Raw genomic sequence first — 57,671 nt, 5'->3', positions numbered from 1 at the left:
GCCGTCGATTGCCGCGAGTGTGCCTCGGCCTTCAACGGAGTGAATGCGAATGCGCAGATCCATCAGCGTACCCAGCCGCCTGACGATGGTCAGCCCCAGCCCCATTCCGTCGACATCGCTGTCGCGCGCCTGACGCACGCGGTAGAACTCTTCGAAGATGTTCTCGAGATGCGCTTCGGCGATGCCGCGACCTTTGTCGTACAGCTCGATGGACAGGCCCGTGCTTGTGCGCCGGCAGCCGATCAGGACGGGTTGCCCGGGGGCGTACTTCAAGGCGTTGGAGAGCAGGTTCTGCAGCATGGTGGTGAGCAGGGCATGATCGGTACGCACGTAGACTGGCGGGCAGTGCAGGCGAATATCGACCCCGGCCCAGCGAGCCGCTTCGGTATTCTGCTGGATCAGTTGCTGCAGCAGGGTGTGCAGCGGCAGGGTTTCCATCTGCGGATCCACCTTGCCGCTGTCCAGCGAATACATGTCGAGAATCGAGCGGAACAGGCGCGAGACGCTGTGCAGCGATTTGTCGATGTTCTCCACCAGGCGCTGTTGTTCGGTGCCCAAGCTGCTGTCGCGCAAACACGCGGTAAACAGGCTGATGGAGTGGATGGGCTGGCGCAGGTCGTGGCTGGCCTGTGCCAGAAACTGCGACTTGGCCAGGTTGGCGGCCTGCTCGGCCTCAGCGGCGCGGCGCGAGCGCTTGAGCAGGGTGTGTATGTAGGCTGGCACCATCAGGGTGGTGAGCAGCAGGGTGAAGATCAGATAAGGCTGCGACTGCCAGTAGGCCGAAGTGCTCGCGATGATTAGCAGCGAGAGCGTGGCCATGATGGTCGCCAGCAGCAGGTAGCCCGACTGGTAACGCAGGCCGTAGCCGACGGTCACCCAGAGCAGGACGGCATAGATCGGCAGCATGGCTGCGCCACCTGCGGTAATGACCAGCGTGATGGTGGTGTAGTCGATGATCATGGTCAGCACTCGCCGTACCGGCCGGTTGCCGGGGCGGCGGCGGATGTCGAGCCAGAGCGCCAGCGCGGCGGCACAGTAAGTCACTTCGTAGAGGAAGATATTCCAGGCCACCTCCGCCTCGATCATGGAAAACTGGTAGAGGGCCAGCGCATAACTGATGGCGATTGGCGAGATGATCAGACGCACCACCGCCTGAGCACGCTCGGCGTCGTACGCACGGGGCGCGGTCACGGACATGTAAGTTTCCTACGAGCTATTTGATTCGGATACTCGCACACCATAGGCCGCGGGCAATCGCAGGCGCAAGACAACAATAAGGGGACAAAGTGCCTCTAGCACACCCGTACTATTTCGCCGCCACTATACCCTTCCTAAAATCCCGGGCATCGCTTCGACACTGTGTCGCAGGCAGGTCATCGAGGAAGAAAGTCACATGAGCATCAAAGGAACGCTAGGAGCTCTGCTCGTCGCACCGATGCTGGTTACCCTTGCTGGGTGCCTGCCGCAGAACACGCAAAGCCAGGGCCTGCACAGCTCGCAGGTGGCCGGTGGCGGCGCACCGTGCACGCCGAGCACCTCCGACAACCTGATCTCCACTGGCCGCAGCCTGCTGAGCATCGCCAACTCCGTGCTGGAAACCCAGCAGAGCTTCCAGGGTGACTCGACCACCTACGCCCAGCGCATGCAGGCTGCCGAGAAGGCGCAGAAGGTCAACCAGGGTAATGACGTGCTCAACAACGTCGAAAGCATGACCGCCGGCCTCGGTGCCAGCGCGCCGTGTACGGCCACCGCTACTGCCGCACCGGCCGCTGCATCGCGTTGATCACGCCTGGGGCATGAGTGCCCCGTCAGCCTGTTCGGGAGCCCGAGCAGGTTCGCCACCGAAGAAGCCGCGCACTGCGCGGCTTCTTCGTGTGTGGCGTGTGCTTTCGGCGGTGAGGTGGCAGGCATCCTGGGGCTCTTGTTTTTCACCGGCATGAAAAAGCCCGGCATCGGCCGGGCTCCTTCGTTTGCAGCGCTGCCGCTTACTTGCCGTAAACCGGCAGTTTGGCGCAGATGGCTTTGACCTTCTCGCGAACGGCGTCGATCACCGCTTCGTTGTTCAGGTCGGCCAGGATGTCGCAGATCCAGCCAGCCAGTTCCTTGCACTCGGCTTCCTTGAAGCCGCGAGTGGTGACTGCCGGGGTGCCGAAGCGCAGGCCGGAGGTCACGAACGGGGAGCGTGGGTCGTTCGGCACCGAGTTCTTGTTGACGGTGATGAAGGCTTTGCCCAGTGCAGCGTCAGCGTCCTTGCCGGAGATTTCCTGCTTGATCAGCGAGAGCAGGAACAGGTGGTTTTCGGTGCCGCCGGAAACGACGTCGAAGCCACGCTCGATGAACACGCCGGCCATGGCCTGGGCGTTCTTCACGACCTGCTGCTGGTAGGTCTTGAACTCAGGCTGCAGCGCTTCCTTGAAGCAGATCGCCTTGGCAGCGATGACGTGCTCCAGCGGGCCGCCCTGGGCGCCCGGGAATACCGCGGAGTTGAGCTTCTTCTCGATGTCGGCGTTGGCCTTGGCGAGGATCAGGCCGCCACGCGGGCCGCGCAGGGTCTTGTGGGTGGTAGTGGTCACCACGTCGGCGAACGGCACCGGGTTCGGGTACACGCCAGCAGCGACCAGGCCGGCCACGTGGGCCATGTCGACGAACAGGTAGGCACCTACCTTGTCGGCGATGGCGCGGAAGCGCGGGAAGTCCAGAACCTGGGAGTAGGCGGAGAAGCCGGCGACGATCATCTTCGGCTTGTGCTCGACGGCCAGACGCTCGACTTCGTCGTAGTCGATCAGGCCGTTGCCGTCGATGCCGTACTGCACGGCGTTGTACAGCTTGCCCGACGAGGAAACGCTGGCGCCGTGGGTCAGGTGACCGCCGTGGGCCAGGCTCATGCCGAGGATGGTGTCACCGGCGCTCAGCAGTGCCAGGTAGACGGCGGCGTTGGCCTGGGAGCCGGCGTGCGGCTGCACGTTGGCGTAATCGGCGCCGAACAGTTCCTTGGCGCGGTCGATGGCCAGTTGCTCGACCACGTCGACGTACTCGCAACCACCGTAGTAGCGCTTGCCCGGGTAGCCTTCGGCGTACTTGTTGGTCAGCACCGAGCCCTGGGCTTCCATGACTGCCGGGCTGGTGTAGTTTTCCGAGGCGATCAGCTCGATGTGCTCTTCCTGGCGCAGAGCTTCTTGCTGCATGGCTTCGAAGAGCTCGGCGTCGTACTTGGCAATGGTCAAATCACGGCTGAACATGGCAATCCCCTGAAAGTCAGCTGGGCGGATGAAATAGGGTGCGGATTCTAACGCATCCGAGCTGGCCAGGCATATGAAGCGTGATCATGGCCAGGACAAGCGGCGCTCACTCGCCGGCCACGCCACGCTTTGCGCGGCTCACTCGAGCATGAACAGGCTGCGCCCGCAGAACTGCGCCTCGAACTGGTGGGCAGGCATCGGCCGGCCGAGCAGGTAGCCCTGCACTTCGTCGCACTCGTGGTTGCGCAGGAAGTCGAGCTGCTCCTGGGTCTCCACGCCTTCGGCGATCACCGTCATGTTCAGGCTGTGGGCCATGGCGATGATGGCGCGGGCGATCTGCCCGTCCTGTTCGCCCTGGGGCAGGCCGTCGACGAAGCTGCGGTCGATCTTCAGCACGTCGATGGGGAACTGCTTGAGGTAGTTGAGCGATGAGTAGCCGGTACCGAAGTCGTCGATGGCGATGCACAGGCCGAGGTTCTTCAGGTCCTTGAGGGTCTGCATCGCCGCGCCCACGTCCTGCATGAGGATGCTCTCGGTCAGTTCCAGCTCCAGGCAGGCCGCCGGGATGTTGCAGGCGCTGAGCGTCCGGGCGATGCGCTGGTGCAGATGGCCGTCGCTGAACTGCCGGGCGGAGAGGTTCACCGAGACTTTCGGTACGCGGATCTTGTTGTGGTGCCAGATGTTCATCTGGCGGCAGGCTTCGGCCAGCACCCAGTCGCCAACCTGCACCACCAGGCCGAGCTCTTCCAGAACCGGGATGAAGGCGTCCGGGGCGACCAGGCCGCGCTTGGGATGCTGCCAGCGCAGCAAGGCTTCGACGCCGGTCAGGCGTTTGCCGTTGCCGGAGAACTGCGGCTGGTAGTGGAGCAGGAATTCGCCCTGTTCCAGCGCGTGGCGCAGGTCGCCTTCGAGCTCCAGGCGCTCCAGGGCGCTGGCGTTCATGTCCGCCTGGTAGAACTGGAAGTTGTTCTTGCCGCGCTCCTTGGCGTGGTACATCGCGGTGTCGGCGTTCTTCATCAGTTGGCTCAGCTCGTTGCCATCCTGCGGGCTGAGCGCGATGCCGATACTGGCGGTGACGAAGAACTCGCGGCCTTCCAGCACGAAGGCTCGGGCCAGGCTGGCGAGGATCTGTTCGGCGACGTGGATAGCCCGGTGCAGTGCACCCTGGCGGGTGCTGTTGGATTGCAGCAGCAGGGTGAACTCGTCACCGCCCATGCGCGCCACGGTGTCGTCTTCGCCCACGCAGGCGGCCAGGCGAACCGCCACGTCCTTGAGCATGCGGTCGCCGGCGGCGTGGCCCAGGGAGTCGTTGATCGGCTTGAAACGGTCGAGGTCGAGGAACATCAGCACCACCCATTCGCGATGCCGTTCGGCATGTTGCAGGGCGGTGTGCAGGCGATCCTGGAACAGGGTGCGGTTGGGCAACTGGGTCAGGGCGTCGTAGTAGGCCAGGCGGTGGATACGCTGTTCGCTGGCCTTGCGCTCGCTGATGTCGCTGAAGAAGCACACGTAGCTGACCAGGTCGCCTTCTTCATCATGGACCGCGGTGATGCCCACCCAGGCCGGGAAGTTCTCGCCGTTGCGGCGCTTCAGCCAGATCTCGCCTTCCCAGGTCCCGCGCTGGTTGAGCTGAGCGAGCACGTACTGCAGGTGCTTGCTCTGCTGGCTGTCGGCGGTGAGCATGCCCGGCAGTTGGTCGAGCACCTGCTCGGAGCTGTAGCCGCTGACCCGGCTGAAGGCGTTGTTGACCTGCACGATGTAGCCCGCCGGGTCAGTGACCAGAATCGCCGCGGTGGAGTGTTCGAATACCGTGGCCGCCATGCGCAGGTCTTTCTCGGCGCGGCGCTGCTGGGCGATGTCGCGGCCCACGCCGAGCAGGCCTTCGAAGTGCCCGTTGTCATCCCACATGGGCACCAGGCGCAGCTCGACAGGGATCTTGCGGCCATCGGCGCGCAGGCAGTCGAAGACGAACAGCTGGGGTGTCAGGGTCTGCCGCAGCTCCTGCAGGTGCTGAGGGGTACCGAGGGCGGAGCGAATGCGTTCGAGCAGGGCGTAGATGCCGCCGAGTTGCTGCGGGTTGGTAGCCAGGCCTTCGAAACCATGCTGCTGCACCCACTGCGGTGGATAGCCGAGCACCGTCTGCACCGATGGGCTGATGTAGTTGAGGGTCAGCTGGCTGTCGGTGGAGAAGATCACGTCGCTGATGCTTTCCGCCAGCATGCGGTAGCGCTGTTCGTTGTCGCGCAGCGATTCGTTGCGGGCGATCTGCTCGGTGATGTCCTTGGCCACGCCGATCAGGCGGCTGACCCAGCCATTGGCGTCTCGCGAGAGTGCCTGCTCGGTAATGCTCAGCCAGCGCCATGAGCCGTCGCGATGACGGGCGCGGATCTGCGACTCGAGCAGTACGCCGTTGCTCAGCACGCTTTGCAGGTTGCGCACGCGGCCGTAGAAGTCACTGTCGTCGGGGTGGACGATGTGTTTCCAGAAGCCGTCGCCCTGGGCTTTGACGAAGGCGGGGTCGTAGCCCAGCTTGCTGCCGATGTCATGGTTGCTGAACAGCACGGTACGCGACGGGATGTCGTTGACGTAGAGGGTGTCCGGCACCGCGCGCACCACTTCCGACCAGAAGCGTTCGCGCTCGACCAGCGACAGTTCCATGCGCTTGCGGCTGGTGATGTCGCTGATGCTCAGGGCCACGGCGTGCAGGTCCTGGGGGCTTTCCGGCAGGCGCATCACCAGCCACAGGTGACGAATGATGCCGTTGGCGCCCTCGATATGGCTTTCCAGCTCGAGATGGCCGCCGCCGTCGAGCAGGGCGGCACTGAGCTGGGCACGGAAGCCATCCGGGTTGACGTCGCCACGGTTGATCAGGTGTTCCCAGGCCTGCTCCGGTGTACTGACACCGAGCAGGCGCAGGGCGACCTGGTTGGTTTCGGTGAAGCGCATGTGGCGCAGCAGTTCGCCGTGGCGCTGCGGGTGATTTTTGAGCCAGGGCTGTAGCTGGGCGCCGCTGCTCAGCCCTTCTTCACGCAGGAAGTGGTAGAGCCCGGCGAGGTCGAGTACGCAGAGCGCCGTGCCGGTGCCGTCGAAGATGTCCTGATAGCGGCGCCTGGTTTCCTGCAGCACACGGGTGGCCTGCTGCTCTTCGGTGACGTCGCGCAGCACCCAGACGAAGCCCAGGTGGCGCGCTTCATCGCCCAGATCGCTGCGGGTGATGGTGAACAGGCGCACGTCGCCGTCCTGGCGGATCTCCACCAGGTCCGGGCCGAGGTCGCTGTGAAATGCCGTGGCGTGCAGCAGCAATGGGTCGAGGCGCGGCAGCAGTTCCAGCAGGTGCCATTCGCGAGCATGCCGGTTGGTCAGCCCGAACAGCGCTTCGGCCTGCGGGTTGAGGTAAGTCAGGCGGCCGCCACTATCGGTCACCAGTACCCGTTCTTCGATAACGCCCAGGGCACTGGCAGCCTGGTGCAGGGAGCGCCCCGACGCTGCGTTGAGGGCGTGCAGATTGCTTTGCTCGCGCACCAGGCGGTAGAGGGCGAACAGCGTCAGCAGGCTGCAAAGGGTGAACAGCAGGAACTTGCCGGCCATTTCCGGCAACACCTGGGCCTGCACCTGGCGCTCGTCGAGCAATGCGCGCAGTTGCCAGTCGGAGCCGGGCAGGCCCTGCAGGAGGATGGTCTGCGCCTGATGAGCGGCGGTGACCATTGGATAGTTGCGCTCTCGTGGGCTCACGCCGCGCGAGTCGGCGATCACCCGCTCACTGGAGACATCTTCCAGCAACCAGGGAAAATCGCCCTGCTGGCTGTTCTGCATCCAGCCTTCCAGGGTGTCGGCACTCAGGCGCAGCGCCCAGTAGCCGTCGTCCGTGGGGGCTTGCAGCAGCAGGTAGATGCGTCCTTCGCCCTCGGCATCGAAAGCGTAGTGGTAGCGCTGGTTGGCAGTGCGCCTGGCCATTTCGATCAGCCGCCGCTGGTCGCTGCTCTGCGGTGCGCTGTCGTGCAGCAGCCTGCCGGTGGCGTCCAGGTGGGCGATGCTTTGCAGGGAGGGGAAGACCGCGCGCAGGTTGTCCAGGTAGTGATCGTGCTGATCGACGGCTTCTTCGGGATCGCTGGTGGCATTGAGTACCGCCTGGCCGGCATTGGCCATGGAGCCCATGCTCAGGCTCAACTGCTTGGCCAACTGCTCGCTCACCGCCAGGCTGAGGTCGCGCTGGTTTTCCTTCAACTGGCGGAATTCGAGCTGCAATTGCCAGAGCAGTAGGACCAGAAGCCCAAGCACCAGTACCACCAGTGCGCCTTTGAACGAGCGGCGCATGGGCACGAGCGGAGGGTCGCGGTGGGGGCGCGTGGTCTTGGGCGCTGACACGTGATGAGGTCCTGCGACGGCGGGTCGGGAAGGCAGGTAATGCTGCGAAAAAGGTGTTGAACAGGGGCGTCCGCTTCCCAGGGCGGCTAGCATGCCACAATTGTGGCGAAGTGCCAGCCCAGGCGACGAGTGTCGTGTGTCAACTGGCCCTTTCTCGCTGCTGCAAGATCGCCGAAAATGCCGCTACGTGGGTTCGCCGCAGCTTCTCGAATGATCTCTTCCTTTATAGATGCTGCTGCGCCTGCGCACCAACGCTCCCTGTGGCGTGCCCCGACGCTGTCGAATGGCATAGGCTAGTCTTGCCGTTCCAGCGTGCGGGCTGCCGGGCTTGGTGGCCCTGCGCGACATTTCTCCGTTTGCGTGACGCATCGTCTTCGCATAGGGTGCGCGCCATCGTTGCCATTTATTAGTGAGGTCTGAATTTTGGCTCAATACGTCTACACCATGCATCGGCTGAGCAAGGTCGTGCCGCCGAAGCGCGAGATCCTCAAGAACATTTCCCTGTCGTTCTTCCCGGGTGCCAAGATCGGCGTGCTCGGCCTGAACGGTGCGGGTAAGTCGACCCTGCTGCGCATCATGGCCGGGGTAGACACCGAGTTCGACGGCGAAGCCCGTCCGATGCCGGATATCAATGTCGGCTACCTGCCGCAGGAGCCGCAGCTCGACCCGAACAAGACCGTGCGTGAAGCGGTGGAAGAAGCCGTGAGCGGCATCAAGGACGCCCAAGCGCGCCTCGATGAGGTGTACGCCGCCTACGCCGAGCCGGATGCCGACTTCGACAAGCTGGCCGCCGAACAGGCCAAGCTGGAGGCCATCCTGCAGGCCAGCGATGGCCACAACCTGGAGCGTCAACTGGAAGTCGCTGCCGATGCCCTGCGTCTGCCGGCCTGGGACGCCAGGATCGAGCACCTGTCCGGTGGTGAGAAGCGTCGTGTGGCCCTGTGCCGCCTGCTGCTGTCGGCCCCCGACATGCTGCTGCTGGACGAACCGACCAACCACCTGGACGCCGACTCCGTGGCCTGGCTGGAGCGTTTCCTCCACGACTTCCCGGGTACCGTGGTCGCCATTACCCACGACCGTTACTTCCTCGACAACGTCGCCGGCTGGATTCTCGAACTCGACCGCGGCGCGGGCATCCCGTACGAAGGCAACTACTCCGGCTGGCTGGAGGCGAAATCGTCCCGTCTGGCCCAGGAGTCCAAGCAGCAGTCGGCCCACGAGAAGGCCATGAAGGAAGAGCTGGAGTGGGTGCGCAAAGGCGCCAAGGCCCGCCAGTCGAAATCCAAGGCTCGTCTGCAACGCTTCGAGGAAATGCAGTCCCAGGAATTCCAGAAACGCGCCGAGACCAACGAAATCTACATCCCGGCCGGGCCGCGCCTGGGTGACAAGGTCATCGAGTTCAAGAACGTCACCAAGGGCTATGGCGACCGCGTGCTGGTCGAGGACCTGTCGTTCAGCGTACCCAAGGGCGCCATCGTCGGCGTGATCGGCGGTAACGGTGCCGGTAAGTCGACCCTGTTCCGCATGCTGATGGGCAAGGAGACTCCGGACTCCGGCAGCATCGAGATCGGCGACACCGTGCAACTGGCCTGCGTGGACCAGAGCCGCGACGACCTGGACGGCAGCAAGTCGGTCTGGGAAGCGGTTTCCGATGGCCTGGATCAAATCAAGATCGGCAACTACGAGGTGCCGTCCCGTGGTTACGTGGGGCGTTTCAACTTCAAGGGCGCTGACCAGCAGAAGTTCGTCAAGGACCTCTCCGGTGGTGAGCGTGGCCGCCTGCACCTGGCCCTGACCCTGAAGGAGGGCGCCAACGTCCTGCTGCTCGACGAACCGTCCAACGACCTCGACGTGGAAACCCTGCGTTCGCTGGAAGACGCACTGCTGGACTTCCCTGGCGCCGCCATCGTGATTTCTCACGATCGCTGGTTCCTGGACCGCGTGGCGACCCACATCCTCTCCTACGAGGACGATGGCGTGCTGTTCTTCGAGGGCAACTACACCGAGTACGAAGCCGACCGCAAGAAGCGCCTCGGCGACGCCGCTGCCCAGCCACACCGGGTACGGCACAAGAAACTGGCGCAGTAAGCGCTGCTGTAGAAAACGGAGCCTCAGGGCTCCGTTTTTTATGCGTGCATTTCGAGCCTGGAGCCTATTTCCGACTTTTCGATGCAATCTCAAGTGCAGTGGCCGCAGAGCGGGAAACGGACATTGGTGTATTGCTTGTGGGAGCGGGCCATGCCCGCGAAAAATCACGGGCATGGCCCGTTCCCACGATTAATGTCCGGATGACCGTTTCTGTTTCGTCACCGTCGAGCCATGGGCATACGAACTGCAGTCGAGGTTCGCGATCTTCGACGAAATGCCCTGTGCGATGACCGAGGGGAGTGCGCGGCCATTCGGCTCAGGTACCTGTGGGAGCGCGCCATGCGCGCGAAGCGTCACGGGTATGGCCCGTTCCCACGATCAATCGCTGGATGACCGTTTCTGTTTGTCACCATCGAACCATGGGCATACGAACTCCAGTCGAGGTTCGCGATCTTCGACGAAATGCCCTGCGCAATGACCGAGGGGAGTGCGCGGCCATTCGGCTCAGGTATCTGTGGGAGCGCGCCATGCGCGCAAAGCGTCACGGGCATGGCCCGTTCCCACGATCAATGTCCGGATGACCGTTTCTGTTTTGTCACCGTCGAGCCATGGCATACGAACTCCAGTCGAGGTTCGTGACCTTCGACGAAATACCCTGTGCGATGACCGAAAAGTGACGCGCGCGGCCATTCGGCTCAGGTACCTGTGGGAGCGCGCCATGCGCGCGAAGCATCACGGGCATGGCCCGTTCCCCCGATCAATCGCTGGATGACCGTTTCTGCTTTATCACCATCGAGCCATGGGCATACGAACTCCAGTCGAGGTTCGTGATCTTCGACGAAATACCCTGTGCGATGACCGAGGGGAGTGCGCGGCCATTCGGCTCAGGTACCTGTGGGAGCGCGCCATGCCCGCGAAGCGTCACGGGCATGGCCCGTTCCCACGATCAATGTCCGGATGACCGTTTCTGCTTTATCACCATCGAGCCATGGGCATACGAACTCCAGTCGAGGTTCGTGATCTTCGACGAAATACCCTGCGCAATGACCGAAAAGTGGCGCGCGCGGCCATTCGGCTCAGGTACCTGTGGGAGCGGGCCATGCCCGCGAAAAATCACGGGCATGGCCCGTTCCCACGATCAATCGCTGGATGACCGTTTCTGTTTTGTCACCGTCGAGCCATGGGCATACGAACTCCAGTCGAGGTTCGCGACCTTCGACGAAATGCCTGCGCAATGACCGAAAAGTGACGCGCGCGGCCATTCGGCTCAGGTACCTGTGGGAGCGGGCCATGCCCGCGAAAAATCACGGGCATGGCCCGTTCCCACGATCAATCGCTGGATGACCGTTTCTGTTTTGTCACCGTCGAGCCATGGGCATACGAACTCCACCCTATGTTCTGGAGCAGGATCCAGGTTCCTACGCTCGGCTGCTGACCTCGACCCGCAGTGCCTTGTCCGTTGGCGTGCAACTGACGGTCACCGGGCAGAAGGCCTCGATCACCTGGATATTGCTTTGCAGGTGCTCGCTCAGGTGCGTGGTGGTGAAGCTGCCCGCACCCGCCAGTGCCATGGGCAGCAAGAGCTGGTCGGCTAGGTGCTCGGCTACCGCCGCCTCGCTGGCAAGCCATTGACGCAGCGGTTCGATGGCCCGGTCAGCGACCGCTTCGGCCCGCACGCTGGTCTGTCCGAAGGCGCAGAACTGTTCCGTCAGGTTCTCGCAGGCCACCGTCAGCATGAGGATGTTGCCGGGACCGTGACTGTGATCCAGCCAGGTGCAGTGCAGATCCTCGTCCGCCCACTTCAGGCGCTTGCCGACACGCTCCAGTTCGCGCTCACCGACATGCCCGGCGATCCCGGCCAGCAGCACCTGTGCGTGCTGCCCGGTTATCGCACCGCGTTCGGTCAGGTGCAGCGGCAGCAGTTGCGAGGGCTGAATGAAGGCCTCCAGTTCGCCTCCACCGGCCGGCACGAAACCGTGGCGGTGCAATTGCAGTTCGACCTGCGCGCCCATGCGCCGCAGCAGCGGCAGCCAGGCCTGATCGAGAAAGTCGAAAGGCGGTGCCGCCGGGTTGTGGGTACCACCACTGATATGTACGCGGCTCGGTTCGGCGGCACGCAGCAGGGCGGGCAGAATGGTCTGCAGCACCAGGGTGCAACTGCCCGCCGAGCCGATGGCGAAGCGGTAGTCACCGCCGCGCACTGCCTGCGGGCGGAAGGTCAGGGTAGTGGCGTGCATCTGCGCACCCTCGACCTCGGCCGTGCTGATCTGCGCGGCAGCCAGTACGGCGGTCAAGTGCTGACGCAGCAGGCCCGGCCGGCTGCGCTTGGCGCGGATGTTGTGAATACGCAATGGCGTGCCGGTAATCATCGACAGGCTCAGCGCGGTGCGCAGCACCTGGCCGCCGCCGATGGCGCCATCCAGTTCGAGAATGTCCTTGTTCATCTGTGAATCCTTTGATCGTTCCCACGCTCCGCGTGGGAATACCTATCGGGACGCTCCGCGTCCCACTCAGCGGTAGGCTGGGTCGAGCAGGCGACACCCGAGATATCGCCCTGGGTATCGCTTCGCTCGACCCGGGTAAAGAACGCGGCTCAGGCGTAGTGCCTGACCATCTCGCGCAGGTATTCATCCAGCACGCGGCTGCCCGACTCGCAGGCGTACAGCACCTTGACGTTGCGCTCGCGCTCGACGCGTTGCAGCCCTTCAAGCACCCGCTCGCGCATGGCGTCGCTGAGGGGGTGGCGTTCTTCCGTTGCCATGTCCATTTCCTTTCTTCATTACGCGCTTAACGCAATCGTTCGGAACTGCCTTTCAATACAAGTCCATCGGCTTCAAGTCGTTCGACACGCTGCAGTAACGCTGCTCGTTCGCCCTTCGAGGTTGTCGGGTCGACCATCAGGTATTGTTTGCTGCACCAGACGCTCAGTTGCTCCAGCCAATACCCTTGTTCTTCAGGGATTCTATCCAGGCGTATCAACAGGTACTTCAGTTGCTGCCAGCGTGGCCGCATCCCGAGTATTGCCGCACGCCGCCTGTTGGTTAGCTCATACCATCCATGATCCAGCCTGGCGTCGAGTTCGCTGGCCAGCTCGTTCCAGTCCTGCGAACTCAAGCGCTCTACCGCTTTGGCGAACACCTTGTCGCAGGCGTCATCCAGTGCTACCAACTGCCTCGATAGATCCGCCTGTTTCAGGCTCTCGACAGCAGCTAGACGCACGCTGCTCATGGGCGCCTGCTGGGCCTGGTCTTTCCAGCGGTCGTCCAGGTCGACCGCCAGCTCGCAAGCCAGGCCAAGCAACCCTAGCCATTCGCGCTTGTTGGCTGGCGTCCGCTGGTCGAGGCGGGCACCCAGTACTTCGCGTGCGTCGATCTGCCAGCGTGGAGCAGCCCAGCGTGCCAGGTTGCGTACTGCAGGTGACGCATCCAGCAGCGCTTGGCGCAGCAATGGGCGTGGGTCATCGAGCGACGTCAGCAGATACCGCAAGGCATTGACCCGAACACTGGCGCCCGGTGTCGCTAAAGCCCTCAGCAACAATGGACGCGCCAGATCCGCTGGCAGCATCTGGCAGGCCGACACCGCCATTTGTCGTACTGTCATCTCACGATGCACCAGTGCCTTGCCGAGCAGGCTGGTTGGCTCGTCGCTTGCTTCCAGCAACAGCTCGAAAAGAAACCGGGCGCTTTTGCCGTGCTGTACGAGGAATGCTGCCAGCACCGCATCGCGCACTTCGGGCCCCTGCAACACCGTGCGCGCTGCCTCCAGCATTTTGCTGTGATCGGCGCGGTGACGTTCTGCAAGCGCCATCAGGGGCTGCAGGGCATACAGCAACGTTGGCGCATGCTCGGACATAAGATATTGCCGTACGCCGGCATTGGCCTGCTGGCGTACCGGCGGTACCCAGTCGTTGACCCGTTCGAGCAGGGCAGCCAAAGCTGCTGGCGACGGCAACTCGCGCAGTTCACGCACCGCGATCTCGCGCACGAAGCCATTGCCGTGACTGCTCAGCGTTAGCCAGTCGGCGTCGTCCTTGCAGCCTGCGAGGACTTCCAATGCTTCGCGGTGACGATAGTTTTCCCAATAATTATCGGAAGCCGGGCGGCTGTTCAGCCACTGCAGCCAGTCTTTCAGATGTTTCATATTCTCTATCCTTTCACGCACACCACCTGACGCAGGGTGTGCATGATTTCTACCAGCTCGCGCTGGGCGTCCATGACATGGTCGAGCTTTGTGGGCCATCGATCGGTCCCACGCTCCGCGGTGGCCTGGGTCGAGCAAAGCGACACCCGAGATATCGCCCCGGGTATCGCTTCGCTCGACCCGGGTCAAGAACGCGGCTCAGGCGTAGTGCCTGACCATCTCGCGCAGGTAGTCATCCAGCATGCCGCTGTCCGCCTTGGTGCGCGGCAGTTTCGGCACCGGCCGTTCCAGCTGCGCCTCGATAAAGCCGTGCAGGGCCGTGCGCCGAGGGCCATAGGCCGACTCATCGGCCCTGCGCTTGAGGGCCAGCAGTTCGTCGACTTCCTCCAGCAGTGCACGGTCGTCCACCGTCTGCAGCAGGTCGGCGAAGGTCATTGGCGGCCGGCCGCGACCCTGGTCGATCCAGCGTACGGCCAGCAGCGGGCGCAGCACGTAGAAGTACTTCTTGAAACGCACCGACTCGCCTTGCAGGTAGCCACGAAAGTTCTTCTTGGCCATCGACAGGTAGTGGTTGCGCGCTGCCGGCGGGCTGTAGAACCGTTCGGCCAGTTCGCGCAGCCGCACCGTGGCGTCGCCTTCCTGGCGATACACCAGGGGCGAGTCCAGCCACTCCAGCAACGTGGGGTTGGATTTGCGCAACAGCCCGAGGGTCTTGCGCAGCTCCCAGCCACTGACGTCCAGCTCGTCATCCAGTGGACGCTCGATCACGTCACGGCCTTCATCGACCTGGACGAACCAGTCCGGCTTTTCCACGTAGACGAAGCGCACGTCATAGTCACTATCGGTCGAAGCGAACCCCCAGGCGCGGCTGCCCGATTCGCAGGCGTACAGCACCTTGACGTTGCGCTCGCGCTCGACCCGTTCGAGTTCAGCCAGTACCCGAGCGCGCATGGCGTCGCTGAGGGGGTGGCGTTGTTGCATGTCCATGTGTTCGATCCTTGTCTAATCCGTCGCGCTGGCGGCCAGCGCGGACAATGTTCGGCGTCGCGGGTTGTACAGTGTGAGGCACCAGATGCCCCACCATTCCTTGCCGTCGTCGAAGTAGCTGCTCCAACTGCTGCGCTGCGGTTCGACGTCTGCATTGCCGACCCAGTCGAACACCTGCAGTCCCTCGTCGGGGTGCAGCTTCAGCATCTGCAGCCACTCGCGGAAGTCCGTCACCTGCAGCCCGGTCCCGTAGGGAGGATCGCGGAAGTTTCGGCACAGCAGGCCGTCGTCGCTGATCAATTCACGCACGTCATCAGCCGTAAGCACCTGCGGGCGAGCCTGGGCCAGATTCGCTGGCACAGGTTGCCAGCGCTGCTCGGCATAGCGGGGCTCGCGTGCAATCAGCTCCTGCCGCCAAATTCGTGCGCGCTCCTCAATGGTCTCGAAGAGCATCTGCAGCGCCAGGCGATGTTCCGCTTCGCCTGGCGTGGCGGTTGGGTCGAGCGTTGCCACCGCGAAGTCAAAGACGCAGCCCGCCTGTTCCAGGCGGGTGCGCAGTTCATCGAGTCGCTGGTTTCGTACGGGTTGCAGCATGTCCTCACCTCATCCTTTCACGCACACCACCTGACGCAGGGTGTGCATGACTTCTACCAGCTCGCGCTGGGCGTCCATGACATGGTCGATGTCCTTGTAGGCCATCGGGATTTCGTCGATCACGTCGGCGTCCTTGCGGCATTCGACGTGGGCCGTGGCCTTGATCTGGTCGGCCACGGTGAACAGCTTCTTGGCCTTGGTGCGGCTCATGGTTCGGCCGGCGCCGTGGCTGCAGGAGCAGAACGCTTCCTCGTTACCCAGCCCGCGCACGATGAAGCTCTTGGCGCCCATCGAGCCAGGGATGATGCCCAGTTCGCCCTTCTTGGCGGACACCGCCCCCTTGCGCGTTACCAGTACCTCTTCACCGAAGTGGCGCTCCTTCTGCACGTAGTTGTGGTGGCAGTTGACCGCTTCCAGGGCGACTTCGAACGGTTTGGCGATGACGCCCCGGGCCGCTGCGATCACCGCATGCATCATCAATGCACGGTTCTGCTTGGCGAAGTCCTGGGCCCAGCCCACCGCTTCCACGTAGTCGGCGAAGTGCTGGCTGCCTTCTTCGAAGTAGGCCAGGTCGCGATCCGGCAGGTTGGCGATGTGCTGGCGCATATCGGCCTGGGCCAGTTCGATGAACAGGTTGCCGATGGCGTTACCCACACCGCGCGATCCGCTGTGCAGCATGAACCAGACCCGGTTGGCTTCGTCCAGGCAGACCTCGATGAAGTGGTTACCGGTTCCCAGCGTTCCCAGGTGCTTGCGGTTGTTGGTCTTCTCCAGTTTCGGGTATTTGTCGGTGATCACCTTGAAGCGATCGCTCAGCGCCGACCAGGCGTGATCCGCCAGGTCCGGTACGTTTTCCCAGGCACCACGGTCGCGACCGGCGCGGGTGTTGCTGCGGCCATGGGGAACGGCTTTCTCGATGGCGGCGCGCAGCCCGGCCAGGTTGTCCGGCAGGTCGGTGGCAGTCAGCGAGGTACGTGCGGCGATCATCCCGCAGCCGATATCCACGCCGACCGCAGCCGGGATGATGGCGCCGATGGTGGGAATCACGCTGCCGATGGTCGAGCCCTTACCCAGGTGCACATCCGGCATCACGGCCAGGTGCTTGAAGATGAAGGGCATCTTCGCGGTGTTCATCAGTTGCTGGCGGGCCTCTTCCTCGACCGGAACGCCTTGCGTCCACAGTTTGATCGGCTTGCCGTTGGCGACTTCCAGCAGGTTGTAGGTCTTGGTTTGCATCATCATTCACTCGTATTCGTGCTGGCCGTGCCAGCGTTCGCAGTGCGGCGACAATCGTTGGTGAAACATGCGCGTTGCTCTATCCAGTTGAGCTACCCGTAGCCGGGGCGGGAGTCGAACCCGCAACCTTCACGTTCTGTAGTTCCACCGGCATTCGCCGGATCAATCAAAAAGTGGAGGCTAAGCCTCCGTGCAGCGACAAGTTCAGCGGGCATGCGCTCTGCCAGATGAGCGTCTTGCTTTCGCAAGGTGGGATTCGAACCCACAGTTCCGATGGAATGCCCGGCCGCATTCGCTGCGTTGTTTAAAGATGCGACGACAAAGGTGGTGAAACGTATTTTCGTGTTCTGCCATTGAACTACGGCCCCCCAGTGATGGAGCCGACGGGATTCGAACCCGCATCTCGACCGTGGAAGGGTGTAGTTCCACCGGCATTCGTCGCAAAACCGTTGAATCAGGTGGCACGACAAGATGAGTGACTGTTCCGTGTTGCCACGGGCGGGAATCGAACCCGCTTAACCGATGTACAGCCACTGGCATTCGTGCCTTTCGCTCGCATTCGACAAGTGTGTGACGAGACGCCTTGGATGTAGTCCCATCGGCATTCGTATGCGCTCGAAATCGTTGATCTTGTACGCCCAGCCCTCATTGGCTGGGTGCGTTCTCATATCTCCATCTGCTCGATGGCGTCTACCCAGTGGGCTGCGCCATAGGTACCGTTGGCGAACTGTGCCACCACATCGAACACCGCGTCGCTGAAGCCGCCGACATTCAGGATGTCTGCACGATCCGGCGCCTGGGTGGTGCCATGGGGCTGCAGGTCGATGCAGATCAACCGCGCTTGCGGGTTGAGGTGCTTGATCCGTTCCCATTGCCGCAGGGTTTGCGTGGCGCCATGACGTCGGGCGTCGATCCAGGATTCGTTGTCGGAAACCAGAATCAATGTATCCACCCGGGCCTTGGCGTCCGCCAATTGTTGCAGGGGGGCCGAGCAACTGGTTCCGCCGCCACCGATTGCCGCCAGTTTCTGGGCATTGCTCATCACGCTGTCACGCGGGTTGAGCGTTACCTTCACCACCTTGTTCTCGAACGGCAGCACCTGGGCATGCGGTTGCTTGCGCAGGATAGCCGCTGCCACCAGTGCCGCGACGTCGATGCAGCGCACCGCCGTGGTCGCACCCTGGCGGTAGCCGGTTACCGGGCTCGCCATCGAACCCGACACATCCGGGCAGACCACCACGTTGCCGCTCAGCACCGGCACGTTGGCCAGCGACAGCTCCAAGGCATCCTGCAGCGCTTCGCGCACCACCAGCGGTACTTCGCTGCTGGCCATGCGGTAGGCCGCCAGCAGCTGGTAGGGGTAAACCCGCGCCTTGGCCACCGCCTCTGCGTCGGCCAGCCGTGCGGCGACGATCTCCGCGCAACCCCTGATCTCGAATGCGCCATGGCGCAGCAGCGTGTTCAGGTTCATGCGCAGTGCCTGCCAGCCCATACGTCCTGCCAGTTCGGCCCATTGCGCCTTGTTCAGCGTCTCGTTACCGAGCAACTGGAATGGCACGTCCGGCAGTTCGCTGCTGGTGCCGCTGCGAAACGCCAGCAGGGAGCGGGTCAGCGGTGGCAGCGCAGCGACATCCGCCGGTTTGCCGATCAGCCAGGCGAAGAACGCCTCGCGCCATGTTTCTGCCGGCTTGGGGTGAACCATCTTCACCACGTCTGCCAGGGAGGGCTGGTTGCCGATCGCCGCCTGCAGCAGTTGGCGCTCGCTGGCCGTGTTGAGCCAGTTCTGCACCAGTCGCTTGGGCTGCGAGCCCAGGGATTTACGCCCGGTCACACCGCTACGCAGGATCTGCACGAAGGTGCGCAGCATCTTGCCGTTATCCACCACCTCGGCGAACAGCGCCGGTACCAGGCTCGAACGTTGCGCCGCCAGGGCAGCCAGCAGCAGGGCGGGCATGTCCTTCATGTGGCCTTTCTTGCGGGCATACAGGGCGGCCTTGGCCACGTAGCGGCTATCCAGTTGAGCGACCAGCGCCAGCACGTCGGCCAGTTGGGTCTCGGCCGCGGCGTAGTAGGTCTGGTTCAGGCAGCCGGTTACCGCCAGTTGCGCCAGTTTGTGCTTGGGCTTGTAGGTATAAGCCGGAGCCTGTGCCTTGTTCAGCGTATCGCTGGTTGGCAGGTGCGCTTCCTGGGTATTGAACAGCTTGAAGTTGGCCATCTTGGCGTCTCGCTCTGTGTTTCCGTGTTGCCAGAGCTATTGCAGTCGCTGTGCCAGCTTTTCGTTTTTTGCGCTTATTTAATTTCAAATAACTGATTTACAAGGATTTAAATTTATTTTTTGAGGATTATTTGACGAAGCGATTGGTGGGTTATCTCTGATTTTTATAGATGAATGGATAGTGTTTTATATTTTTAGATAAAATTTGAAAATCGTCTTCCATCCGTAAAATCAAGAGGCAGCTGACATGGCACGCAAGCGCACGGTCGCAATCGGTTTCATCGGCGCGACCCTGGATCGAGTGGGCAAGGGCGCCAACCGCTGGAACAAATGGCGACCCAGCATTGGCTTGTGTCAGCAGCCGGATCTGCTCATCGATCGCCTCGAGCTGATTCATGGCGCCGATGCACGCGACATCAGCCTGGCTGAGCGCGTGCGTGCCGATATCGAGCAGATATCCCCGGAAACCGAGGTGCGCCTGCGGCCGATGCCTCTGCGCAATCCCTGGGATTTCGAAGAGGTCTATGGGGCGCTGCACGATTTCACCAGTGCCTATGCGTTCGACACCGAGCATGAGGATTACCTGGTGCACATCACCACCGGGACCCACGTGGCGCAGATCTGCTGGTTTCTGCTCACCGAGGCGCGCTACCTGCCGGCGCGTCTGGTGCAGACCTCGCCAGCACGCAAGCGTGATGACGATGCTCAGGTCACCGGTACCCATGCGCTGATCGATCTCGACCTGTCGCGCTACGACCGTATCGCCAGCCGTTTCCAGCACGAGCGCCTGGAGGGGCTGGCCTTTCTCAAGTCGGGGATCGCGACGCGCAATGCCGCCTTCAACCGTTCCATCGAGCAGATCGAGCGGGTGGCGGTGCGCTCCAGGGCGCCCATGCTGCTGATCGGCCCGACCGGTGCGGGCAAGTCCTTTCTGGCTCGGCGCATCTACGAGCTCAAACGCAGTCGGCATCAGGTCGAGGGTCGTTTCGTCGAGGTGAACTGCGCGACCTTGCGCGGTGACGGCGCCATGTCAGCCCTGTTCGGTCATATCAAGGGGGCCTTCACCGGCGCGCAGAATGCCCGTGACGGTCTGTTGCGGGCGGCCGATGGCGGCATGCTGTTTCTCGACGAAATCGGCGAGCTGGGGCTGGATGAGCAGGCCATGCTGCTCAAGGCCGTCGAAGAGAAGCGCTTTTTCCCGCTCGGCTCCGACAAGGAAGTGGCCAGCGACTTCCTGCTCATTGCCGGTACCCACCGGGACCTGCGGGCGCGGGTCGCGCAGGGCGTGTTCCGTGAGGACCTGTTCGCGCGTATCAACCTGTGGACCTTCGAACTGCCAGGGTTGGCCGGGCGTCGCGAGGATATCGAGCCGAACATCGACTTCGAGCTGCAGCGCCATGCTCGCGAGCAGGGGCGCCTGGTGCGCTTCAACCTGGAGGCGCGGCGCCGCTACCTGGCCTTCGCCAGCTCTGGCGACGCAGCCTGGCAAGGTAACTTCCGGGAGCTTTCCGCCTCCATCACGCGCATGGCTACCCTGGCCGACAGCGGGCGAATCGATGAAGCCCAGGTGCAGGAGGAAATCGAACGCCTGCGTCGCGCCTGGGGGCTGGCTGACCAGAACGACGAGTTGGACGAGCTGCTGGGCGGATCGGCAGCGGATCTCGATCTGTTCGATCGCCTGCAACTGCGCGCGGTGATTGCGGTTTGTCGCGAGGCTGACAGCCTGTCCGACGCGGGGCGGCGCCTGTTCGACATCTCCCGCCAGGCCAGAGCCCAGCCCAACGATGCCGATCGCTTGCGCAAGTACCTGGCGCGATTCGGCCTCGACTGGAAAGCGCTGCGGCAGGTCGATTGAGCGAGGTGCTCTTTTGGTGCTTGTGACGCACTAAATTCGTGCTTAAAGGTCGCGAATTTATCTGGGTTACGGCGGTTTATTTATAGCTTGGCACCAAAAACTTTCATAAAAGCGTCATTTTGCCCTTTTTTAGGGCGTGTCGTTCTTGCTAGAGTCGCGGCAACTTTTTCGCGGCGCAGGGACGCCAGGAGCTTTTCATGACGCTTTCCGTAGACCGTTTTCTCGATCGCCTGAAGCAGCGCGACCCCGATCAGCCGGAATTCCACCAAGCGGTGGAAGAGGTGCTGCGCAGCCTGTGGCCGTTTCTCGAGGCCAATCCTCATTACCTGCAGGCCGGGATCGTCGAGCGCATCGTCGAACCTGAGCGGGCTGTGCTGTTCCGCGTGCCGTGGGTCGATGATGCGGGTCAGGTGCAGGTCAATCGTGGCTTTCGGGTGCAGATGAACAGTGCCATCGGCCCTTACAAGGGCGGCCTGCGCTTTCACCCGTCGGTGAACCTCAGCGTGCTCAAGTTCCTGGCCTTCGAGCAGACCCTGAAGAACTCCCTGACCTCGCTGCCCATGGGCGGCGGCAAGGGCGGGGCGGACTTCGACCCCAAGGGCAAGAGCGACGCCGAAGTGATGCGTTTCTGCCAGTCGTTCATGAGCGAGCTGTACCGCCATATCGGTGCGGATCTCGATGTGCCGGCCGGAGACATCGGCGTTGGGGCCCGCGAGATCGGTTTTATGTTCGGGCAGTACAAGCGCCTGGCCAACGAGTTCTCCTCGGTGCTCACCGGCAAGGGCCTGAGTTATGGCGGCAGCCTGATCCGCCCGGAGGCGACGGGGTATGGCTGCGTGTATTTCGCCGAGGAAATGCTCAAGACCCGTGGCCGCAGCTTCGACGGTCAGCGCGTGGCGATCTCCGGTTCCGGCAATGTGGCGCAATACGCCGCACGCAAGGTCATGGAGCTGGGTGGGCAGGTCATTTCGCTGTCCGACTCCGAGGGCACTCTGTACGCCGAAGCGGGCTTCAGCGAGGCGCAGTGGCAGGACCTCATGGTGCTGAAGAACCAGCAGCGCGGCCGCATCCGCGAGCTGGAGGGCAACGGCCTGCGCTTCCAGGCCGGTCAACGGCCGTGGAGCCTGGCGTGCGACATCGCCCTGCCATGCGCCACCCAGAACGAGCTGAGCCTGGATGATGCCCGCACACTGCTGGGCAATGGCTGCGTGTGCGTCGCAGAAGGCGCCAACATGCCCACCACCCTGGACGCCGTGGACCTGTTCATCGAGCACGGCACCCTGTTCGCACCGGGCAAGGCCTCCAATGCCGGTGGCGTTGCGGTCAGCGGCCTGGAAATGTCGCAGAACGCCATGCGCCTGCATTGGAGCGAAGGCGAGGTGGACGAGAAGCTGCACGGCATCATGCAGTCCATCCATGGCGCCTGCGTACGCCACGGCGAGGAAAACGGCACCATCAACTATGTGAAAGGCGCCAACATCGCCGGCTTCGTCAAAGTGGCGGATGCGATGCTGGCTCAGGGCGTGGTTTAACGCCTCTGACGCACGGCAGGGCAATCCTGCCGCGCGTTCTGTTTCATGAGTGCGCCGGTGGCCGCCGGCGTTCCGGTCAAGCAGGCGATCACTCGCCGCCCAGCCCAGGCTGACCACCGGTCAGTCCGCTCGGCAAAAAACACTCAACCATCTCCCACTGTCACGACTCCTACACACAAGAGGATGAAAATGCCTCCCCGTTGCGGCAGCAGGATGTCGTCGCGGGTCAGAACAAAACTGGATTAGCGAGAGTCGTGCAATGAAATCGATCCCTGGAATGCTCGAAGGCGCGATGGCCGTCCGCTTCTATCAAAGCGTGAATGGTCCTTTCCCCATCGAAGTCGGCGCTGCCGTGCCCGGCTCCAGCATGTCCGCCATCGTCAAGCCGACCGCTGGGCTGGCGATGCTCGATCCCATGAGTGAAGAGGACCTGGGGCTGTCGCTGCTCGAGGCCGAGGCCACCGGGCTGCAGCCGGAAAAGGTCTGCGATCAGCTCAATGCGTTCATTGGCGGGCGGCGGGTCAATTGCACCAGTGCCGCCGAGGTCGAGGCGATCACCCATCTGTTCCGCGCCTGCGCCATCGAGCCGGAGTTCGCGCTGGCCACCCTGGACGCGGCGGCGCTGTACCTGCCCAAGGCACTGCCCGTGGATCAGTACCCGGAAACCATCGCCCGGGATCTGTTCATCCTCGCCAGGCCGTTCGAGACCCAGCGTCTGCGTTGACGCTGCTCAGCGGGCCACACTCACGTACCGCGCTCTGGAGGGCGACGACGATTGCCTCGCTTCGGTGAGCGATCGCCGTTTATTTGCCTTCTCAGGCTTCTCTCGCTCGCTTGTTGCGCCTTAGAATCATTATCTTTAAGGTGCCCGCGAGATCCCGATCATGATGTTGACCCTCCCCGATGTGCTGACGCCCGAGCAGTTGCGCCAATGCCGCGCGGCGCTTGAGCAGGCGGCCTGGCAGGATGGTCGCGGCACCGCCGGACACGTCGCTCAGCGCGCCAAGGATAATCGGCAGCTCGCTCACGACGATCCCCTGGCCGTGCAGATTGGCGATTTCATCGTCGATTGCCTGGGCGCCAATCCGCTCTTCGTCTCTGCGGCATTGCCGCTCAAGGTGCTGCCCCCGCGCTTCAATCGCTACGAGGGTGGCGGCACCTATGGCAACCATGTCGACAATGCCATTTTCAGTGTGCCCGGCACGCCACATCGGGTGCGCAGCGATCTCTCCGCGACGCTGTTCTTCAGTGACCCCGACGAGTACGACGGCGGTGAGCTGGTGGTCGAGGACAGCTATGGCAGCCACAGCGTGAAGCTGTCTGCCGGGCACCTGATTCTCTATCCCGGCACCAGCCTGCACCGTGTCATGCCGGTGACCCGCGGCGTGCGGTTCGCCTCGTTCTTCTGGATTCAGAGCCTGGTCCGCGGGGACAGCCAGCGCAGCATGCTGTTCGAACTGGATCAGGCGATTCAGGGCGTCACCCGGCAACTGCCTGAAAGCCCGGAGGCGGTGCGCCTGACGGGCGTGTATCACAACCTGCTGCGGCACTGGGCGAATACCTGAGCATGGAAATCGTGCAGCAGATACCGCCGGGCATCGCGTCGGTCAGCGATTATCGCGCCATCGCCCAGACGCGCATGAGCGAGCAGGCCTGGGCCTATATCGACGGCGGCGTTGCCGATGAGCTGACCCTGCAGGCCAACGTCGCGGCCTTCCAGCACCTGCGCCTGCGCAGCCGGGTGTTGCGTGACCTCAGTGGGGGGCATACCCGCAGGCAACTGTTTGGCGTCACCCACGATTTCCCGATCCTGCTGGCGCCGGTCGCTTACCAGAAGCTCGCCCATCCGGCGGGCGAGTTGGCCACGGTAATGGCTGCGTCGGCCTTGCAGGCCGGGATGATCGTCAGCACTCAGGCGAGCACCAGCCTGGAAGCGATTGCCGCAGCGGCCAGCAACCCGTTGTGGTTTCAGCTGTACATCCAGCCCGACCGGGCTTTTACCGAAGCCCTTGTACGGCGCGCTGAAGCGGCCGGTTATCGTGCGCTGGTGCTGACGGTGGACGCGCCGGTCAACGGCGTGCGCAACCGCGAGCAGCGTGCAGGGTTCGTGCTGCCTGAGGGTGTGCAGGCAGTCAATCTGCAGGGCATGCGCACGCCCGTCATCAAACCCGCACCGGACAACGGCGCCTTGCTGCTCGGTGGCAGCCTGCTCGCTGCGGCGCCGACTTGGGCAGATATACGCTGGCTGCGCTCGATCACCAGGTTGCCGCTGCTACTCAAGGGGGTCACCGAAGTGGATGACGCCAATGAAGCCCTGGCGCAGGGCGTGGACGGCTTGATCGTGTCCAACCATGGCGGCCGAACGCTCGATGGCATGGCTGCCAGCCTCGACTGCCTGGAGCCGATTGCCGATGCACTGCAGGGCCGAATGCCGCTGCTGTTCGACGGTGGCATTCGGCGCGGCAGCGACATCCTCAAGGCGCTGGCGCTGGGCGCCGATGCGGTGCTGATCGGCAGGCCTTACCTCTATGGCCTGGCCGCTGCCGGCGCCGCTGGTGTGGCCCATGTGATCCAGCTCTTGCGTGCCGAGCTGGAGGTGGCCATGGCGTTGACCGGTTGCCGTGATCTGGCAGCCATCGACAAACAGGTGCTGGCACGCTGACCGATCAACAGGACGGCTCCACTGATGAGCAAGGCTGGAGCGCTGGCCCTGCGCGTCAGCCGCCATTCGAGATCGAACCGATGCATGCCGCCAATGAGAATGATTGTAATTAGCTTATGGTAGTATATATCATTTGCTCTTCACGACTTTTCGGGGGGAGCTTTCATGTTGCACATAAAAAAATCGCTAACGCGTCGTCCTCAACCTAGCCTGCTGGCCTCGGCCATCGGCTTTACCTTGGCTTCTTGTGCGTGGGGTGCGGTTGCCCAATCGGCCACCAAACCAGGCTCGCTCGAGCTCGGTGACGTAAGGATTCAGGGCCAGCAGGAGGAAAATTACCGGGTCGAGCAGTCTGCATCGGCAAAGATCGCGACGCCCTTGCTCGATACTCCACAGACCATCACGGTAGTGCCGCAGAAACTCATCGAGGAGCAGCAGGCGCTGAGTTTGCGCCAGGTGCTGTCCAATGTGTCCGGTATCACCTTCAACGCCGGGGAGGGCGGTGGTGGTTCGGGTGACAGCATCAACATTCGTGGCTTCAGTGCCAACGCCAACATGCAGATCGACGGCCTGCGTGACAGCGCGCAGACCAGCCGCACCGACACCTTCAACATCGATCAGGTCGAGGTGATCAAGGGCCCGAACTCGGTATTCGGTGGCGCCGGCACCACGGGCGGCAGCATCAACGTGATCAGCAAGCAGCCGCAGGATCGCGCCTTCACGCGTATCGGTGGCAGCGTGGGCACCGACAGCTACTACCGTATGACGCTCGACACCAACCAGCCGCTCGAAGGTGTGGGGACCGACAGCGCCGTGCGCCTGAATCTGATGGGCCACAAGAACGACGTAGCGGGGCGCGACGAGATCGACCGCAAGCGCTGGGGAATTGCCCCGTCGCTGCGCCTGGGGCTGAGCGACTCCACCCGTCTGACCCTCAGCCTGCACCACCAGCAGGACGACAACCTACCGGATTATGGCGTGCCGGCACTGGACGGCAAGCGCCTGGCCGGTGTCGATCGCGAGGCCTACTTCGGCTGGAAGAACCTCGACAAGGAAGAGATTGAGCAAAGCGCGTTCACCGCCAACTTCGAGCACGAGTTCAACGATGACCTGAGCATCCAGAACCTGACTCGCTACAGCCTGGTCAACCGCGATACCACGGTGTCGGCGTCCCACGTCAATACCACCGGGTTGCCGGCAGGCAGTTACCGGCCAGCGGGCCCGCAAGGTTATGGCCGCGATGCCGAGACTGAAATGTGGATCAACCAGACCAACCTGAAGGCGGCTTTCGATACCTTCGGCCTGGCGCACAATCTGGTGGTCGGAGCGGAAATTTCCCGCGAGACTCTGGATCTGCGCACTTACAGCTACAACCTGACCAGCGCGGCGCCTTATCCGGTTGCCAATCTAGGCAATCCTCCCAAGTACTGGAGCGGTGCGACCAACAAGGCCAACAGCGGTTACACCGAGACCAAGCTGACCGACAAGGCGATCTACGTCTTCGACACCATTGCGCTCAATGAGCAATGGGACCTCAATGGCGGCGTGCGGGTGGACTGGATGGACGGCCAAGCCCGCGCCTTCAATGCCACGCAGCAGCCAACCACCCGCTTCGACTCCAATGATCGCAAGGCCAGCAGCCGCGTCGGTTTGGTCTACAAGCCTGTGGAGAACGGACGGTTCTATGTCGCCTGGGGCAACTCCTTCAACCCGTCGGCCGAAAACCTGGCGTCTACAGGCGGTGGCTTGACCGTCGCGACAGCGAACCTGGACCCGGAAAAGAACGAGACGTGGGAGCTGGGTACCAAGTGGGAGCTGTTCGACCGCCGAGTGGAACTGGACGCGGCGGTATTCCGGGTGGAGAAGAGCAACGCGCGGGAAACCATGTCCGACGGCTCGACGCAGCTGGCGGGCAAACAGCGTGTCGATGGCTTCGAGCTGGGCCTGACCGGTCATGTGACCGAACAGTGGGATGTGTTCGCCAACTACACCTTCCTCGACAGCGAGACGCTCAAGGCCGCCGATACTCCGGCAGGTGTGGGGCGCGTAGGGCAGGCGCTGGGCAATACACCGCCACGCTCCTTCAACCTGTGGACAACCTACGAGCTGCCTGCAGGCTGGAGCATCGGCTACGGCGCTCGCTACGTCAGCGAGCGCAACGTGACCTCCAGCACGCGCGCCAAACTGGATGACTACTGGCTGCACAACGCCATGGTTGCCTACAAGGTCAACGAGAATCTGGATCTGCAGCTCAACGTCAACAACCTGTTCGATGAGGATTACGTCGAGCGGGTGCGCCAGCAGGCTGGTGCGGTGGCACGTTCTTCAGCTATCGAATATGGCGATGGCCGTTCTGCCCTGTTGTCTGCGACCTACAACTTCTGATTCAAGCCTGACCAGCCCCGCCAACGCACCAGCGTTGGCGGGGCTTTCTCGCAGGTGGGGTATGGATGGCTGTAAAGGTCGGGTAAATATCGAGCATTCCAAATGATTCTCATCTAGAGTCGCGCGGTTTCATGTCAGGTCCATCTGCTGAGTGTTAATCGTGTTCAAGAAAGTCTTGTTCCAACTGCACTGGTTTTTTGGCATCACTGCCGGCCTGGTGCTTGCCCTGATGGGCGTGACCGGTGCGCTGTACAGCTTTCAGGAGGAAATCCTGCTGGCGATCAATCCGCAGATGGCGGTGACGGCGCAGCCGGGATCGGTACTCGAGCCCGGCGAGATGATCGAGCGGCTGCAGGCTCAGGGCATCGGTGTGTCCGGCCTTTATGTGGATACCGAAGGCGGCCAGCCAGCGCGGGTGTTCCTGACCCCGCCGCCGGGTGAGCGACGTGGCGGTGTGCGCTTCGTCGACCCTTACACCGCCGAGTCACTGGGCGAGCCGCGGGGCATGGCGTTCTTCGGTCTGATGCTGCAACTGCATCGCTTCCTCGCCATGGGCCAGACGGGCCGGCAGATCACCGGCGCCTGTACCATCGCCCTGGTGTTCTTCTGCCTGTCCGGGCTCTATCTGCGCTGGCCGCGGCGGGTGTTCAGCTGGCGCGCCTGGCTGACGTTCGACTGGGCCAAGAAGGGCCGTGCTTTCAACTGGGATCTGCATGCAGTGGTCGGCACCTGGTGCCTGCCGCTTTATCTGTGTGCGGCGCTGACGGGCCTGTATTGGTCATACGACTGGTACCGCAGCGGCCTGGAAACCCTGCTCAGCGATACGCCCCGTGAGGCAGGCGAGGGGCGCGGCCGACGCGGCCCGCCGCCCGATGGCCAGCCAATGCCTGAGGTGAACTACGCGAGCCTCTGGCAAGGCATTCAGCGAACGGCGGGCGACAAGCTCGGCGTTTACAGCCTGCAACTGCCCAATGCACTCGGCCAGCCGGCGCGGGTGTTCTTCATGCTGCGCGACGCCGAGCACACGCGCGCCTTCAACCAGATGCAGCTCGACCCGCTGACCGGCGAAGCCAAGCAGGTCGAGCGCTACGCCGACAAGTCGTTCAAGGCGCAACTGCTGGCCAGTGTCTACGCCCTGCATACCGGTGAGTACTTCGGCATGCCCGGGCGGGTGCTGATGATGGTCGCCAGTTTGCTGATGCCATTGTTCTTCATCACCGGCTGGTTGCTGTACCTGGACCGACGACGCAAGAAGCGTGCGGCGCTGGCAGCCCGCCAGGCGCTGGCTGGTGGCGAAGGCGGTGAATCCTGGTTGGTGGGGTTCGCCAGCCAGAGCGGCTTCGCCGAGCAACTGGCCTGGCAGACGGCCGGGCAGTTGCAGGCGGCCGGCATGACGGTGGAGGTGCAGCCGCTGGCGCGCATCGATACCGCCAGGCTGAGTACCACGCCCCGTGCCTTGCTGGTGCTCAGCACCTTTGGCGACGGCGAGGCGCCGGATAGCGCTCGCGGCGTGGAAAGGCAATGGCTGGCGGCGACCCTGGATCTGCCGCAGCTGCGCTATGCGGTACTGGCTCTCGGTGATCGGCAGTACAGCCAATTCTGCGGCTTTGCCCGGCGCCTCGACGACTGGTTGTACAGCCGTGGAGCCCTGCGTCTCGGCGAGCGTGTCGAGGTCGACGGTGACGACGAGGCGGCGCTGCTCGCCTGGCAACGGCAATTGGCCGATCTGACCGGCGTGCAGCCGCTACCGGTGCAGCACGTACCCTTCGATGGCTGGACGCTGCGCGCGCGTGAATGCCTCAATCCCCACGGCCAGGGTCAGAGCACCTGGCTGATCGGCTTGCAGCCACCGACCGGCGTCTCGTGGGAGGCCGGCGATATCCTGGAGATTGTGCCGCGCAATGGCGAGGCTCAGGTTCGTCACTGGCTGCACGAGCATGGCTTGCAGGCACTGGAATCCGTGGTCATCGAGCCGTTGGGGCACACGCTTGGCGAGGCGCTGAGCGCTCGTCAGTTACCGTTCAGCGCCAGCCATCTGGTTGGTCTGCATGCCCAGGCGCTGCTCGATGCGCTGGTGCCGCTGGCGAGCCGCGAGTACTCCATCGCGTCCTTGCCCGAGGAGGGCAAGCTGGAGCTGATCGTACGCCAGCAACACCTTGCTAACGGGCAGATGGGCGCGGGCTCCGGCTGGCTGACCGCGCATCTGCCGGTCGGTGCACAGCTGCTGGCGCGGGTGCGTCGCAACAGTGGTTTCCATGCTCCCGTGGATGATCGACCGGTGATCCTGATCGGCAACGGCACGGGCCTGGCGGGTCTGCGCAGCCTGCTCAAAGCACGCATCGCGGCAGGCCATACGCGCAACTGGCTGCTGTTTGGCGAGCGCAGTGTCGAGCACGATTTCTACTGCGGTGAGGAACTGCAGGGCTGGTCGAACGGCGGCCAGCTGCAGCGTCTTGATCTGGCCTTCTCCCGCGATCAGGCACAGCGCATCTACGTGCAGGATCGCCTGCGTGAAGCAACCGAGGAGCTACGTGCATGGATCGCCGATGGCGCTGCCGTCTATGTGTGCGGCAGCCTGCAGGGCATGGCGGCGGGGGTGGATCAGGTGTTGCGCGAGGTGCTGGGCGAGGCGGTGGTCGAGGAGCTGGTGGAGCAGGGACGGTACCGGCGGGATGTGTACTGAGGGCTCGCTCTGTCGTTATGGGCAAGTACTGAAGTGGGGGCGGCCCGTGCGCTAATCGCGGGCATGGCTAGGCGTCCCCGCCCGCTGCCACCGTCGAGCTGACCTCCTGACCCGCTGCTGCATTCGTCACGCTGGCTGCCTGAGTCGTCGGGCGCAGCGTGCTGCTGTGCCCGACGTGCGGTCAGAGAAACTGCTCGGCGTGATGGCAGGCCACTTGGCGGCCATCGAGCGGGTGCAATAGCGGAAGTTCGCTCTGGCAGCGTTCGGTAGCGTAGGGGCAGCGCTTGTGGAAGGCGCAACCCGATGGCGGGTTCAGCGGGTTGGGCAGTTCACCGACGATCTTGATCTTCGGCTTGGCCGGATCCGGGTGGATGGTCGGCGTGGCCGACAGCAATGCCTTGGTGTACGGGTGCAGCGGGCGTTCGTAGATGCGCTCGCTGGGGCCGATCTCCGCCGGGCGGCCGAGGTACATGACCAGCACGTCGTCCGCTACGTGGCGCACCACCGAGAGGTTGTGGGAGATGAACACGTAGCCGGTCTTGAACTCCTCCTGCAGGTCCATGAACAGGTTGAGCACCTGCGCCTGGATCGACACGTCCAGTGCCGAGGTCGGCTCATCGGCCACCAGCACCTTGGGGGTGAGCATCATGGCGCGGGCCAGGGCGATACGCTGGCGCTGGCCGCCGGAGAACATGTGCGGGTAGCGCTGATAGTGCTCGGGGCGCAGGCCCACCTGGCTCATCATCGCCTGGACTTTCTCACGACGTTCGAGACGTGACAGACCGGTATTGATGAGCAGTGGCTCTGCCAGCTGATCACCGATCTTCTGGCGTGGGTTGAGCGAGGCATAGGGGTTCTGGAAGACCATCTGCACGTCGCGACGCAGTTGCTTGCGCTTCTGGGCATTGGCGCCCGCGACTTCCTGGCCGGCGATCTGCAGCGAGCCCGAAGAGGGTTCTTCGATCAGTGTCAGGGCACGGGCCAGGGTGGATTTGCCGCAGCCGGATTCACCGACCACGGCCAGGGTCTTGCCAGCTTGCAGCTCGAAGGACACGCCATTGAGCGCCTGCACCGTGGCACTGGGTTTGAACAGCCCCTGGGAAACGGTGTAGTGACGCGTCAGTTCGCGTGCGGTCAGGACGGTCGTCATCACGCCACCTCGGCATTCAGGTTGAGCGGGAAATGGCAGCGCACGGCGCCACGCTCGTGGGGTTCCAGGGCCGGGCGGCGGTCACGGCAGCTCTGCTGCACGTAAGGGCAGCGCGGCGACAGCAGGCAGCCATGCGGCCGGTCGTAGCGCCCGGGTACGATGCCGGGCAGGGTCGACAGGCGAGTGGCGCCCAGGCTGTGTTCGGGGATCGCCTTGATCAGCGCCTCGGTATACGGGTGGGTGGGCGCATCGAACAGCGCCGGCACCTGGCCCAGCTCCACCGCCTGGCCGGCGTACATCACGCAGACCCGGTTGGCGGTTTCGGCGACCACGGCCAGGTCGTGAGTGATCAGCACCAGGCCCATGTTCTGCTCGCGTTGAAGGTCGAGCAGCAGCTCCATGATCTGCGCCTGAATGGTCACGTCCAGGGCGGTGGTGGGTTCGTCGGCGATCAGCAGCTTGGGCTCGGCAGCGATCGCCATGGCGATCGCGACGCGCTGGCTCATGCCGCCGGACAGCTGGTGCGGGTAGGCCTCGAGGCGGCTCGCCGCCCCTGGAATCTCCACCCGTTCGAGCAGTTGCAGGGCTCGCTGACGAGCTGCCTTGCCCTTGAGGCCGAGGTGCTGGCGGAGTACTTCCTCGATCTGGAAACCCACGGTGAAGCTGGGGTTCAGCGCGGTCATCGGGTCCTGGAAGATCATCGACAGATCCTTGCCGACGATGTGGCGACGCTGGCGGCCCTTGAGGGTGAGCATGTCGGTGCCGTCGAAGACCAGGCGGTCCGCGCGCACGATGCCGGGGGAGTCGATCAGGCCCATCAGCGCCATCATGGTCACCGACTTGCCGGAGCCGGACTCACCGACGATGGCCAGCACTTCGCCCTTGTCGACGCTCAGGTCGAGACCGTCGACCACCGGTACGGCGTTGGCGTCGCCGAAGCGCACGCTCAGGTTACGGATTTCCAGCAGGCTCATCGGGCGGCCTCCATCTGCAGGCGAGGCGCCTGGTGGATAGTGATGCGGAGGTTATTCATGATCGGCCTCCTCAGATCGCGTTCTTGAGCTTGGGATCCAGCGCATCGCGCAGCCCGTCGCCCATCAGGTTGATCGCCAGCACGCTGAGCAGAATCGCCAGCCCCGGCAGGGTCACGACCCACCAGGCGCGCTCGATGTAGTCACGTGCGGAGGCCAGCATGGTGCCCCACTCGGGGGTTGGCGGTTGTACGCCAAGGCCGAGGAAGCCCAGTGCTGCGGCGTCGAGGATCGCCGAGGAGAAGCTCAGGGTCGCCTGCACGATCAGCGGTGCCATGCAGTTGGGCAGCACGGTAATGAACATCAGCCGTGGCAGGCTGGCGCCGGACAGGCGTGCCGCGGTGACGTAGTCGCGGTTCAGTTCGCCCATCACCGCGGCCCGGGTCAGGCGTACGTAGGAGGGCAGCGAGACGATGGCGATGGCGATCACGGTATTGATCAACCCTGGGCCGAGGATGGCGACGATGGCGACCGCCAGCAGCAGCGACGGCAGAGCCAGCATGATGTCCATCAGACGCATGATCGACGGGCCCATCAGGCGCGGGAAGAAGCCCGCGACCAGGCCCAGCAGCAAGCCGGGGATCAGCGAGATGACCACCGACGCGAGGCCGATCAGCAACGACAGGCGCGCACCGTGGATCAGCCGCGAAAGCAGGTCGCGGCCCACCTCGTCGGTACCCAGCAGGAACTGCCATTGTCCGCCTTCGAGCCAAACCGGCGGCGTCAGCAGGGCATCACGGAACTGCTCGCTGGGCGAGTAGGGGGCGATCCACGGCGCGAACAGCGCGCAGAACACGATCAGGATCATGAAGCCGAGACCGGCGACGGCACCCTTGTTGTGACTGAACGCGCTCCAGAATTCCTTTAGCGGCGAAGGGTAGACCAGGCTCTGGTCCAGGGACGTGGTGGTTGAAGTCATGGTTGTGCCTCGACCTTTGTGGGGGAACCGGGGCGCGTAGCCGACGCTTCACCCATCCATCGCTGCATGTTGTTCATGGTGGATGAAAAAAACGTCATCCACCCTACGGGTTGCCAGCAGTGCTGGTTCAGGGACATGGCAAGCTCCTTCATTAGCGCTGATGGCGGATACGTGGGTTAACGAGTCCATAAAGGATGTCGACCACGAAGTTGACCAGGATGACCAGGCAGGCGATCAGCAGGATGCCGTTCTGCACCACCGGGTAGTCACGGGCGCCGATCGACTCGATCAGCCATTTACCGATGCCCGGCCAGGAGAAGATGGTTTCGGTCAGTACCGCACCGGCCAGCAACGTGCCGACCTGCAGGCCGAATACCGTCAGCACCGGAATCAGTGCGTTGCGCAGGCCATGCACGAACACCACGCGACCCGGTGACAGGCCCTTGGCACGGGCGGTGCGCACATAGTCTTCGCGCAGCACTTCGAGCATCGCCGAGCGGGTCATGCGGGCGATCACCGCCAGCGGAATGGTGCCCAGCACGATGGCCGGCAGAATCAGGTGGCGCAGGGCATCGGCGAACGCGCCTTCTTCACCGGAAAGCAGGGTGTCGATGAGCATGAAGCCGGTCACCGGCGCAATGTCGTAGAGCAGGTCGATACGCCCGGATACCGGTGTCCAGCCCAGCCATACCGAGAAGAACATGATCAGCAGCAGGCCCCACCAGAAGATCGGCATCGAGTAGCCGGTCAACGAGATGCCCATCACGCCGTGATCGAACAGAGAGCCGCGTTTCAGTGCCGCGATCACCCCGGCGATCAGCCCCAGGGTACCGGCGAACAGCAGCGCGGCCAGGGTCAGTTCCAGGGTGGCGGGAAACAGGGTGGTGAACTCATCCCACACCGGGGTGCGGGTACGCAGCGATTCACCCAGATCACCTCGCGCCAGTTGGCTGATGTAGTCGAAGTACTGAGCGTACAGCGGCTTGTTAAGGCCCAGGCGCTCCATGGCTTCGGCGTGCATCTGCGGGTCGACCCGGCGTTCGCCCATCATCACTTCCACGGGATCGCCGGGGATCATGCGAATCAGTGCGAAGGTCAGCAGGGTGACGCCAAAGAAGGTGGGAATCAGCAGGCCCAGGCGGCGCGCAATGAAACTCAGCATGGGGGTAGATAACTCCTAATCAGGGCGGTGTCGAACAGGCCGCTGAAAAACTGGCTGCCTCGCCAATGTTTTCAACGACCTGCCAGCAGCAGGGAATTCTGGCGATTCCTTCGCTTGTTTGCAGGTTAGCTGTTCGACCACGACGTTACCCGGGCGTTTTGCCCGGGTTCGCCGTTCGAGGACGGTGCGCGACGCTATCAGTCGTTGCTCACACCGATGAAGCTGTTACGACCGAAGGGGCTGATCTGGAAGCCTTTGACGCTGGTGCGCATCGGTTGGTAGACCGTGGAGTGGGCGATCGGGGTGATCGGCACTTCACGCTTGAGTACCACCTGGGCCTGGCGATACAGCTCGCTGCGCTGTTCCTGATCGGTGACGCGTTTGGCGGCGACCACCAGCTTGTCGTACTCGGCATCGCACCACTTGGAGAAGTTGTTGCCGTCTACCGAGGCGCAGCCGTACAGGGTGCCGAGCCAGTTGTCGGGGTCACCGTTGTCACCGGTCCAGCCGATCAGCATGGCGTCGTGCTCGCCGGCATGGGCGCGCTTGATGTATTCGCCCCACTCGTAGCTGACGATACGTGCCTTGATGCCGACCTTGGCCCAGTCGCTCTGCAGCATTTCGGCCATCAGACGGGCATTGGGGTTGTACGGGCGCTGTACGGGCATGGCCCACAAGGTGATCTCGGTGCCTTCCTTCACGCCGGCAGCCTTGAGCAGTTGCTTGGCCTTTTCCGGGTCGTAGGCGGCGTCCTTGATCGATTCGTCGTAGGACCACTGTGTCGGTGGCATGCCGTTGACGGCCAACTGGCCGGCGCCCTGGTACACGGCGTCGATGATCGCTGACTTGTTCACCGCCATGTCCAGCGCCTGGCGCACTTCGAGCTTGTCGAATGGCGCGCGGGTGACGTTGTAGGCGATATAGCCAACGTTGTAGCCAGGCTCGGTCGGCACGTTGAGGTTCTTGTCCGCCTGCAGCGCCTTGAGGTCGGCTGGACGCGGGTTGAGGGTGACGTGACATTCACCGGCGCGCAGTTTCTGCGCACGCACCGAGGCATCGGTGTTGATCGAGAAGATCAGGTTGTCGATCTTCACCAGCTCGGGTGCCCAGTATTCCTTGTTGCCCTTGAAGCGGATCACCGCATCCTTCTGGTAGCGGCTGAACACGAACGGGCCAGTGCCGACAGGCTTCTGGTTGATGTCAGCGGCCTTGCCGGCCTTGAGCAGCTGGTCGGCATACTCGGCCGAATGCACCGCCGCGAAGCTCATCGCCAGGTTCTGCACGAAGGCGGCGTCCACGGCGTTGAGGGTGAAGACCACGGTCTTGTCGTCGGTCTTCTCGACCTTGGCGATGTTCTTGTCCAGGCCCATGTCGGTGAAGTACGGGAACTCACTCGGGTACGCCTTGCGGAACGGGTGGTTGCGATCGAGCATGCGCTGGAAGGTGAACAGCACGTCGTCGGCGTTGAAGTCGCGGGTCGGATTGAAGTATTCGGTGGTGTGGAACTTGACCCCTTCGCGCAGATGGAAGGTGTAGGTCAGGCCGTCTTCGCTGATGTCCCACGAGCTGGCCAGCGAGGGCTGCGCCTTGGTGCCGCCACGCTCGAATTCCGCCAGGCGGTTGAAGATGGTTTCCGAAGCCGCATCGAAGTCGGTGCCGGTGGTGTACTGGCCCGGATCGAAACCGCCCGGGCTGCCCTCGGAGCAATACACCAGGTTACTGGCGTTTGCGAACGAAGCACTGGTGAGCAGTCCTGCGGTGAGCAGAGCCTTGCACAGGGGAGACATGCGCATGCGAACCTCTTTTTCTTTTTGTTCGCGCTTCGGTTCAGCGCGAGCTCGGAATGCGGTGAAAGCGGATAGCCCACCGGGTAAGCCTCGAAATTAAGTCATGCTGAAATTTCGGTCAACAAAAATTAAGCGGCACTAACATTGCGCATAATTGCCCTGAATTGGGGCGAAAATCACTCGATGGTGGGGCGGTCGTCGAAAAGTGCCATGGTGGTCATGGTCAGCACTTCGGCGGGGGCATCGGTGGCATTGGCGAGGCGATGCAGCTTGCCTGCATCGAAGTGCACCGAGTCACCCGGACCGAGAATGTAGTCGCGGCCCTCGATGGTGTAGACGATCTGGCCAGCGAGCACGTAGGAGAATTCCACGCCTTCGTGGGCGATCAGTTCCGACTGGTAACCCACCGGGATATTCATCTTCACTGCGTTGATCGAGTTGCCGGGAAACGAGCTGGACAGGCGCTCGTAGGCCAGCAACTGGCCGCCCACGGTGTAGCGAACCCGCTCGCTGACGTGGGAGTCCGGCTGCGCCTGGGCCGGCTGATCGAACAGGGCGTTGAGCGGGATGTTCAGGGATTTGGCAATGCTCGCCAGGGATGAAATCGACACGCCGGTCAGATTGCGTTCTGCCTGAGACAGGAAGCTCGCGGTCAGGCCGGCGTCGGCCGCGACCTGATTGAGGGTCTTGCCGGCGGCCCGCCGGTAGCGGCGCAAGCGTTCGCCAATGCGATCTGCGGTCATGAAAGGGGCTCGCTGTTCGAATCGTCGCAGTATACCCATCAGACGCAGGGACTTCAGCCTGAACCTCCGGTGCTTTTTAAGTCTGACTGAAAAAGCCTTTGACCAAAATTTAAGTTGCACTTAAATTTTGCCGCAGCGAACTGCCGGGCGACGATGCCCGTTGCAGGCTCAAGAAGAGGATGCGCAGATGACACTGGGAGTGGGCGGCAGCACGCCGGAGCAGGCATTGGCACGCCTGCAGGACATGACAGGCGGTACGTCGCCGATCAGCGAAGACGAGTACCGCGGCCGCATCGCACGCGCTCAGTCCTTGATGCGCGAGCAAGGTATCGCGGCGCTGTTCGTGTCCGCAGGCAGCAATCTGCAGTACTTCACCGGTGTGAAGTGGAACCCCAGCGAGCGCATGGTCGGGGCGATTCTGCCTGCCGACGGTGTACTCGAATACCTGGCTCCGACTTTCGAAGAAGGCACCGTGCTCGACTTTCAGGTCGTGCCCGGTGTGATCAATACCTGGGAAGAGCATGAGAGCCCCTACGCACTGCTGATCAGATGCTTGCGACGCCTGGGTGTTGCGCCCAATGATGGTGCGCCGCCTCGGGTAGGTCTTTGTTCTTCCTTGCCTTTTTTCATGTACGACGGCCTGCGCCAACTGACCGGCGGTTATCGTTTCGTCGATGCTGGCACCATCACCACGGCCTGCCGACAGCATAAGTCGGCGGCGGAAATCGCCTTGATGCAGCGCGCCAAGGACATGACCCTGGAAGTGCACAAGGCCGCTGCGAGCATCCTTCGCGAAGGCATCAGCACCACCGAAGTCGCCGAGTTCATCCGTCAGGCGCACCGCAAGGTCGGCGCGCCGGGCTCGATCTTCTGCATCGTGCTGTTCGGGCCGGCGAGCGCGTTTCCCCATGGGGTCAAGCATGCGCAGTACCTGAAGGACGGTGACATGGTGCTGATCGACACCGGCTGCCAGGTGCACAGCTACCTGTCGGACATCACCCGCAGCTACGTGTTCGGTACCCCCAGCGCGCGCCAGCGCGAGTTCTGGGACAAGGAGAAGGCTGCCCAGCAGGCCGCGTTCGAGGCCGCTACCCTAGGCGCGCCCTGTTCATCGGTGGACGCCGCAGCGCGCCGCAGCCTCGAGGCAGCCGGGCTTGGCCCTGGCTACAAGCTGCCGGGCCTGTCGCACCGCACCGGTCACGGCATCGGCCTGGACATCCACGAGGGTCCGTATCTGGTCGGTGGCGATGACACGCCGCTCGCCGAAGGCATGTGCTTCAGCAACGAGCCGATGATCTGCGTGCCCGGCGAGTTCGGCATTCGTCTGGAGGATCACTTCTACATGACCGCCGACGGCCCGCGCTGGTTTACCCAGCCGAGCCATTCGGTAGACGACCCGTTCGGGTTGAGCGCGTAACAGCCAGTAGAAACGAAAACGCCCGGCCAATTGGCCGGGCGTTTTCATTCAGGCAGATGCGTTACTCGATGCTGACGCCGTAGAAGGAGTTGATCCCGAACGGGCTGATCTTGAAGTCCTTAACCCGGGTGCTCATCGGCTGGTACACCGTGGAGTGGGCGATCGGCGTGTTCTGCACATCGGCCTTGAGCAGGTGCTGGGCCTGCTTGTAAAGCACGGTACGCTCTTCACGATCGTTGATCGCCTTGGCCTTTTTCAGCAGCCCGTCGAACTCCTTGTTGCACAGGCGGCTGTAGTTGTTGCCACCGATGGCATCGCAGCCGTACAGCACGCTCAGCCAGTTGTCGGGGTCACCGTTGTCGCCAGTCCAACCGATCAGCAGCGCGTCATGCTCGCCGGCCTTGGCGCGCTTGTTGTACTCGCCCCACTCGTAGCTGACGATACGCGCCTTGATGCCGATCTTCGCCCAGTCGGCCTGGAGCATCTCGGCCATCAGCTTGGCGTTGGGGTTGTACGGGCGCTGCACGGGCATGGCCCACAGGGTGATCTCGGTGCCTTCCTTCACGCCAGCGGCCTTGAGCAGTTCCTTGGCCTTTTCCGGGTTGTAGGGTGTGTCCTTGATGGTGTCGTCATAGGACCACTGGGTCGGCGGCATCCCGTTCACTGCCACCTGGCCTGCGCCCTGGTAGACGGCGTTGATGATTGCCTGCTTGTTGACGGCCATGTCCATGGCCTGGCGCACTTCGAGCTTGTCGAACGGTTTGTGCTCGGTGTTGTAGGCCAGGTAGCCGACGTTGAAGCCGGCCTGCTCGGGCATCTGCAGCTTGGGATCCTTCTTCAGCGTTTCGAGGTCCGCAGGGCGAGGGAATACGCTGACATGGCACTCACCGGCGCGCAGCTTCTGCATGCGCACGGACGGGTCGGTGTTGATGGCGAAGATCAGGTTGTCGATCTTCACGTCTTCGGGCTTCCAGTACTCCTTGTTGCCCTTGTAACGGATCTGCGCGTCCTTCTGGTAACGGCTGAACACGAACGGGCCGGTGCCGATGGGCTTCTGGTTGATGTCCGAGGCCTTGCCGGCCTTGAGCAGCTGGTCGGCGTATTCGGCGGAGTGAATCGACGCGAAGCTCATGGCCATGTTCTGGATGAAGGCTGCGTCAACGGTGGCCAGCGTGAAGCGCACCGTGTGATCGTCGACCTTCTCGAGCTTGGCGATGTTCTTGTCCATGCCCATGTCGGTGAAGTACGGGAACTCGGTGGGGTAGGCCTTGCGGAACGGGTGATCCTTGCTGAGCATGCGGTTGAAGGTGAACAGCACGTCGTCGGCGTTGAATTCGCGGCTCGGCTTGAAGTATTCGGTGGTGTGGAATTTCACCCCTTCGCGCAGGTGGAAGGTGTAGGTGAGGCCGTCATCGCTGATGTCCCACTTTTCCGCCAGGCCGGGGACCACGGCGGTGCCGCCGCGCTCGAACTGCGACAGGCGGTTGAATACGGTTTCCGCACCGGCATCGAAGTCGGTGCCGGTGGTGTAGAGCCCAGGGTCGAAGCCCGCAGGGCTGCCTTCGGAGCAGTACACCAGGTTACCGGCGGCCTGGGCGAAGGGGGTGCTGGCGATCAGGCCGGCGACGACAAAAGCCTGGATGAAGGCGTTCTTGTGCATGGTTACCTCATTGGTATTGTGTTTTTCGTGAGGGGTCTGCTGTGGGGAAAACAGGGCGTGTCAGATCGTGACCAGCCTGCCTTAACCCTAGACCTTGTTTTACGCTATGCACGGGATGTGCCGAAAACCAGGCGGGATGTGGCAATGAGGTTGCGACAGCGGTCGCAACCTCGAGATCGGGTGCGCCGAGCGGGCCCGGCGCGGGGATGGGCGTTCGATTACATCTGTACTTCGATCACGCCGTCAGCGCTGAGGGTCACCTGGCTGGTGCCCGCTTCGATTTCAGGCGTCACGCTGTCGCTGGAGAACGCGGAAGCCTTCATGGCTTCCATGCGCATCGGCGGGCGCACGAAGCCGCCACTGTTGAGGCCCAGGCTGACCAGCTTGTAGCTCTTGCCGCCCAGGGCTTCGGTGGTCAACTGCGCGCGCTCCTTGAAGGCCGCCACGGCGTCCTTGATCAGTGCGTCTTCCTCTTTCTTGCGCGTGGCATCGGCGATGCTGAAGCTCATGCCGCCCATCTTCAGGGTCTTGAGCATGTCGCCCGTGAGTTTCGAGAGGGCGGCGAAATCGGCGCTTTCCAGACGGATCTCGGCACGCTCGCGCCAGGCGCTGATTTCCTCACCTTTCTCGCTGTAGACCGGGTAGCTGTTGCGGCTGCCCTGGGAGACGGTCACGCCGTTCACGCCACGGGCCTGGGTCAGACCGGCATTGAGGGTGCGGGTGATCTCTGCGGCGAGAGCGGCTGGATCCTTCTGCTGGGCTTCGGTGTACAGGGTGACCTGCATCAGGTCATGGGCCACTTCATGGCTGACCTGGGTGCTCAGCGAGATCTGGTTGTAGCGTGGCTCGTCGGCCTGGGCAGTGACGCTGAACAGACCAGCGGTGGTGAGGGCCAGAGCGGTGGCGAGACGGGACAGTGGCTGCATGGCGGTTCCTTATCGGTGACGTGTACGGCCCATCGGCCGTGTTCATGAGGGTAGACGAGGCGACGTGGGGATTCGGGTTAAGCCCGGTCGAAAAAAATATCCGCCCCCTCTCTGACCTCCATTTCTGGCAGGTGACTTCTTTAATCCTCTACCTGGGCCGGCAATCATCGTACGACTGCGGCGCGTTGCCGCATCAGGCCGTTGGCGGGCTTGGTTATACTCGCCAGGCTCGCGATGAGCCTTGAGGAAATTTGATGCTCGCCCCCGTACAACTGCTCTCCGCCAGCCGCCAGAACCTGTGGCGGCTGACCCTGATTCGCTTTCTGGTGCTGGCGGCACAGGCCGGTTCGGTCGGCCTGGCCTACAAGTCCGAGCTGCTGCCGCTGCCGTGGATGCAGTTGAGCATCACCCTGGGCGCCTCTCTGGTGCTGTGCCTGCTTACGGCCATTCGCCTGCGTGGGCCCTGGCCGGTGACCGAGGCCGAGTACGGTATCCATCTGGGCTTCGACCTGATCATCCACAGTGTGCTGCTGTATTACTCGGGTGGCTCGGCCAACCCCTTCGTTTCCTATTACCTGGTGCCGCTGACCATCGCCGCCGCGACACTGCCGTGGCTGTTCACCATGATCCTCGGCGGTATGGCGCTGGCCTCCTACACCCTGCTGCTGATGTGGTCGCACCCGCTGCAACTGCCGGTCGGGCCGCGGGAAAGCCTGCTGGTCTATGGCATGTGGCTGAGCTTCGCCCTGGCGGCGGGGTTGATCACCTTCTTCGTCGCCAAGATGGCCGAAGAACTGCGGCAGCAGGAAAAACTGCGGGCCGAACGCCGCGAGGAGGGCATGCGTGATCAGCAACTGCTGGCCGTGGCCACCCAGGCTGCCGGTGCCGCCCACGAGTTGGGTACGCCCCTGGCGACCATGAGCGTGCTGATCAAGGAACTGCGTCGCGAGCACCAGAACCCGCTGCTGCAGGAAGACCTGGCGCTGCTTCAGGAACAGGTAAAACTGTGCAAGGAAACCCTCCAGCAACTGGTGCGCGCCGCCGAAGCGGATCGCCGTCAGGCCGTGGTGGAGATGTCGTCGGTGGCCTGGTTGGAAACCACCCTGAATCGCTGGCACCTGATGCGCCCCGAAGCCAGCTATCGTTACGAGTGCCTGGGGGTCGGCAAACCGCCGCAATTGATGCCGCCTGCGGACCTGACCCAGGCGCTGCTCAACCTGCTCAACAATGCTGCCGATGCGTGCCCGGAGAATCTGGAAATCTGCCTGGACTGGGATCACCAGTGGGTGCGTCTGAGCATACGGGACTACGGTGCCGGTGTACCCTTGGCCATTGCCGAGCAACTGGGGCGGCCGTTCTTCACCACCAAAGGCAAGGGCAAGGGGTTCGGCCTCGGGCTGTTCCTCAGTCAGGCCAGCGTGACCCGCGCCGGCGGCACGGTGAAGCTGTATAACCATGAAGAAGGCGGCACGCTCACCGAGCTCAAGCTGCCAAGGGCTTACGTTCGGGCCTGAGTTAAGGAGTGATGTATGAGTGACGAAGCGCTGCTGGAAAGCGAAGAACAACCCCATCTGTTGCTGGTCGATGACGACCCCACCTTCACCCGGGTGATGGCGCGTGCCATGAGCAGCCGCGGCCTGCGTGTATCGACCGCTGCATCCGCCGAAGAAGGCCTGGCGCTCGCCACCCAGGACTTGCCGGATTACGCCGTGCTCGACCTGAAGATGGAAGGCGACTCCGGTCTGGTGCTGCTGCCCAAGCTGCTGGAGCTGGATGCCGAAATGCGCGTGGTGATCCTCACCGGCTATTCGAGCATCGCCACCGCGGTGGAAGCCATCAAGCGCGGCGCCTGCAACTACCTGTGCAAGCCGGCGGATGCCGACGACGTGCTCGCTGCACTGCTGACCCAGCATGCCGACCTCGACACCCTGGTGCCGGAGAACCCCATGTCGGTGGACCGCCTGCAGTGGGAGCACATCCAGCGCGTGCTGGCCGAGCACGAAGGCAACATCTCGGCCACTGCCCGCGCCCTTGGCATGCATCGCCGTACCCTGCAGCGCAAACTGCAGAAGCGCCCGGTTCGCCGATAACGCGGCCTCGAGCCACGCGCTGCGAGTAAGAGACGTTCGCTGGCTGAGCAGTGTCCCGCTGACGTCCAGCCCTTGGGCTGAGCGACGGTGGTGCTCGGTCAGGGCAGCGTCCGAATGCCCTGACAACAACGGGCCGTTTCTTGCCTTTCAAAGCTTGAAGCTTGCCGCTGCCTTTACGACTATCATTAGCACGCTATCAACGTGCCTGGGTTTTCAGGCACGTTGCCGTGCCACCTTCCTGCTTCCTGGACGCCCATGCTCGCCGTGCTTCAGCAAACCTTAGGCATCACTGCCCCGGTCTTCTCCATGCTGTTTCTCGGCGTGCTGCTCAAGCGCCTGCGCTGGATCGACGATGCCTTCATCGATACCGCGTCCTCTCTGGTGTTCCGCGGCACCATGCCGACCCTGCTGTTTCTCAGCATCATCGGTGCGGACCTCAACGCGGCGCTGCAGCCTGCACTGATCGGCTACTTCGTGTTCGCCACCCTGGTCGCCTTCGTCGTCGCCTGGGGCTGGGCCATCTGGCGTTGCCCGATGGCCGATCGCGGTATCTACACCCAGGGCGCGTTCCGCGGTAACAACGGCATCGTCGGCCTGGCACTGGCCACCAGCATGTATGGCGACTATGGCCTGTCGGTGGGCGCGGTGCTCGGTGGCGTGGTGATCCTCTGCTACAACGTGCTGTCGGCCATCGTCCTGGCGATCTACAGCCCGAACATGAAGGCCGACCCCTGGACACTGTGCAAGAGCATCTTCACCAACCCGCTGATCATCGGCGTACTCGCGGCCATCCCGTTCGCCTACTGGCAGATCCCGCTGCCGCACTGGATGCTGGTGTCCGGCGAATACTTCGCACAGATGACCCTGCCGCTGGCGCTGATCTGCATCGGCGGCACGCTGTCGCTGACCTCGCTGCGTGAAAGCAGTGGCGTGGCGATCGGGTCGAGCATGATGAAGATGGTCTGGCTGCCGCTTTTGTCGACGCTGGGAGCCTGGGCATTCGGCTTCCGTGGCGCCGACCTGGCGATCCTTTTCCTGTACTTCGCCAGCCCCACGGCTGCCGCCAGCTTCGTCATGGCCCGGGCGGTCAACGGCAACTACCAACTGGCGGCCGCGATCATCGTCATCACCACCCTGGCGGCGGTGGTCACCACCAACGTCGGGCTGTTGCTGTTGCAGTGGGCAGGATGGATCTAGCGCATCGATAGCGCCCCCCGTGTAGCTACCGCCTTGCCCATTGCCTCGCAAGCGCTCATTCGGCATCAACAGGCATCCCCGATTTCAGGCCGTGGGGTGGGCAATAACTGACGCTCATCCTGCGGGGCTGGTTGTCGGGTGGGCTTCAGCCCACCAATGGCGTGTTCAAATGGAGCCTGCGAGTTGGCCGGGTGGCGTGGATCTCACCTGCGTGGTCCGCTTCGCCCACCCGTTCACGAGAGCAAGGGCGGATGACAAGAGCCTCATCCACCCGACGCGAGGCGCGTGCTGCAGGGGCGGATTCAGCGCACCACCTGTTCGCATCGCCAACCCACGACTACCCGTCATCGATTCCGCCACTGTGATCCAGTGCCGATTCGCACGCTCCACGATTGTTAGTTGCGGGGTAACTGGTTAGCATCCTTGGCTAGCGTGTAACTTCATGTGACGGCCGCCTTGTCGCTCATGAGGTCACGGTGTCGCCTACTATGAGCCTACGATGTGAAGTGCGGATGCCGGGCTGTAGAGCCTGAGCCAGCACAAGGAGTGCAGTGCAGTGGTTCGTCCATCTTCACGACGAGGGTCGTTTCGACTCGCCTGGGCCCAGGCCTGGGCAGTGCGTCGCGTGCTGCTCCTGTGCGTTGTTCTGACGCCTTCCATGACCCTGGCCGACCCCTCCGTATCCCTGCAAGGCCCCAGCGGTGGCTGGCGTTATCACGGTCTCAATGACGGTGCCGACGAAGCACGCGTGGCTTACCCCACGCCGCCCATCGACCGTGGCGCCCAGCGCGGGCGCAGTCTGATCGAGGGCACCCTGCAGAATATCGGTCATCTGCGTGCGCCCCATCGGCTCGTGGTCAACGGCAGCCCGCTGCCGCTGTACACCGACGAGCAGGGCCGCTTCTCCCGGCCCTATGCCTTTGGCGCGGGCTCCAACAGCGTCGAGCTGGTGGCAGGTGAGGGGCAGTCGCTCAAACGCATTCAATTCTATGAAGCCAACAACCTGCGCACCCCGGCGCGCATCCGCATGGTGCTGGGTTGGGACGATCCCAAGGCCGAGCTCGACCTGCACGTGGTTACCCCGGATGGCCAGCACGCCTTCTGGAGCCACCCGGTGCTGACCAACGGTGGCGGCCTGGACGTGGACAGCGTCGATGGCCCCGGCCCGGAAATGTTCACCATGACCGCGCCGCTGCAGGGCACCTATCTGATCTACGTGAACTATTGGGGCAACCTGGGCAGCGGTGGTTACAACTTCGAGGCTGGTAGCAACCAGAACGAGATCATCACTGCGCAGATCAACCTGATCTTCAACGAGAACACCGTCAACGAAAAGCGCGAGACGTTCCTGGTGCCGCTGCGTGCCATTGGCGAGCTGCTTTTCGTGAAATCTTTCAATTATTGAACCCGATGCTCGGATGAACTGGGACTTTTTATGAACCGGATGATCACCGCCCACTTGCAGCGCGTCTCCACACTGGCGCTGGCTGTACTGCTTGCCGCCTGCGGTCAGGATTCCCGCGAGCTGGGTGAACGCAGTGCCCTGGGCCTGAATCTGCAGCACCCCGATGCGCTGATCGAGAGTGCCTCGCTCAGCCGTCTGCCCAAGGACCTGCTGGCGGTGCCGCTGCTGCGCGACACCCTCACCGAAGACTTCGTCTTCTACTACGAGCACAACGCCGACCGCCTCGGGCTGGTTGGCAGCCTGCGGCGGATCATCTACGAACGCGACCTGAAGCTGCGTGACAACCTGCTCGACGAGTTGCTCGACCAGCCCGCCGACGTCGCTCTGTGGAAGGGCGCCGATGGCAAGCTCAAGCATTTCCTGATGGTGATGCAGCGCGGCGGTCTGGCCAAGGTGCTGGAGCCGCTGGCCCATATCGCGCTGGACGATAGCCAGCTGAAGCAGGTTGGCGAGCTGCGCGTCGATGGCAGCAGCGTGCCGCTGTATCGTCTCAACTACCTGGGCGACCGTGCGCTGCTGCTGGCCAGCCATGGCGACAAGCTGTTGGTGCTGTCTTCACCTGGCATGCTGCTTGGCGAGGACGAAAAGCTCGGCCGCGAAGCCGTGGAATCGGTGGAGTCCCTGATCGACGGCGACAACCCGTTTCCCAAGCGCTTCGGCCTCAAGGCCCGTGAGCAGGAGCAGCAGCGCATTTCCCTAAGTGGCGAGTATGTCGCCCTCGGCTACCAGCGCTTCTTTCCGGCCTTCGCCGGTCTGCGTTTCGAAAAAGGCGAGGGCGGCTGGAGCAGCTTCCTGGCCCTGAACGAAGTCGATGACCAGCCGCGGCTGGATTTCACGCCGATCTGGAAAGCCATGCCGATGGGCGCCAGTGCCTGTGTGGCGGTCCCCGTGGCGCCAGGTAGCGCCGAGCGGCTGCTGACCCGTGTCGGTGCCAGCAAGGCGGTCAGCGAAGATCTCGAAAAACGCCTGGGCAGCACCGCCGGTCTATGCTGGTACGCCGACTCGCGACTGCATTCGCCGTTGCTGGTCACCCACCTCGACGAGGCCGTCACACCCGAGCTCGATCAGGCCATCGGTGGTCTGTTCGACGGCATGGTCGGCGCGTTCGAACCCAATGCCGAGAACGGCCGCTTCCCGGTCGAAAGCCAGAGCACTGCCGACGGCCATACCTGGCGCCGCGAGGTGGGCTCGAATTTCGGCCAGTACCCGGCCGAGCAGAGTGCCATGCCCGATGCGCTGGTTTCCCAGGGGTTCTTCCGCGTGAGCCTGGCGCGTCAGGGGCAGACGTTGCTGTTCTCCCTGGATGACCGGTTGGTGGACAAGGCGCTCGATACGCTCGGCAAACGCTTCCCGCCGCTTGCCGAGGTGCTGCCCACCGATGGCCTGGTACCCGGCTATCTGGCACCCGAGGGGCTGTCGCGCCTGCTCGAACAGGAAACCCTGGACAGCCTGCCGGCCAACTACGAGCCGGTATTCCGCAACGCCGCCGACACGCATCTGCTGCCCAAGCTGCGTGCCATGGGCGGTTATGGCCAGTTCGCGCTGACGCTGCCGAAAGACACCGAAGCCGATGACGATTGGAAATGGGTACCACTGGAATGGCGCTCCCTGTGAAAACCCACCCAGAGGCTGCTGCGCGTCGGCCCTGCTGCGTTAAAAACAGGCTCGGAATGCTCATTTACAAACTCGTAAACTCGAGTGCGAGCCCAGTCCGTTCCTCGCCTGTTTTTGCCTTGCATGGCTCTAGCTCGCGAGCCTCTGGGCGGGTTGCAGCTATCGCAATGTTCGCCATGTTCATGGCGTTGAGCCTTTGCGCGCGCGCCGAGCAAGCGCCCGGCCTGAACCCCGAGCAGTCGCAGATCTTCCGTGCCTGGTTCGTGCGGATCGCCCAGGAACAGCTGCGCCAGGGACCGAGCCCACGCTGGCACCAGCAGGACTGTGTCGGCCTCGTTCGCTTCGCTGCCAACGAAGCGCTCAAGGTGCATGACGCCAAGTGGCTGCACGCCAATGGCCTGTCCAATCGCTACCTGCCGCCGGAATTGGAACTGGACGATGCTCAGCGCCGTCTGGCGCAGAACTGGCAGCAGGGCGGCGGCAAGCAGGGCCCCTACGTCAATGCGATCAAGATGATCCAGTTCAACAGCCAGTTGGTCGGCCGCGATCTGAACCAGGCCCGTCCCGGCGACCTGATGTTCTTCGATCAGGGCGACGACCAGCACCTGATGATCTGGATGGGCCGCGACATCGTTTACCACACCGGCACCACCACTCCCACGGATAACGGCATGCGTGCCGTCAGCCTGCAACAACTCATGACATGGAAGGACACCCGATGGATACCCGACGACGCCAACCCCAACTTTATCGGCATCTATCGGCTGAATTTCCTCGCGCGATGAACCGCCTGCTGGCTGTCGCGCTGCTGGCCCTGCTGCCTCTGGCTGCTCAGGCGGAGGACGAGGTGCCGGCGAGCAACTACACGCCGCTGTCCGGCGAGTCGTTCTTCCTGCTCGCCGACTCGAGCTTCGCCGCCGACGAAGTGGCCACGGTACGCCTCGAGGCGCCAGGCCGTGATTACCGCCGCTATCGCATGGAAGGCTACGGCGGGGTGGACATGCGCCTGTACCGCATCGAGCAGCCGCTGGAGTTTCTCAAGCGCCAGAAGAATCTGCACCGCGTGGTTGCCGAGGGCCAGTTCAAGGGGGAGGGGCTGTCCAATACCCTGTCCTACCTGTGGGACAACTGGTACCGCAAATCCCGTCGGGTGATGCAGCGTGCCTTCTCCTACGAGTCGCGCAAGCAGGTCACCGAGGAAGCGCCGGAGCTGAAGATGGGCAGCGCCATCGCCGCGCCCACCGAGTACACCCCGCAGGTGCAGTTCGCGCCGATGAAGGGGCTGCCGCTGGTGGCCGAGTTCCGCTATCCGTTGTGGGAAGCCAAGCCCATCGAGCCGCCAGCGGGCGTCGACCTGTCCGGCTCGTCGAGCAACTTCGTCAGTGTCGCACCGGGTAACGTCTACGTGCCGCTGGGCAAGCTGGAGCCGGGCCTGTACCTGGCCGAGGCGATCATCGGCAAGTACCGCGCCACTACCGTGGTGTTCGTTTCCAACACCGTGGCGGTGAGCAAGATCGCCGGTGGTGAACTGCTGGTGTGGACGGCCGACAAGCATCAGGGCACGCCAGTGGCGGATGCCAAGCTGCTGTGGAGCGATGGCCTGGGTGTGATGACCAGTGGCAAGACCGACGCACAAGGCTTGCTGCGCCTCGGCCATGCCAGCCCGGAGCGCTCCTACGTGATCGGCGAGGACGCCCAGGGCGGTGTGTTCGTGTCCGAAAACTTCTACTACGACAGCGAAATCTACGACACCAAGCTCTACGCCTTCACTGATCGCCCGCTGTACCGCCCCGGCGACTGGGTAGAGGTGAAGATCGTCGGCCGTGAGTTCAAGAACTCCAGTGATTCGGTGGCGGCCGGTACCGCGCCGATCAGTCTCAGCGTGCTGGACGCCAACGGCACCGTGCTGCAGACCCAGACGCTGGATTTCGACGGCGCCCGTGGCGGCCAGGGCCGCTTCCAGCTGCCGGACAACGCCGTGGCCGGCGGTTACGAGCTGCGCTTCGCCTACCGTGATCAGCTGTACAGCAGCGCCTTCCGGGTGGCCGAGTACATCAAACCGCACTTCGAAGTGTCGCTGGATCTGGACAAGCCGGACTTGCGCACCGGTGAGCCGGTCAAGGGCGCCCTGGTGCTTCTCTACCCCGATGGCAAGCCGGTGGTGGACGCCAAGGTGCAGTTGAGCCTGCGTGCCCAGCAACTGTCGATGGTCGATAACGAGCTGCAGTACCTCGGCCAGTTCCCGGTCGAGCTGACCAGCAGCGAAGTGAGCACCGATAGCCAGGGCCGCGCCGTGCTCGACCTGCCGGCCGCCGACAAGCCCAGCCGCTACCTGCTCAGCGTGTTCGCCAGCGATGGTGCCGCCTACCGGGTCAAGACCAGCAAGGAAATCCTCATCGAACGCGGTGCCGCGCGCTACCGCCTGAGTGCGCCACAGCGCTTCAGCTCGGCCGGTCAGACCGTCAGTTTCAGCTACCGCAGCGAGGGTGACAGCGAGCGGCGCCCGGCCCGTTACGACTGGGTGCGCCTGGAGGATCAGAGCACCGGCAACGGCGAGCTGGCGGCGGATGCCAAGGGCTTCGAGCTGAACTTCGAACGCCCCGGTACCTACAGCGTCACCCTCAAGGACAGCAGCGGCCTGATTCTCGGCGCCACCGGCCATTCGGTCAGTGGCGAGGGCGTCAAATCCGTCGCCGGCACCATCGAGATCGTGCTCGACAAGGCCGAGTACCAGGCCGGTGAAGAAGCCCTGGCGCTGATCACGTTCCCGGAGCCGGTCAGCGATGCGCTGCTGACCCTGGAGCGTGACAAGGTCGAGGCCACTGCGCTGCTCTCCAGGGGCGGCGACTGGCTCAAGCTCGAGCGCCTGTCCGACACCCAGTACCGCGCGCGTATTCCGGTCGGCAAGACCTTCTCGCCGAACATCACCTTCTCGGCGCTGTACACCCGCGGTGGTGACTACAGCTTCCAGAACGCGGGCATCAAGGTCGCTACGCCGCAGATCGACATCGCCATCAAGGCCGACAGGGAAGTGGTGGAGCCGGGCGACCTGGTCACCGTCGAGCTGAGCACCCTGTTCGAAGGCAAGCCGGTACCGACGCGTCTGACGGTCAGCGTGGTGGACGAGATGATCTACGCCTTGCAGCCGGAAATCGCCCCGGGCATCGATCAGTTCTTCTATCACCCACGGCGCAACAACGTGCGCACCAGTGCCAGCCTGTCGTTCATCAGCTATGACCTGGCCCTGCCGGGTACGCCAAGTGCACCGGGCCGCGCCAACCGCAGCGAGCGGGGCGTCAAGGTACTGGAGCGGCCACGCCGTGAAGAGGTCGACACCGCTTCCTGGCAGCCGGATCTGGTCACCGATGCGGATGGCAAGGCACGTTTCAGCTTCCGCATGCCCGACTCGCTGACCCGCTGGCGCATCACCGCCCGTGCGGTGAGCGCGGACGGGCAGGTTGGTCAGAAGCGTCAGTTCGTGCGCTCGGAGAAGCCGCTGTACCTGAAGTGGAGCGGCCCGAGCCGCTTCCGGGTCGGCGACAAGCCGGCACTTGGGCTGTTCGCCTTCAATCAGGGAGAAGATGGCAGTAAAGCGGAACTGCTGATCCGTCATGGTGAGCAGCAACAGCGCCGTGAAGTGGTATTGGCCAAGGGCATCAACTACCTGCCCGTCGAGGACTCGGTGATCGCCGCGGGTGATTTCAGTGCCGAGCTGCGCCAGGGCGACAAGGTGGCCGATGCGCTGGCCGTGAATCTGCGCACTGTCGCTGCGGGCTGGCAGCAGGTGCGCAGCACGCGCCTGTCAGCTTTCCCGGGCAGCACGGCGTTGCAACTGCCCGCCGATGCCAGTCAGGTACAGGTGCGCCTGGATGACAGCGGCGCTGGCCTGTTCGGTGCGGCTCTGGACGATCTGCTCGCCTACCCCTATGGCGGTGTCGAGCAGACAGCAAGCCGTCTGCTGCCGCTGAGCCTGGCTTACCCGACCCTGGCGGCAGGCGAGCCGCGGATCAAGGATCGCCTGCGTCTGGTTATGCAGAACAGCCGCCTGCGCCTGGTGCAGATGGCCGGGCCGGAAGCGACCTTCACCTGGTGGGGCGGCGATGCCGATGGCGACGCCTTCCTCACCGCCTACGCTTATTTCGCCGACTGGCACGCCAGCCGTGCGTTGGCGATCCCGTTGCCGCCCGAGCACTGGCAGCGTCTGCTGGAGCTGTATGCCAAACGCGCTCAGGACACGCCATTGCTGCAACGCGCGCTGATCATCGCGTTCTCCCGAGACATGGGCTTGCCGGTGAAAACCCTGCTCGAAGGGCTGGTCTATGACCTGGCCGCAGCGGGCGAGGGCGAGGAAGCGGTGCTCGGCGAAGGTGACAGCCTGGTGATGGCGGCACCGGATTCCGCGCTCGGTCTGGCGATTGCCCGCGAGCTGGGCGTCAAGCTGGCGCAGCGCGCTGGCGTGCCGGTATCGGATGAGCTGCTCGCGCAGATGGAGGCTGTTCGTGGGCGTCTCGCCGAGAGCCAGTCACCCTTCGTCGATGCAGTCGGTCTGTATCTGGATGGCCCGGATCGCCAGCGGGCCCAGCGCTTGCTCGGCGAGCTGGCGCCTGCCCAGGCAGGCCTGGAGCGCGCTTTGGCGCTGACCTGGCTGCAGCCGTCGCTGGACCTGCGTGGCACGCAGCCTGCGTTGGTGCTGGAAGGCGACTGGCGGGCAGTGGAGGGGGCGACTGGCGAAACCTACTGGCAATGGAACGGCGCTCAGCCGCCCCAGGCTTTGCTGTTGGCCGGTGACCTGGATCAGCCAAGCGATGTGCGCCTCGACTACCAGAGCGCCCAGGCGGCGCCAAGCAATGTGCCGGTGACCTTGAAACGGCGGCTGCTGCGCCTGGTGCCGAGCGACAAGGCGTTCGAGTTCCGCGCCGAGGAAGTCGGCAAGGACCAGATATCCAGTGCCGACCTGTACCTGGACGAAGTGACCCTGAGCAGCGAATCCGAGCAGACCCTGCGCTACGGCATGCTGGAAGTACCGCTGCCACCGGGCGCCGATGTGGAACGTACCACCTGGGGCATCCAGGTAAGCGGCCTGGGTGGCGATGAAGCCTCGGCGCTGGAGAAGGCGCGCAACGAGCCGGGCGAGCTGAGCTACGCCGTACCGGTGGACAGCCTGCAGGGCGAACTGGTGTTGCGCCATCTGGTGCGTTTCTCGCAGAAGGGTGAGTTCGTACTGCCGCCGGCCCGCTACGTGCGCCTCTACGCTCCAGGCCAGCAGGCTCTGGAGGCTGAACCCGCGCTGCAGAAGGTAACCGTTGAGTAAGTACGGCTTGCTCGCTTCGCTGGCCTTGCTATCCGCTTTCTCAGGGCCGGCAATGGCAGCCGAAGCGCCGCTGTCGCTGGCCTGGCAACGGGCCTGGCAACGGGCCGATGGCAGCGAGCTGCTGCGCTTGGACGAGCAGCGGCTGCTCAGCCGCGAACCCTTATCCGCGAACCTGCAGGCGCCGCTGGGCAGCCTGTGGAAGCTGTTCGTCTATGCCTATCTGGTCGACACGAGGCAGCCGGATAACGGCTATCAGTGCCGTGGGCAGGACAAGGAAGAGGTCTATTGCTGCAACCCGGGCGGGCGCATCGACCGGGATCAGGCGCTGGTCAAATCCTGCGGCTTGTATTTCGAGCAGCAGAATCTGCAACTGGCCGAAGATGACTGGTCGCGTTACTGGCAGGCTCGAAAGGCGCCGAGCTGGATCAGCGAGCGCCAGCGCCTGGCAGCGGATACCCGCGTTTCGGTTCAGCAATTGCTGACGCAACTCGGGCAATTGCCGGCCCAGGCCGATGCCCGCAAGGTACTGCTGGACGTGGTGCTGGGCGGCGACGGCTCGACCATCAGCGCCCTGGGCAGCCGGCTGCGGGTAAAAACCTGGAGCTGGCTGGCCGATGGCGATCCCCAGGCTCGTCAGGGCGGTTTCGCCGGTTGGCTGGCCGATGGCACGCCGGTCTGGAGCGGCGGCTCGGGCACCAGCAGCATGGTGCTCAAGCGGCATGCCGAGTCGCTTGGCCAGGTACTGCCTGCGGGGTGGCCGCGCGAGGCCGGCAGCTGCGTCGAGGTACGCCTGTTCGCCCGCTATCCTCTGCGCCAGATACGCCGTGAGGGTAATGACGTGGCCGTTGAGCCGGGTGTGCTGAATGGTCGTTACGAGGTCGAGTTCGCCAACGGCAATCGCCTGTCCATCGAAAGCCATGGTGAGCTGTTTCTCGAACGTTCCGACGAGGGACTGCAACTGACCGCTCACCTGGATCGCGAAGATTATGTCGCCCGTGTACTGGATCGCGAAGCCTCGGCGCAGCCCGCCGAAGCCGCCAAGGCTCTGGCCATCGCTGCCCGTACCTACCTGCTGCAGAGCGCCGGGCGTCGCGGCGAATGTCTGCGTATCGACGACAGCAGCGCCAGTCAGCGGGTGGCGCCGCGCCCGGCCAGTCAGGGCGCACGGGATATCGCCGCGTGGACGGCCGACCTGGTGCTGGCCGGCACCCCTGTGACCTATCACACGACCCAACCCGGCCCTGATCGCCTGGCCTGGACGCAGGCCGTCGAGCAGGCTGGCAGCGGCCTGCGTTATGACGCCATCCTGGCCCGCGCCTTTCCTCGCGCCACGCTGAGCCGCTGGGACAAACCGGTAGCGGCTTGCCAACCGATTGCCGCCGCCGAACAGTGGCTGCGCAAGCAGCGCCGCGACTGGCGCCCGCGCCTGGATCGCGAACCGGGCTACGAGGAAATCCAGCAGTTCACCGTGTGCCAGCTGGCGTCTGGCCGGCCCTATGTGGATCGCGAGCGGCAACGGATCTTCGTGCGCGGCTTCTTCTCGTTGCAAGACCGCCTCGACCTGACCCACGAGTACCTGCACCTGGCATTCATCGCTCACCCCAATGGACAGGACGAGGCCTATGTCGAAGGCCTCGCCCGCACCCTGTTACTGGAATGACATCATGGCTCTGATCAATCCCCGTTTCGTTCTCTGCCTGACCTTGCTGCCGCTCTGCGCGCTGGCCGAAGTGAGCCTCGATACACCGCGCAGTGGCTGGCGCGAAGGAGGGGCAGACGGCGCCCAGTTCATGCAGCAGGTCAACTACCCGGCATCAAGCGTCAACAGTGCCGCCAATCAGGCCGATACCGCCCGCATCAAGGGCGCGATCAGCAAGTTGGAGAAAGATGGCAAGGCACCCGGTCGCCTGGTGGTCAACGGTGTCAGCATGCCGCTGAAGATCGCCGAAGACGGCAGCTTCGATCGCCCCTTCGTATTCTCGGAGGGCAGCAACAACGTCGAGGTGCGCAGCCCCGATGGCGGGCAGCGTCGCCGCGTGCAGTTCTACAACAACGGCAGCGGCGAAACCCCGGCGCGCTTGCGGGTGGTGCTGTCCTGGGACAGCGACAACACCGACCTCGACCTGCATTTGGTGACACCCGATGGTGGCCACGTCTGGTACGGCGACCGTTCCCTGGCCAACGGTGCAGCCCTGGATGTGGACGTGACCACCGGCTACGGCCCGGAGATGATCGCCACGCCAACGCCGCTCAAGGGCCAGTACCTGGTGTACGTGAATTACTACGGCGGCGGTTACAGCTACGACGACGGCGAGAGCACTGCCCAGCAGATTCTCACCACCGGGCAGATCACCGTGATCAGCGAAGAGGGCACGGTCAACGAAAAACAGCAGAGTTTCCTCGTACCGATGCGTACACCGGGCGAGTTGACGCTGGTGAAAAGCTTCAGCTATCCATAGCCGCCCGTCTGCCCGTTCTCTCTCGATAGCCTCCTGGAGGAGCCCGCTTGCAGCCAGCAAGCGAATGGCGGGCTTCAGCATGGTTGGCAGGATCACCTGTCAACGCTGGCATTTAATATCAAAAAAAGCTTATCCACTCTTCATTATTATTCGTTTGATGAAGCCTTCTTCGTTCGTCACACTCCGTTGCATTGTCCGAATCGGTTTCTCTGCTGAAGCGGACAAGGTTGCAAACAGACGATTCCATCATCCAGGGACGGATACTCCTGCCAGCCGCCTATGGCGGTACACAGCGGGCCTTTCACGTGAGAGGCTCGATCTTTTCGACGATACCCGATGAAATCCTCAGCGCATTTTCCCCAGTGGCTGTCTGCCTTACTGCCGGATTCCCTGCACACCCGACCTCGTGAATGGAGCCGCGCCGCGCTTGGTGCCGCGACGGGTTTTCTGTTCAGCACCTGGGTGTGCAGCCATCTGTTCGGCCTGCACATGACGGTGCATTTTTCCGGGCCACTGGCGGCCTCGGCCGTGCTGTTGTTCGCAGTCTCTTCCGGCGCGCTGGCGCAGCCCTGGTCGATCCTCGGCAGCTACCTGTGTGCCTGCGTGGTCGCACTGACGATCACCCACTTCATCGATCACAGCCTGGTCGGTGCCGCGCTGGCCTTGGGCCTGAGTCTGCTGCTGATGTGTCCGCTGCGCTGCCTGCATCCGCCGGCGGGTGCCATCGCCTTCTGCATGGTGTTCGCCACGCCTGCGCCCGGTGAGCCGTTCTGGCAGCCGGCGCTGGTGGCGATGACCGCCGGCCTCGGTCTGCTGGCCTGCGCGCTGCTCTACAACAACCTGACACGCATGCCTTACCCTCGCCCGCACCCGGGAGCGTCCACGCTGCACCGCACCCGCGACCCGCTGCCCAGCGAACGTGCGGGCATCAAGGCGGACGATCTGGATCATGCCCTGGACGAGCTTGGCGCCTTCGTCGATGTCACCCGTGAAGACCTCGAGCTGATCGTGCGCAGCACCGAGAAGCATGCCCTGCGCCGCAGCATGGGGGATATTCGGGCCGGGCAGATGATGTCCCGCGACCTGGTTCATGCCGCCCCCGCAACCCCCGTCGCCAAGGGCCTTTACCTGCTTACCCACCACCAGCTCAAGGCCTTGCCGATTCTCGACCGTGACAAGCGACTGGTGGGCATCGTCAGCCTGGTTGATCTGGTCAGCGCTCTGCGTTCCAGGCGCTTCAATCTGCGCGCGATGCTCGGTCTGCAAAAGAAGCAGGTACTGGGCGAGCTGATGACATCGCCCGTGCAGTCGGTGGATGTCGATGTCCATGTCGTCGACCTGATTGCATTGCTCTCCGACGAAGGCCTGCATTGCCTGCCGGTACTGGACGACGGGGCTCTGGTCGGGATGATCACCCAGACCGATCTGGTCGCGGCACTGCACCGCGATCTGCTCAGGCATCTGAATTGATGCATCGAATGATTCGACCTGCCCCCTTACACTGCACATCGGATCAGGCTTGAGGAGTCGTCGGCGCCAATCGCGCTGGCTCAGCGAAGATGGATATCGACCTTACCCGCACCTTTCTGGAAATCGTCCGCAGCGGCAGCTTCATCGCCGCTGCCGAGCGCATGCACGTCACCCAGACGGCGATCACCGCGCGGATCCAGAAGCTCGAAAGCCACCTCGGCAGCACGCTATTCGTGCGCAACCGCGCCGGTGCGCGACTGACGGCCGACGGCGAGGCGTTCGTCACCTATGCCAACCAGATTCAACAGACCTGGGAAGCGGCGCAGCGTGACCTGCCGCTGCCGGATGGTTATCACAACGTCATCCACATCGGCGGCGAGGTCAGCCTGTGCAACCCGCTGATGCTGCGCTGGGTGAGCGCGATTCGCGAGAACATCGACGGTTATGCGGTGCGTGCGCAGATCGCCGAAGGAGCGAGTCTGTTACGGCAGGTTGAGCTGGGCGTGCTGGATGCGGCATTGGTCTACCAGCCCACGTACTGGGCCGGTATGCAGGTCGAGCAGGTGCTCGAGGAAAAGCTGATCCTGGTGAAGGCGGCGAACCCCGAGCCCTACGTCTACATCGACTGGGGCGACAGCTTCCGCGCGCAGCACGACCGTGCCTTGCCGGACAAAGCACGTGCGCCGGTGACCTTCAATCTCGGCCCGTTGGCGTTGCAGTACATTCTGGAGCACGGTGGGTCCGGCTACTTCCGTACCCGGGTGGTGCAGAGCTATCTGGACAGCAAGGTGCTCGAGCGGGTGAGCAAGGCGCCGGAGTTCAGCTACCCGACCTATCTGGTCTACGCCCGCGAGCGCGACTCGGCGGCTTTGCAGCAGAGCTTCACCCTGCTGCGCGAGATCGCCGCCCAGGATACCGACTGGTCACAGCGCTGGGACCCGGCGGTCTGAGCGAATCTCCCACATCTGTACAAGCCGCGACCTCGCGGCGAATGGTGGTAGCGCTGCGGTCTTGCGGCGTGGCCGCAATCATTTTCGCGCCGGGGGCGACGCTCCTACGGTCGGCGAAAATGCCGCATTAGCGTAGGAGCCGCGACCTCGCGGCGAATGGTGGTAGCGCTGGAGTGTTGCGCAATGGCCGCAATCGCCTTCGCGCCGGGGGCGACGCTCCTACGATCGGCGGAAATGCCGCATTCGTGTGGGGGCCGCGACCCCGCGGCGAATGGTGGTAGCGCTGGAGTGTTGCGGAGTGGCCGCAATCGTTTTCGCGCCGGGGGCGACGCTCCTACG

39 protein-coding genes, 1 tRNA gene and 1 pseudogene (1 of these 41 running past the window's edge) are annotated in these 57,671 nt (G+C 63.5%); 22 read left to right on the top strand and 19 right to left on the bottom strand.

The window, feature by feature from the left end; translation table 11 throughout:
* On the bottom strand, window positions 1-1,197 hold the 5' portion of the coding sequence (locus tag QRN22_RS02090) for a hybrid sensor histidine kinase/response regulator (protein ID WP_042554749.1). Its footprint begins 435 nt before the window's first position; 1,197 of the gene's 1,632 nt are visible here — the first part of the coding sequence; the start codon lies at window positions 1,195-1,197; its stop codon lies beyond the left edge, outside the window.
* Window positions 1,198-1,393: 196 nt separating this feature from the next.
* Here QRN22_RS02090 and QRN22_RS02085 point away from each other — a divergent pair, with 196 nt between their 5' ends.
* Window positions 1,394-1,783 (top strand): hypothetical protein, encoded by a 390-nt coding sequence (locus QRN22_RS02085; protein ID WP_042554750.1) that lies wholly within the window; start codon window positions 1,394-1,396, stop codon window positions 1,781-1,783.
* Window positions 1,784-1,985: 202 nt separating this feature from the next.
* On the opposite strand, the gene glyA is transcribed toward QRN22_RS02085, so the two are convergent.
* Both glyA and QRN22_RS02075 read right to left on the bottom strand, forming a co-directional pair.
* Window positions 1,986-3,239 (bottom strand): serine hydroxymethyltransferase, encoded by a 1,254-nt coding sequence (glyA, locus tag QRN22_RS02080; RefSeq protein ID WP_042554751.1) that lies wholly within the window; start codon window positions 3,237-3,239, stop codon window positions 1,986-1,988.
* A 138-nt stretch (window positions 3,240-3,377) separates the two neighbouring features.
* On the bottom strand, window positions 3,378-7,604 hold the full coding sequence (locus QRN22_RS02075; RefSeq protein WP_502945143.1) for a sensor domain-containing protein: 4,227 nt from the start codon (window positions 7,602-7,604) through the stop codon (window positions 3,378-3,380).
* Window positions 7,605-8,027: 423 nt separating this feature from the next.
* Between QRN22_RS02075 and ettA the strand changes: the two genes are divergently transcribed.
* Together ettA and QRN22_RS02065 are read left to right on the top strand one after the other, a co-directional pair.
* The gene (ettA, locus tag QRN22_RS02070; RefSeq protein ID WP_042554753.1) at window positions 8,028-9,692 is read left to right on the top strand and encodes an energy-dependent translational throttle protein EttA; all 1,665 of its coding nucleotides are present in this window, start codon (window positions 8,028-8,030) and stop codon (window positions 9,690-9,692) included.
* Between the two features lie 740 nt (window positions 9,693-10,432).
* Window positions 10,433-10,930: a hypothetical protein gene (locus tag QRN22_RS02065; protein ID WP_285401068.1), complete on the top strand. Its 498-nt coding sequence runs from the start codon at window positions 10,433-10,435 to the stop codon at window positions 10,928-10,930.
* A gap of 180 nt (window positions 10,931-11,110) precedes the next feature.
* On the opposite strand, the gene rtcA is transcribed toward QRN22_RS02065, so the two are convergent.
* The 8 genes and pseudogenes from rtcA to QRN22_RS02025 form a co-directional block, all read right to left on the bottom strand.
* A complete protein-coding gene (gene rtcA / locus QRN22_RS02060) occupies window positions 11,111-12,136 on the bottom strand; it encodes an RNA 3'-terminal phosphate cyclase (protein ID WP_042554755.1) in 1,026 nt (341 codons plus the stop codon).
* A 194-nt stretch (window positions 12,137-12,330) separates the two neighbouring features.
* A pseudogene (locus QRN22_RS02055) lies at window positions 12,331-12,453 on the bottom strand (DNA polymerase beta superfamily protein); the annotation flags it as partial.
* Between the two features lie 26 nt (window positions 12,454-12,479).
* Entirely contained in the window at window positions 12,480-13,931 is a 1,452-nt protein-coding gene (locus QRN22_RS02050) for a PBS lyase (protein WP_231570189.1), read from the bottom strand.
* 99 nt (window positions 13,932-14,030) lie between these two features.
* Window positions 14,031-14,819 (bottom strand): nucleotidyltransferase domain-containing protein, encoded by a 789-nt coding sequence (locus QRN22_RS02045; protein ID WP_042554757.1) that lies wholly within the window; start codon window positions 14,817-14,819, stop codon window positions 14,031-14,033.
* Between the two features lie 15 nt (window positions 14,820-14,834).
* On the bottom strand, window positions 14,835-15,413 hold the full coding sequence (locus tag QRN22_RS02040) for a hypothetical protein (RefSeq protein WP_042554758.1): 579 nt from the start codon (window positions 15,411-15,413) through the stop codon (window positions 14,835-14,837).
* A 9-nt stretch (window positions 15,414-15,422) separates the two neighbouring features.
* A complete protein-coding gene (locus tag QRN22_RS02035; RefSeq protein ID WP_042554981.1) occupies window positions 15,423-16,649 on the bottom strand; it encodes an RtcB family protein in 1,227 nt (408 codons plus the stop codon).
* 241 nt (window positions 16,650-16,890) lie between these two features.
* Window positions 16,891-17,013, bottom strand: a tRNA-OTHER gene (locus tag QRN22_RS02030).
* 300 nt (window positions 17,014-17,313) lie between these two features.
* On the bottom strand, window positions 17,314-18,864 hold the full coding sequence (locus tag QRN22_RS02025; protein WP_042554759.1) for a vWA domain-containing protein: 1,551 nt from the start codon (window positions 18,862-18,864) through the stop codon (window positions 17,314-17,316).
* 247 nt (window positions 18,865-19,111) lie between these two features.
* Here QRN22_RS02025 and rtcR point away from each other — a divergent pair, with 247 nt between their 5' ends.
* The 7 genes from rtcR (at window position 19,112) to QRN22_RS01990 (ending at window position 29,981) form a co-directional block, all read left to right on the top strand.
* Window positions 19,112-20,719, top strand: coding sequence for an RNA repair transcriptional activator RtcR (gene rtcR / locus QRN22_RS02020; RefSeq protein ID WP_042554760.1), 1,608 nt, complete (start codon window positions 19,112-19,114; stop codon window positions 20,717-20,719).
* 197 nt (window positions 20,720-20,916) lie between these two features.
* Window positions 20,917-22,251: an NADP-specific glutamate dehydrogenase gene (gene gdhA / locus QRN22_RS02015; protein ID WP_042554761.1), complete on the top strand. Its 1,335-nt coding sequence runs from the start codon at window positions 20,917-20,919 to the stop codon at window positions 22,249-22,251.
* 259 nt (window positions 22,252-22,510) lie between these two features.
* Entirely contained in the window at window positions 22,511-22,975 is a 465-nt protein-coding gene (locus QRN22_RS02010; protein WP_156152735.1) for a hypothetical protein, read from the top strand.
* 160 nt (window positions 22,976-23,135) lie between these two features.
* Window positions 23,136-23,816 (top strand): Fe2+-dependent dioxygenase, encoded by a 681-nt coding sequence (locus QRN22_RS02005; protein ID WP_042554763.1) that lies wholly within the window; start codon window positions 23,136-23,138, stop codon window positions 23,814-23,816.
* Between the two features lie 2 nt (window positions 23,817-23,818).
* Complete coding sequence (locus QRN22_RS02000) at window positions 23,819-24,913, top strand: alpha-hydroxy acid oxidase (protein ID WP_042554764.1); 1,095 nt, start codon at window positions 23,819-23,821, stop codon at window positions 24,911-24,913.
* Window positions 24,914-25,078: 165 nt separating this feature from the next.
* Window positions 25,079-27,298, top strand: coding sequence for a TonB-dependent receptor (locus tag QRN22_RS01995; RefSeq protein ID WP_042554765.1), 2,220 nt, complete (start codon window positions 25,079-25,081; stop codon window positions 27,296-27,298).
* A 160-nt stretch (window positions 27,299-27,458) separates the two neighbouring features.
* The gene (locus tag QRN22_RS01990; RefSeq protein WP_042554766.1) at window positions 27,459-29,981 is read left to right on the top strand and encodes a PepSY domain-containing protein; all 2,523 of its coding nucleotides are present in this window, start codon (window positions 27,459-27,461) and stop codon (window positions 29,979-29,981) included.
* A gap of 181 nt (window positions 29,982-30,162) precedes the next feature.
* Here the strand turns inward: QRN22_RS01990 and QRN22_RS01985 are convergent, their stop codons facing one another.
* From QRN22_RS01985 to QRN22_RS01960, 6 genes are all read right to left on the bottom strand, one after another.
* Complete coding sequence (locus QRN22_RS01985) at window positions 30,163-31,131, bottom strand: peptide ABC transporter ATP-binding protein (protein WP_042554767.1); 969 nt, start codon at window positions 31,129-31,131, stop codon at window positions 30,163-30,165.
* On the bottom strand, window positions 31,131-32,105 hold the full coding sequence (locus tag QRN22_RS01980) for an ABC transporter ATP-binding protein (RefSeq protein ID WP_042554768.1): 975 nt from the start codon (window positions 32,103-32,105) through the stop codon (window positions 31,131-31,133). Before QRN22_RS01980 ends, QRN22_RS01985 begins: the two co-directional genes overlap by 1 nt.
* Window positions 32,106-32,175: 70 nt before the next feature.
* Window positions 32,176-33,081, bottom strand: coding sequence for an ABC transporter permease subunit (locus QRN22_RS01975; RefSeq protein ID WP_042554769.1), 906 nt, complete (start codon window positions 33,079-33,081; stop codon window positions 32,176-32,178).
* 151 nt (window positions 33,082-33,232) lie between these two features.
* Complete coding sequence (locus QRN22_RS01970; protein WP_042554770.1) at window positions 33,233-34,243, bottom strand: ABC transporter permease subunit; 1,011 nt, start codon at window positions 34,241-34,243, stop codon at window positions 33,233-33,235.
* A gap of 197 nt (window positions 34,244-34,440) precedes the next feature.
* Window positions 34,441-36,030, bottom strand: coding sequence for an ABC transporter substrate-binding protein (locus tag QRN22_RS01965; RefSeq protein ID WP_419761286.1), 1,590 nt, complete (start codon window positions 36,028-36,030; stop codon window positions 34,441-34,443).
* A 176-nt stretch (window positions 36,031-36,206) separates the two neighbouring features.
* Window positions 36,207-36,773 (bottom strand): cupin domain-containing protein, encoded by a 567-nt coding sequence (locus tag QRN22_RS01960; protein WP_042554772.1) that lies wholly within the window; start codon window positions 36,771-36,773, stop codon window positions 36,207-36,209.
* A 187-nt stretch (window positions 36,774-36,960) separates the two neighbouring features.
* Between QRN22_RS01960 and QRN22_RS01955 the strand changes: the two genes are divergently transcribed.
* Complete coding sequence (locus tag QRN22_RS01955; RefSeq protein WP_042554773.1) at window positions 36,961-38,190, top strand: M24 family metallopeptidase; 1,230 nt, start codon at window positions 36,961-36,963, stop codon at window positions 38,188-38,190.
* Between the two features lie 61 nt (window positions 38,191-38,251).
* Here the strand turns inward: QRN22_RS01955 and QRN22_RS01950 are convergent, their stop codons facing one another.
* Together QRN22_RS01950 and QRN22_RS01945 are read right to left on the bottom strand one after the other, a co-directional pair.
* Window positions 38,252-39,850 (bottom strand): ABC transporter substrate-binding protein, encoded by a 1,599-nt coding sequence (locus QRN22_RS01950; protein WP_042554774.1) that lies wholly within the window; start codon window positions 39,848-39,850, stop codon window positions 38,252-38,254.
* Window positions 39,851-40,068: 218 nt separating this feature from the next.
* A complete protein-coding gene (locus tag QRN22_RS01945; protein ID WP_042554775.1) occupies window positions 40,069-40,776 on the bottom strand; it encodes an SIMPL domain-containing protein in 708 nt (235 codons plus the stop codon).
* Between the two features lie 254 nt (window positions 40,777-41,030).
* Here QRN22_RS01945 and QRN22_RS01940 point away from each other — a divergent pair, with 254 nt between their 5' ends.
* From QRN22_RS01940 to QRN22_RS01890, 11 genes are all read left to right on the top strand, one after another.
* A complete protein-coding gene (locus tag QRN22_RS01940; RefSeq protein ID WP_042554776.1) occupies window positions 41,031-42,290 on the top strand; it encodes an ATP-binding protein in 1,260 nt (419 codons plus the stop codon).
* 15 nt (window positions 42,291-42,305) lie between these two features.
* Window positions 42,306-42,866, top strand: a complete 561-nt coding sequence (locus QRN22_RS01935) for a response regulator transcription factor (protein WP_042554777.1) — start codon at window positions 42,306-42,308, stop codon at window positions 42,864-42,866.
* Between the two features lie 255 nt (window positions 42,867-43,121).
* Window positions 43,122-44,063, top strand: a complete 942-nt coding sequence (locus tag QRN22_RS01930; RefSeq protein ID WP_042554778.1) for an AEC family transporter — start codon at window positions 43,122-43,124, stop codon at window positions 44,061-44,063.
* Between the two features lie 658 nt (window positions 44,064-44,721).
* Window positions 44,722-45,468: a YfaP family protein gene (locus tag QRN22_RS01925; protein WP_156152736.1), complete on the top strand. Its 747-nt coding sequence runs from the start codon at window positions 44,722-44,724 to the stop codon at window positions 45,466-45,468.
* 30 nt (window positions 45,469-45,498) lie between these two features.
* Window positions 45,499-47,142, top strand: a complete 1,644-nt coding sequence (locus tag QRN22_RS01920) for a DUF2138 domain-containing protein (protein ID WP_042554780.1) — start codon at window positions 45,499-45,501, stop codon at window positions 47,140-47,142.
* Window positions 47,143-47,309: 167 nt separating this feature from the next.
* Window positions 47,310-47,927 carry a DUF1175 domain-containing protein gene (locus tag QRN22_RS01915; RefSeq protein ID WP_042554781.1) on the top strand — a complete coding sequence of 206 codons (618 nt, stop codon included), beginning with the start codon at window positions 47,310-47,312 and terminating at the stop codon, window positions 47,925-47,927.
* On the top strand, window positions 47,924-52,453 hold the full coding sequence (locus tag QRN22_RS01910) for an alpha-2-macroglobulin family protein (RefSeq protein WP_042554782.1): 4,530 nt from the start codon (window positions 47,924-47,926) through the stop codon (window positions 52,451-52,453). Before QRN22_RS01915 ends, QRN22_RS01910 begins: the two co-directional genes overlap by 4 nt.
* A gap of 52 nt (window positions 52,454-52,505) precedes the next feature.
* Entirely contained in the window at window positions 52,506-54,113 is a 1,608-nt protein-coding gene (locus QRN22_RS01905) for a DUF2300 domain-containing protein (RefSeq protein WP_042554783.1), read from the top strand.
* A gap of 4 nt (window positions 54,114-54,117) precedes the next feature.
* Window positions 54,118-54,912 (top strand): YfaP family protein, encoded by a 795-nt coding sequence (locus QRN22_RS01900; RefSeq protein ID WP_042554784.1) that lies wholly within the window; start codon window positions 54,118-54,120, stop codon window positions 54,910-54,912.
* Window positions 54,913-55,248: 336 nt separating this feature from the next.
* Window positions 55,249-56,382 (top strand): HPP family protein, encoded by a 1,134-nt coding sequence (locus tag QRN22_RS01895; RefSeq protein WP_042554785.1) that lies wholly within the window; start codon window positions 55,249-55,251, stop codon window positions 56,380-56,382.
* An 89-nt stretch (window positions 56,383-56,471) separates the two neighbouring features.
* Entirely contained in the window at window positions 56,472-57,332 is an 861-nt protein-coding gene (locus QRN22_RS01890) for a LysR family transcriptional regulator (protein WP_042554786.1), read from the top strand.
* Window positions 57,333-57,671: the final 339 nt, after the last annotated feature.

It is taken from the genome of Pseudomonas sp. MEJ086 (genome assembly GCF_030209025.1).
In the GTDB taxonomy this organism is placed as follows: domain Bacteria; phylum Pseudomonadota; class Gammaproteobacteria; order Pseudomonadales; family Pseudomonadaceae; genus Aquipseudomonas; species Aquipseudomonas fulva_A.
The sequence above is the reverse complement of the archived record's forward strand: the minus strand, read 5'-3'. Positions and strand labels throughout refer to the sequence as shown.

Bases quoted from the DNA above. Each gene is read 5' to 3' on its own strand.
- QRN22_RS02085 (WP_042554750.1), top strand. From the start codon at position 1,394: ATGAGCATCAAAGGAACGCTAGGAGCTCTGCTCGTCGCACCGATGCTG.
- glyA (WP_042554751.1), bottom strand. From the start codon at position 3,239: ATGTTCAGCCGTGATTTGACCATTGCCAAGTACGACGCCGAGCTCTTC.
- QRN22_RS02065 (WP_285401068.1), top strand. From the start codon at position 10,433: ATGGCCCGTTCCCCCGATCAATCGCTGGATGACCGTTTCTGCTTTATC.
- rtcA (WP_042554755.1), bottom strand. From the start codon at position 12,136: ATGAACAAGGACATTCTCGAACTGGATGGCGCCATCGGCGGCGGCCAG.
- QRN22_RS02050 (WP_231570189.1), bottom strand. From the start codon at position 13,931: ATGGCCCACAAAGCTCGACCATGTCATGGACGCCCAGCGCGAGCTGGT.
- QRN22_RS02045 (WP_042554757.1), bottom strand. From the start codon at position 14,819: ATGGACATGCAACAACGCCACCCCCTCAGCGACGCCATGCGCGCTCGG.
- QRN22_RS02040 (WP_042554758.1), bottom strand. From the start codon at position 15,413: ATGCTGCAACCCGTACGAAACCAGCGACTCGATGAACTGCGCACCCGC.
- QRN22_RS02035 (WP_042554981.1), bottom strand. From the start codon at position 16,649: ATGCAAACCAAGACCTACAACCTGCTGGAAGTCGCCAACGGCAAGCCG.
- QRN22_RS02025 (WP_042554759.1), bottom strand. From the start codon at position 18,864: ATGGCCAACTTCAAGCTGTTCAATACCCAGGAAGCGCACCTGCCAACC.
- rtcR (WP_042554760.1), top strand. From the start codon at position 19,112: ATGGCACGCAAGCGCACGGTCGCAATCGGTTTCATCGGCGCGACCCTG.
- gdhA (WP_042554761.1), top strand. From the start codon at position 20,917: ATGACGCTTTCCGTAGACCGTTTTCTCGATCGCCTGAAGCAGCGCGAC.
- QRN22_RS02010 (WP_156152735.1), top strand. From the start codon at position 22,511: ATGAAATCGATCCCTGGAATGCTCGAAGGCGCGATGGCCGTCCGCTTC.
- QRN22_RS02005 (WP_042554763.1), top strand. From the start codon at position 23,136: ATGATGTTGACCCTCCCCGATGTGCTGACGCCCGAGCAGTTGCGCCAA.
- QRN22_RS02000 (WP_042554764.1), top strand. From the start codon at position 23,819: ATGGAAATCGTGCAGCAGATACCGCCGGGCATCGCGTCGGTCAGCGAT.
- QRN22_RS01995 (WP_042554765.1), top strand. From the start codon at position 25,079: ATGTTGCACATAAAAAAATCGCTAACGCGTCGTCCTCAACCTAGCCTG.
- QRN22_RS01985 (WP_042554767.1), bottom strand. From the start codon at position 31,131: ATGACGACCGTCCTGACCGCACGCGAACTGACGCGTCACTACACCGTT.
- QRN22_RS01980 (WP_042554768.1), bottom strand. From the start codon at position 32,105: ATGAGCCTGCTGGAAATCCGTAACCTGAGCGTGCGCTTCGGCGACGCC.
- QRN22_RS01975 (WP_042554769.1), bottom strand. From the start codon at position 33,081: ATGACTTCAACCACCACGTCCCTGGACCAGAGCCTGGTCTACCCTTCG.
- QRN22_RS01970 (WP_042554770.1), bottom strand. From the start codon at position 34,243: ATGCTGAGTTTCATTGCGCGCCGCCTGGGCCTGCTGATTCCCACCTTC.
- QRN22_RS01965 (WP_419761286.1), bottom strand. From the start codon at position 36,030: ATGTCTCCCCTGTGCAAGGCTCTGCTCACCGCAGGACTGCTCACCAGT.
- QRN22_RS01960 (WP_042554772.1), bottom strand. From the start codon at position 36,773: ATGACCGCAGATCGCATTGGCGAACGCTTGCGCCGCTACCGGCGGGCC.
- QRN22_RS01955 (WP_042554773.1), top strand. From the start codon at position 36,961: ATGACACTGGGAGTGGGCGGCAGCACGCCGGAGCAGGCATTGGCACGC.
- QRN22_RS01950 (WP_042554774.1), bottom strand. From the start codon at position 39,850: ATGCACAAGAACGCCTTCATCCAGGCTTTTGTCGTCGCCGGCCTGATC.
- QRN22_RS01945 (WP_042554775.1), bottom strand. From the start codon at position 40,776: ATGCAGCCACTGTCCCGTCTCGCCACCGCTCTGGCCCTCACCACCGCT.
- QRN22_RS01940 (WP_042554776.1), top strand. From the start codon at position 41,031: ATGCTCGCCCCCGTACAACTGCTCTCCGCCAGCCGCCAGAACCTGTGG.
- QRN22_RS01935 (WP_042554777.1), top strand. From the start codon at position 42,306: ATGAGTGACGAAGCGCTGCTGGAAAGCGAAGAACAACCCCATCTGTTG.
- QRN22_RS01930 (WP_042554778.1), top strand. From the start codon at position 43,122: ATGCTCGCCGTGCTTCAGCAAACCTTAGGCATCACTGCCCCGGTCTTC.
- QRN22_RS01925 (WP_156152736.1), top strand. From the start codon at position 44,722: ATGACCCTGGCCGACCCCTCCGTATCCCTGCAAGGCCCCAGCGGTGGC.
- QRN22_RS01920 (WP_042554780.1), top strand. From the start codon at position 45,499: ATGAACCGGATGATCACCGCCCACTTGCAGCGCGTCTCCACACTGGCG.
- QRN22_RS01915 (WP_042554781.1), top strand. From the start codon at position 47,310: ATGTTCGCCATGTTCATGGCGTTGAGCCTTTGCGCGCGCGCCGAGCAA.
- QRN22_RS01910 (WP_042554782.1), top strand. From the start codon at position 47,924: ATGAACCGCCTGCTGGCTGTCGCGCTGCTGGCCCTGCTGCCTCTGGCT.
- QRN22_RS01905 (WP_042554783.1), top strand. From the start codon at position 52,506: ATGGCAGCCGAAGCGCCGCTGTCGCTGGCCTGGCAACGGGCCTGGCAA.
- QRN22_RS01900 (WP_042554784.1), top strand. From the start codon at position 54,118: ATGGCTCTGATCAATCCCCGTTTCGTTCTCTGCCTGACCTTGCTGCCG.
- QRN22_RS01895 (WP_042554785.1), top strand. From the start codon at position 55,249: ATGAAATCCTCAGCGCATTTTCCCCAGTGGCTGTCTGCCTTACTGCCG.
- QRN22_RS01890 (WP_042554786.1), top strand. From the start codon at position 56,472: ATGGATATCGACCTTACCCGCACCTTTCTGGAAATCGTCCGCAGCGGC.